This is a genomic window from Anaeromyxobacter paludicola, from assembly GCF_023169965.1.
Taxonomy (GTDB): domain Bacteria; phylum Myxococcota; class Myxococcia; order Myxococcales; family Anaeromyxobacteraceae; genus Anaeromyxobacter_B; species Anaeromyxobacter_B paludicola.
The window spans coordinates 2,767,738-2,823,686 of record NZ_AP025592.1 but is presented as its reverse complement, the minus strand read 5'-3'; the positions used below and the strand labels follow the sequence as shown (position 1 = coordinate 2,823,686).

The following is a 55,949-nucleotide window of genomic DNA, read 5'->3' as shown; positions in this document are numbered from 1 at the left end:
GGCAGCCTGGAGGATCTGACGTTCGCGCTGCGGGCCCACCGGCCGGGCGACACCGTGGACGTGGTCTTCGCGCGGGGGCCCGAGCGGCGCAGCGCGAAGGTGACCCTGGGAGAGAGGAAGTAGATGGCGGCGGCGCTCGCGGAACGACGGATCACCCTCTACTCCGCCGCCCGGCGCGCCCCCGCGGACCTCGTCCGGCTCGACCCGGGCGCCCTCCGCTTCTCCCTCGGCACCAGCCTCGGCGACCTCCGCATCCCGGTGCTGGTCGCGCCCGACGCGCGCGACATCGTGCAGGCGGCGGCGGTGCAGCTCGCGCTCCTGCTCTCGACGCAGCACCGGCACTTCGTCCCGCCGGAGGACCGCGACCGGCTCCTGCTCCACCCGATGCAGGCCACCCTCCCCACCGCGGCGCCCACGCTCGGCCCGAGCGGCGGCGGCCCCGACCTGCGCGCCGCGGCCCAGCTCGCCCCGGCGCTCCACCCGGCGCTCACCGGCGGCGTCGTCACCGCCTGGATGGGCCCCGGCGGGCGCGGCCGCTCGCTCACCGCGCTCTTCATCGAGGCGCTCCGGCTGGCCTTCGCCGAGATGGCCGGCACCCGCGACCGGGAGCCGACGCCGGCGCTCGTGGCGCTGGCGCTCTTCGAGGAGCTCCGGGGCGCCGAGGAGCGGATCCGGGACGCGCTCCCGGCCGGCTTCGGGGAGCGGCAGCTGCGGGTGGCGACGCTGTGCGGCCTCTGGGTCGCGGCCCAGACCGGCGTCGCCCGGGTGCTGCGGGAGGCGCGGCGGCCGGACGACGACCCGCTCCGCGCCGCCCTCGACGCCATCCTCTCGCCCGGCGCGCTCCTCGGCGGCCGGGTGCCGGTGGCGATCGGCGGCGCCACCCTCTACGGCTGCGAACTGCCCTCCAACCTCCCGCTCGTGGACGAGCTCTCGCAGGCGCTCGGCGGCGGCGGCGACCCCGACGAGGCGACGGCGCTGGCGGCGCGCGGGCTCGCGGCGGACGACGACCTGTCCCGCCGGGCGGAGCAGGCGGTGGCGGTGGCGCGGCTGCGCGAGGCGCTCACGGCCGGGGTGGTCTCGGCGGAGCGCTTCGGGTACGGCGAGCGGGTGGCGGAGCTGCGCGACCTCCTCACCGCCCCGCTGCGGCTCGCCGCCGCGGCCGCCGAGGAGGGCCCGCGCCGCAACCTGGTCCGGCTCGTGGAGGCCTGCGCCGCGCCCGGCGGCGAGCCGGGACAGCTCCTCGGCCGGGGCGCGCGCCAGCTCCGGGACTGGAAGGCGCGGGAGCCCGCCGCCTCGGCCGGCCTCGGCCGCGAGGAGGCGCGCGCCGCCTTCGCGAGGGCCGCGGTGGCGCTCTTCGCCGACGCGGCGCTGGAGCGCTTCCTCGCGCCGGCGCGCCGCGCCCTCTCGCACCGGACCGGCGCCGAGGCCGAGGGCGGGGCGGAGCGGGAGTGGGAGGCCGGCCGGCTCTACCGGATCTCGGTGAAGGGGCCGATCCTGCGCGACGTGGTGGAGCGGCCGCTCGGCCACCTCTTCGCCGACGTGAAGGACTTCACCCGGAAGACCGGCCTCCTGGGCCAGGCGGCCATGGCCGACTTCCTGCGCCGCGAGTTCTACCTGCCGGTGCTCATCGCGGCGAAGCGCCACTACACCGGGATGCAGCACCTCTCGGATCGCGGCGGCGTCTCGGTCAACAACCTGCTCGGCGACGCCATCTCCTTCTCCGGGAACATCCTCGCGCTCACCGAGCTCGCGCTCGACATCCGGCGGCAGCTCGCGAGCTACTCGGCCCAGCTCGCGGCGGCGGTGCGGAGCGCGCGGATCGCGCCCGAGGTGGCGCAGATCGAGGCGCTCGAGGCGGGCGTGTTCCTCTCCTTCGGCCCGCCGCCCCTGGTGGTGACCATCGAGGACGAGGTCTTCGGGACGAGCCGGGTGGCCATCGCCGAGAAGATCAACGAGTCGGCCCGGGGCACCGCCCGCTCCTCGGCCGCCCGGGCCCGCGCCGACGCGCTCCTCGCGGCCGAGCGGGCGTCGCAGGGGAGCCCGGGGCTGCAGCACGCCTGGTCGGTCTTCGTGGCGCCGCCCGCGGCCATCGACCTGCCGCCGGCCGACGAGGCGCGCGCGGTCGAGCTGCTCCGCGGCGGCGATCTCGCGGGCGCCATGCGCGCGGTGGCGGAGCCGGTGCGCGACGCCCTCGTGACCGCCGCCCGCGGCGAGCGCCCCGGCGACATCTACAACGCCGGCGCGGCCATGTCGGAGGAGGCGCTCGAGGCGTTCCTCGAGGCCCTCGGCGACGAGCGGGTGGTGCGCCGGGTGGCGCTCGCGGCGGGCGACGTCCCGGCGGCGCTCGCGGCCCGCTACTGGTACGGCGAGCTGCCGCAGCGGCTCGTCGCCACCTTCCACCCCGGCGGGCAGCTCGCGGAGCTGTTCCGGTACGCCGGCCGCTGCGCCTTCAAGGGGCTCGCGCCGGTGGCGGTGTGGGAGATCTGCGCCCCCCTCGGCGCGCCGGCCGAGCTGGCCCGCGCGCTCGCGGCGCGGTGGTACGCGGGCGACAGGTAGGCGCCGCGACGGTCGATTTCGGGCCCCCCGCGTTCGTGGGACTCCTCGGGAGGCCTCGCGAGGAGGATGGTGGCGCCGTGCCCTGCCTGCTCGTCTACGCGGAGGATGCCGAGCTGCGCAGCAGCCTCCGCGAGCTGCTGGCGCTCGAGGGGCACGAGGTGCTCGCCCCGGCGACGCCCGCCGAGGCGCGCGCCGGCCTGGCGCGCCCCGCGCTCGCGGCGCTGGTGGTGGACCTCGACGACGGCGGCCCGGCGGAGGCGCTGGTGCGGGACGCGCGGCGCGAGCGGCCGGGGCTGCGGGTGATCACGCTCTCCGGCGCGCTCGAGCCCGTGCTCCTGGGCGACGTGCGGCTCAGCCACCCGTGCCGCCCCGGCGAGCTGCTCGCCGCGGTCGCCGCGCTCGGGCCCGCGACCTCGCCGGCGCGGAGCTGAGCCCTGCGGCCGCCGCCGCGCGCCCCGACGGGCGCTCAGCCGACCGCCGGCCTCGCCCCGGGCAGCCGGACGCGGAAGGTGGTCCCCCGCTCCGCGTCCGAGGCGACCGCCACCTCGCCGCCGTGCGCCCGCGCGATCTCCCGGACGATGAAGAGCCCGAGCCCGAAGCTGGTGCGGCGCCGGTGCGGCCCCTTGCGGAACGGCTCGAAGAGCACCGGCAGGAGCGAGGCGGGCACCGGCTCGCCGCGGTTGTGCACCTCGAGCAGCGCCTGGGCCCCGTCGCGCCGCAGGCGGATGGAGACCGGCGCGCCGGCGAGCCCGTGCTGGAGCGCGTTCGAGGCGAGGTTCGAGACCACCTGCTCCAGCCGGAGCGGATCCCAGCGGCCCTCCACCGGCTCGAGGTCGAGCCGGAGCTCGGAGCCGGGGACCGCCTGGCGCAGCTCCGCGGCGGCGCGCGTGCAGAGGACGTCGAGCCGCACCGGCTCGGGGTAGACCGTCATCCCGCCCGTGCCGCGGATGCGCGAGAAGTCGAGGAGGTCGCGGATGAGCCCGTTCATCTTGCGCGCGCTCGCCTCGATGCGGGCGGCGGCGCGGGCCTGACCCGGGCTCACGGGACCGAGCCGCTCGAGCAGGCCGGCGGCGATGACCACCGCCGAGAGCGGCGTGCGCAGGTCGTGCCCGACCATGGCGAGCGCGCGCTCCTGCGCCTCGGCGGCGCGCACCGCGGCGTCCCGCTCCTCGCAGGCGCGCTGGTAGGCGAAGGCCCGCGGCAGGGCCCCGGCGCAGGCCTCGGCGGCGAGCAGGAGCGACTCGCGCTGCTCCGGCGCCGCGGTCCGGCCGGGGCCGAACGCCACGGTGAAGGCGCCGAGCACCGCCGCGGCGGCGCGGAGCGGGATGGCGGTCCAGGTCGCCACTCCCGCCGCGCGCTCGTCGCCGGTCGCGGGCAGCTCCCAGACCGGCGCGCCCGTCTGCCAGGCGGCGCGGGCGGCCGCCTCGAGCCCCTGCTGCAGGCCGCCGGCGCGCTCGCGGAGCCCGGGGGCGAGGAGCGCCAGCGCCGGCGGGGCGCCGCGCTCCAGGGCTCCGCCCGCGAAGACCGCGCCGGCCACCGCGCCGGTGAGCCCGAGGACGCACTCCAGGACCGCGAGCGCCACCTCGCCCGGTCCTTGAGCGGACGTCAGGCGGAGTGCGAGCGCGAGCGCCGGATCGGGGTTCATGAGGGATGTACCGTGAACAGGGTACACCAAAAGGACGCTCGCTCGCCTGTCTACATGCGCCTACCCGGGAGGGGGAATGCGGCCGAAACCGACTGGAAAATCAGGCGCGCGGTGGCCGGATCGCGCGCCGGGCCGCTGGCCGCCCCTCCCCCGCCCTCCCCGCCCGAGCGGGGAGGGAGTCACGAGGCACGGCGGATCGCGTGCCGCGCGGCCCCGCGGGCGCGCACCGCGAAGTTCACGAGACGCGGCTGGGAGCGCGCCGCGGCGCGGCGCGTGCGAGCGCACCGGAAGCTCACGGCAAGAGCCCCGAGGCGACCTCATCATCCCCTCTCCCGCGGAGCGGGGAAGGGCGAGGGAGGGGGTGCGACGCGCGGCGCTCGAGGAGCGGGACCGGCACCCCGCCCTCCCACGCCACCCGCCCGCCCAGGGTGGCCGGCACGCGCGGCCCCGGCGTGAGGACGCCCACCAGGTTGAGCGGATCGGCGGCCGAGAGCTCCACCCGCGCCGCCTCGCCGGCGCCCCGCCGCGCCGCGCGGATCGCCTCCACCGCCTCGGGCAGCGCGAACTGCTCGCCGGTGAACCCGGCCACGAACCTTCCGCCGCGCAGCTCCCCGCGCGCCTCGGCGCGGCGGTAGTGGGGCAGCAGCTCGCGCCAGGGCGGCGCGCCGGCCTCGCGGGCGAGGAGGTCGCGGAAGACGACGCCGTAGCGGCGCAGGTACTGGCGCGACACGCGCTCGACCGTGGCGGCGTCCGCGGCCCGGCCGGCGCGGCCCGCCGCGCCCTCGGGGCGGAGCAGCCACCAGCGGCCGCCCGGCGCGCGCCCGCGCCGCCGGCGCCCCGCCGGATCGATGAGCGCGCGCAGCCCGGCGAAGCCGTCGCAGGTCACCACCCCGGCGCTCACGAGCTCCCAGAGCCCCTCCTCCACCTCCGCCGCGAGCCGGCCGGTGGCGGCGGCGAGGTCCTCGGCAAAGGAGGCGCCGCGGGCCACGAGCGCGTCCACGAGCTGGCGCGCCGCCGGGCCGAGCGGGGGCCGCGGATGGGCCGCGGCGGCCGCGAGCCAGGGGAGGTCCTCGCGCAGCGCGAGCGTCACCGGCGCGTTGCGCGTGGGCGCGCTGCGGCGTCGCGGCGGCTCGTCCTCGGCCACCGCGAGCGCGACCCTCCCGAAGGCGACCTCGCCGGAGAAGCAGAGCCCGTCGAGCCAGGCCGGGTCGTAGCCGGAGAGGCGCGCCGGCAGGAGGGCGCGCTCCCAGGCGCCGGCCGCCGCGTGGAACCCCTGGAGCTGCTCCACCACCTCGGCGAGGCCGCGGGGGCCGTGGAGCCGCGTGCCCGGCGCGGCGTGCTGCCAGCGCAGCAGGAAGCGGACGAGGTCGGCGGCGCGGACCGGCTCGATCTCGCGCCGGAGCCGTCCCAGCGTGAGCCGGTGGATGCGCGCGAGGAGGCCGCGCTCGCACCAGTGCGGATCCTCGGCCGACCAGGGCGCGTCGGCGAGGAACCGACCCCGGAGCACCAGCCCCTCCTGCTCGAGCCGGAGGAGCGCGTCGCGGACCACGTCGCGCGGGAGCCCGAGGATCCCCGCGAGGGCGGCGCCGGTGGTGGGGCCGAGCCGCGGCACGAGGCCGCGCAGCGCCCGGACCGCCGCCTCGTCGCGGTCGGCGGGGAGGTCCTCGCCGGGCAGGGGCGAGAGGGCGGGCTCGAGCCGCTCCGGCGCGAGGAGCGCGCGCGCCGCGCCGGCCCGCTCGGCGGCCACCCAGAACGTCCGGCCCCCGGCGAGCGCCCGCGCCGCCCGGCCGTCGGCTGTGAGGGCGGCGAAGGCGCCGCGCCAGCCCGCCGCCGCGCCGTCGAAGGCGCGCCGGTCATCGGGCAGGGCGACCACGTCGAGCAGGAGGTCGTGCAGCTCGTCGGGGTCGCGCGGGTCGGGCCGGGCCTGCGCCGTCACCTCGGCGACCGCCGCCGGGTCGAGCGCGCCGAGCGCCTCGGCCTCGGCGGCCGGCAGCGCCCGGCGGAGCGCCACCGCGCGGGCCCGCCGCTCCTCGAGCGGCGCGTCGTCGAGGTAGGCCCAGGGCCGGGCGCCCACCACCTCGTGCGACATGGGCGACGGCTCCGGCGTGTCGCGCGCCACGAGCCGCACCTCGCCCGAGGCGATCCGGCCGAGGAGCGCCCGCAGCCCGTCGGCGTCCATCGCCTCGCGCAGGCAGTCGCGCAGCGCCTCCTTCACGAGCGGGTGGTCGGGGACCTCGAGCGGTCCGCCCGGCGCGTTGTCCTGGCAGGCCACCGCCTGCGGGAAGACCGCCGCGAGCAGGTCGTCCGACTTCATCCGGGCCACGTTCGGCGGCGTGCGCCGGCCCTTGAACAGCCGCGGGATGGCGAGCGCGCGGGTGGCGCCCCAGCGGAAGCGCACCTGGAACATCGGGGCCTGCAGCGCCGCCTGCGTGAGCACCTCGTCGAGCGAGCGCGCGTCCACGATCTCGAAGAGCGACTCGAGCGGGAAGCTGTGCTGCGGCCCGAGCGACAGGAGCACCCCCTCGTCGGTGGCGGCCGCCTGCAGCTCGAAGTCGAAGCTGCGGCAGAAGCGCTTGCGCAGCGCGGTGCCGAGGGCGCGGTTCTGGCGCGCGCCGAAGGGGGCGTGGAGCACCACCTGCATCCCGCCGGCCTCGTCGAAGAAGCGCTCGAGGACGAGCGTCTCCTGCGTGGGCATGGCGCCGAGCGCGGCGGCCGCGGCCGCGAGGTAGTCCACCGCTTGGCGCGCGCCGGCCTCCGGCAGCGCCCCCTCCGCCGCGAGCCAGCGCGCCGCCGCCTCCCGGTCCGGGAGCCGCTCCGCCACCGCCGCCCTCACCTCCGACACCTCGCGCGAGAGCGCGGCGCTGCGGCCGGGCGCCTCGGCCACCCAGAACGGGATCCCGGGCGGCTGGCCGTGCGCGTCCTCGACCCGGACCGTGCCGGTCTCGACCCGGCGCACGCGCCAGGAGGTGTTGCCGAGCTGGAAGACGTCGCCGGCGAGGGTCTCGACGGCGAAGTCCTCGTCCACGCTGCCGACCTGGGCGCCCTCGGGCTCGGCCACCACCGCGTACTGCGCCGAGTCGGGGATGGCTCCGGCGCCGGTGAGGGCGGCGAGCCGCGCGCCGCGGCGGCCGCGCACGGCGCGGTGGACGCCGTCGCGGTGGAGCAGCGCGCCGGCCCGGCCGCGCCGGGTGGCGAACCCCTCTGCGAGCATCGCGAGCACCGCGTCGAACTCGGCCCGCGGCAGGTCGCGGTAGGGCCAGGCCCGGCGCGTGAGGGCGAAGAGCGCGTCCTCCGGGGCCGGCTCGGCGCGGCTCGCCGCCTCCGCCACCAGCTGCTGCGCGAGGACGTCGAGCGGCGCCTCGGGGACGCGCGTCTCCTCGAGCCGCCCGGCGCGGGCGCCGCGCACGAAGGCGGCGCACTCCACGAGCTCGTCGCGGCTGAGCGGGAAGAGCCGCCCCCGGGGCGTGGCGCCGCGCCAGTGGCCGGCGCGGCCCACGCGCTGGAGCCCGGTGGCGAGCGAGCCGGGCGAGCCGATCTGGCAGACGAGGTCCACCGCCCCCACGTCGATCCCGAGCTCCAGCGAGGCGGTCGCCACCACCGCCCGGAGCGCCCCCTGCTTGAGCCGCTCCTCGGCCTCGAGCCGCCGCGCCCGCGAGAGGCTGCCGTGGTGGGCCCCCACCTGGCCCGGCCCGAGCCGCTCCTCGAGCGCGCGCGCCGCCCGCTCGGCGAGCCGGCGGGTGTTCACGAAGACGAGGGTGGTCCGGTGGTCGCGCACCAGCGCCGCCACCCGGTCCCAGGTCTCGGCCCAGAGCTCGTTCGAGGCCACGCCGGAGAGCTCGTCGCGCGGGATCTCGACGGCGAGGTCGAGCGGGCGGCGGCGGCCGAGCTCCACCACCCGGCAGCGGGGCGCGCCGTCCGCGCCGACGCGCCCCGCGCCGACGAGGAAGCGCGCCACCTCGTCCACCGGGTCTTGCGTCGCCGAGAGCCCGATCCGCTGCGGGCGCGCGCCGGTGAGGTCCTCGAGCCGCTCGAGCGAGAGGGCGAGGTGCGCCCCGCGCTTGTCGCGCGCCACGGCGTGGATCTCGTCGCAGATGACGGTCCGCACCCTTGCGAGCGCGGCGCGGCCCCGCCGGCTCGTGAGGTAGAGGTAGAGCGACTCGGGCGTGGTGACGAGGACGTGCGGCGGGCGGCGCAGGAGGGCCTGGCGGCGCGAGGCCGGGGTGTCGCCGGTCCGCACCGCGACCCGGATCGGCGGCAGCGGCCGCCCCGCCGCGCGCGCCGCCTCGCAGAGCTCCGCGAGGGGGGCGTCCAGGTTCTTCTCGATGTCGTTGCCGAGCGCCTTGAGCGGGGAGACGTAGAGCACCTCGGTGGCCTCGGGCAGCGCGCCCGCGAGGCCGAGCCGGACCAGCCGGTCGAGGCAGGCGAGGAAGGCCGCGAGCGTCTTGCCCGAGCCGGTCGGCGCCGAGACGAGCACGTCCTCGCCCGCCAGGATGTGGGGCCAGGCGGCGGCCTGCGGCTCGGTGGGCGCGCCGAAGCGGGCGGCGAACCAGCGGGCCACGAGGGGGTGGAAGCCGGGGAGCACCCAAGCCGTTCTAGCGGCCGGCCTCGCCCTTCGCCGGGCCGGGGCGGGCGGCCCCGGTCACTCGTTGCGCATGGCCTGCCGCAGCGCCCCGGCGTCGTCGCTCCAGAGGACGTGAGGCACTCCCGCGGGGTCCACCGCCAGCGCCGGCCGCGTGCCGGCCAGGGCCGGTCCCAGCGCGCTTCCCAGGCCGGCCCAGGCGCCGCCCTCGAGCCGCGCCAGCCGGACGAGCCCGGTCGAGCGCTCCACGTAGGCGACGACGGGGCGGCCGGCGCCGTCGAACGCGAGGGAGGGGGCCTCGGCGTCGAGCAGCGGCGCCGCCGCGATCCAGCCGCTCCCGTCCCATCGCCGCAGCAGGACGCGATGCGCGGAGGCCTCGAGCCAGGCCACGGCCGGCCGCCCCGCCGCGTCGATGGCGGCGGCCGGAGCGGAGGCGGGCGCCGTCAGATCGAGGTCGAGCGGCCCCTCCGGCGGCGCCCACGCGTCCGCCGCCCAGCGACGCGCGTACACGTGCGCGATCCCGTCAGCCCCGGCCTCGGTCCAGGCCAGGAACGGCGTCCGCCGGCTCCCGACCGCCAGCGCGAGCTCGCCGGGCGCGCCCGCCGAGAGGTCGTCGCCGAGCGGGATCCAGGCCGCGCCGCTCCACCGGCTCGCGAAGAGCGCCCGGCGGGTGCCGTCGTCCTCGATCCAGGCGGCGACCGGCGTCTGGTCGTACCCGCTCGCGTCGCGGCCGAGGACCGGGTCGATGGCGCTCCCGGAGGCGGCGCGGTTCGGGGACGGCAGGGGCCATCCACCGTCGCTCCCCTTCACGCGCAGGATCCAGACGCCGGCCGCGTCCTGCTCGGCCCAGGCCACCATCGGCATCGCGCTGTAGTCCACCGCGCCCGTGGGGTGGCGCGCCGGCCGGGTGAAGTCGACGTTGAAGGTCCTCTGCCAGGCCGACAGGAACGAGCCGAGGTGGACCGCGTCGGCGGCCCCCGGCGCGTGCTCGAGCCAGGCGGCCTGGGTGGAGTCTTCCGACGGCCAGTTCGCGAAGAGCCAGCCGGGCTCGAGCCAGCCGCCCTCGCGAGGCTGCATCCCGTGCCCGGGCAGCCAGTCGGGGAGCGAGAAGGTGGCGCTCACCGGCTGCACCGGCAGGTAGCCCTGGTCGAGCACGCCCGGGAGGAGCTCCACGGCGAGGGTGCCCGGCACCGCCGGCTTCGCCGAGAGCTGCAGGTTCACGTAGGCGTCGCCCTGGTTCATGATCGTGAAGGCCGCCGGAGCGCCGTTCGCGGTGACCCGGAGCTTGTCCGGACCGAAGCTGTCGAGCCGGATGGGCGCGGTGAAGGTGAGCTGGATCCAGCTCCGGACCGAGAGCTGATCGAGGTGCCCCGTGACGGCCGGGTTGCCGCGGATGGCGGCCCTCGCGGCGGTGCGCCGGACGTAGAGCGAGAGCGTGGGGGAGCTGCCCGACACGCGGCCGCCGCGCCAGGCTTGCGCGTAGAACCGGTACAGCCCCTCCGGCGCGGCCTCGGTGTCCCAGTCGTAGCGGGCGATGCCGGTGAGGGGAATCTCCAGCGCCGACCCCGCCGGGCCGAAGATCTCCAGGCGGACCGCGTCCGGGGGCGGCCCGTTGACCGCCAGCGTGAGCGGCACCACGCCCGACACGTACGGGGGGTGGACGAGGGGTGGGGCCGTGAGCGAGACCAGGTCGGCCGGCTCGTGCCACGAGAACTCGTGCGGCGCGAGCAGGTTGCCGGCGAGATCGGCGGCGATCCCGCCGAGGAACACGTTCGCGTAGCCCAGCTGCTTGAGGGTGGCGGGCAGGTGGACCGTGAGCCGCGTCCCGTCGGCCGAGAAGGTGGCCGTTGCCGGGACCCCGCCGCCCGCGAAGAGGATCGACGGCCGGATCCAGGCCACGTTCAGCGGCTCGGAGAAGGTGGCGACGAGGTCCGACACGTCCGGCAGGGGGCCTTCCGTCGGCGGCGGGTCCCAGGTCACCGCCGGCGGGGTCCCGTCGCAGGTGACGCGCCGGTGCTCGCTCTCGAACCAGACGGTTCCGCTCCGGGCCCGCACCGCGAGGTCGTAGATCCCGTCGCCCCGGCACGTGAACCACGTGTCCTTCCGGAGCAGCGGCGAGGCCCGTCCGTTCACGACCAACGCCACCTCGTGGAGGGGGCCCGCGCCGGAGATCGCGATCGTGATGGCGAGGAGGTCGTCCGATCTCAGCAGGCGGTCCTGGGCCGGCGAGAGGAGCTGCACCTGCAGCGCCGGGCAGGAGGGGCCGGTGCAGGCGCTGGCGGCGAGCCGGATGGCGCCCGTGTCGGCGGTGCGGCCGCAGGCGAGCGACGAGAGCAGGGCGACGAGGAGCCCGCCGCGGAGGGGGCGGAGATCGGGGAGGCCGGCGTAGGTCATCGGTTGTACCGCCTGAACTGGATCCCGGAGCGCTCCGACCAGGCCACCGCCGGCCGGCCGTTCGAGTCCACCGCCAGGGACGGCGTCGCCGCCGGGTCCGAGGCCGTGGCCCGGAGCGGCCCGCCGAGCGGGGCCCACGCGCCCGCGTCCCAGCGCCGGACCTGGATCGACTCCATCCCGCCGGTCGCGTCCACCGTCGCGAGGAAGAGACTCCCGCCTCCGGTGGCGAGCGAGGGGGAGTGGGCCGAGAGCCCCGGTCCGGCGCTCACCGGTGCTCCCAGCGCCGCCCAGCCGCCGTCCGCGAAGACCGCGGCCCGGACCTGCACCGTCCCGTCCACCGGTTCCGCCCAGGCCAACACCGGGCGCTCCTCCGCGTCGAGGGCCAGCGCCGGCGCGGACGCCGCCAGCGCCTCGCCCCCGAGCCGATCTCCGAGCGGCTCGGACCAGGACGCGCCGGTGAAGCGGCGCACCCGGACCACCGTCTGGCCGGGGCCCGCCGCCTCCTGCCAGGCGACCACCGGCCGACCGGCGCCGTCGAGCCGCAGCGCCGGCGCGGCTGCGGCCAGCGAGGGCGAGCCGTTCAGCGGAGCCGCCGGTCCGAAGGGCGCCCACGCGGCGCCGTCCCAGCGCCGCACCTGGACGGCGTACCCCTCCGCCCGCTGCTCGGTCCAGGCGACGACCGGCTGGCCGTCGGGGCCGAACGCGAGCGCGACCGCGTCGGCGTTGGCGCCGCTCTCGCTGACCGGGAGGATCGTGCCCGCCGTCCAGAAGCTCGCGGCGGAGCGGGCGAGCTCGAGCCGGCGCTCCCCGCCCACGACCCGCACCCAGGCCAGGACCAGCCGGTCCTGCGCGTCCACGGCCGCGGCCACCGCCGAGAGCTCGTAGGGCAGCGCCCCCGTCATCCAGGGGCCGTACTCGCTGAGCGTGCTCGAGGAGGCCGAGAACATCCCGAGCGCGGCGATCGAGGCGCGCGCGCCCATGCCGGGCATGGGGCCGCCGAGCGCGAGCGAGGGCGACGTCTCTCCGTAGACGGAGTAGCCGTTCCCCGGCTCCTGCCACTCCGGGAACGACACCGTGCAGGAGCGCGGATCGAGGAGCGGGTTCCCGGCCGGGTCCCGCGCGTCCGCGCCCAGGGCGAGCGTCTCGGTGCCGCTCTCGTCGGGCGCGGCGCGGACCGAGAGCTGGTAGCCGCGCGGATCGAGCTCCAGGGTCCGGGGCAGGAGCCGTCCGGAGCCGCCCCGTAGGGTCACCGCGGCCTCCAGGCTCGCGGCCGACATCGGCTCCGAGAACGACAGCAGGAGCGGCTCCTCCCGGTACACGTTGGCGGGGCTCGAGTACGCGGCCTGGCAGCCCACCGCTTGCGGGCGGGTGCGGTCCACCGCGAGCCACCGGACCGGCGAGGAGAAGGTCCGGCCGCCGCGGGTGGCCTCGGCGTGGACCGTCCAGGTCTCCTCGGACAGGGCCGAGGTGTCGAGGGTGAAGGCGTACGGCGGCTCCCTCAGCTCGAGCACGGCGGGGGCCTCGCCCGAGACGGGCGAGGCGGCGCGCAGGACCACCTTCTCGGCCCGCCCGCCGCCGAGGGCGACGGCGTAGCTCTTCACGCCCCTGGCGTACTCGAGCTCGCCGCCATCGAGCGCGAGCGTGAGCGGCGGCTGGGTCCAGGTGGCCCAGCTGGCCGCCGGCGTGGCGTTCCCGGCCCGGTCGGTCGCGAAGACCTGCGCGCCGACCGCGTTCGCGAAGTCGAGGGGCGCCGCGAAGCGGAGGCGGATCGAGCCGGAGGGAGGATCCACGTCCACCGTGTACGGCGGCAGGAGCGGGTCTCCCTCCGCCCGCGTGACGCGCACGTCGAGCGGTCCGGTCGTGGGGTCGAGCGGCTCCGCGGCCTGACCGACGAGCTCGGTCACGCCGGTCAGGTCGCCCTCGCCCGGCGCCGGCGTCCAGGTGAGGGCCGGCGCCGTGTGATCTACCTCGACGGTCAGCGCGTGCGTGACGACCCGGTCCTCGCAGTAGGTGGCCTCGGCGCGGAGCAGGTAGGTCCCCTCCGGCAGCGTCGAGGTGTCGGCCACGATGATGGTCTCGGTGACCGTGGTGAACGGGGACATCCCGTTGAGCGTCAGGGCGAAGGACTTGGGCGTGTCCACCGCGAAGTGGAGGCGCAGCACGAGGGTCGGGCCGGCGTAGACGACGGCGCCCTCCTGCACCGCGTAGGGCGCCTCGACCGTGAAGTCCCCGGCCCGGCAGTCCCCCGGCATTGGCTGCGGCGATGCGCCGCCTCCGCAGCCGGACAGCGCTGCGGCGAGCGCGACGAGACGGCACCACCTGCGCATGCGGCCCCCCTGACCCAGGGTCCGGCATGCTAGCAGAACCGCCGGGAGCGCACGATGACGCTTCGTGAAGGGCGCGGGTGGAGGCCCTAGGGCACGCGGGCCGATCTAGCGGTCCGCCTGGCGCGACGCCGGGCCGGGGCGGGCGGCCGCCTCGCGGCGCTCCTCCGGCGCCGGGTGGCGGCGGAAGGCGGCGAAGAGCGCGAGGTCGTAGATGATCTTGAGGGCGCCCGCCAGGAGGAAGGGCAGGCCCGCCAGCGCCGGCGAGGCGTAGAGCGGCCCCGCCACCACCGGCGAGAGGGCGGCGCCGACGGTCCGCGCGATGCCGGTCACGCCCGCCGCCGCCGACCGCTCGTCGGGCTCGACCACCGCCATCGTGTAGGACTGCCGGGTGGGCACGTCCATCTGCGAGATCGAGAAGCGCAGGAAGAGCACGGCCACCGCGAGCGGCAGGGTGGGCATGAGCGGGACCGCCAGCAGGAGCAGGTTCGAGGGCAGGTGGGTGAAGACCATGGTGCGCACGAGCCCGATGCGCGCCGCGACCCAGGACGCCGACAGCGCCGAGAGCCCGGCGAGCGCGTTGGCGCCGAAGAAGATGCGGCCGAGGAGCGCCGGGTCGGCGCCGAAGCGCCGGTGGAACCACCAGGCGACGAAGGCCTGGACCACGAAGCCGCCGGCGAAGGCGTCCACCGAGAAGAGGGCCGAGAGCCGGAGCACCACGCCGCGCGAGCGGTGGAGGCCGAGCCGCGCCCGGAGCCCGGCGCGCGCCGGGCCGCGCGGGGCCTCGGCGGCGGGCGAGAGCCGCGCGAAGCAGGCGGCGAGCGCGAGGCCGAGCGCGGCGTAGGCGAGGGTGAGCGCGCGGTAGCTCGCGAGCGCGGAGAGCCCGGCCCGCTGCAGCGCCCCGGCGGCGGCGCCGCCCGCGAGCGCCCCGAGCGCCGTCGCGCCGGCCCCCGCGAGCTGGTACCAGGCGAAGACCTGGGTGCGGCGCCCCGCCGGGACCGCCTGCGCGAGCGCGGCCTGCTCCACGGCCAGGAACGGCCCCACCTCGTTGCCGGCCGGGCTCACCACGCCGACGGTGGCGGCGGCGAGCAGGAGCCAGAAGGAGCGGGTGGCGGAGAAGACCGCGCCGGCGAGGACCATGAGCGCGGCGCCGGCGAGGAGCGTGCGGCGGCGGCCGGCCCGGTCGGCGTGGGTGGTGAGCGCCAGCGAGACCGCGGTGTCGCCGAGGAGCGTGAGCGTGAGCAGGAGCCCGATGCGGAGCTCCGACAGCCCCGCCGCGGCGAGGTGGAGGACGAGGCCCACCGAGAGGAGCCCGTAGGCGAACAGCCTGAGCGCGCGCGTCGCGAGGAGGAGCGCGACGTCGCGCCGCGCCGGGAGCGGCGGCGGGTCCTCGTCCGTCCGGCTCACGTCACTGCCGCTGCGGCGGCGGCAGGAAGGCGTAGGGGCGCGCGTCGAGCCACTGCCAGGTCTGGCCCGCGCGCCGCGCCAGGATCATCACGTGCAGCTGCGTCGCCCGCCGCGAGCCGTCCGGCATCCGGAAGCCCTGGAGGTCATGGTCGAGGTCGAGCAGGGCGAGGTCTTGTCCGAGCATGCGCGCCGAGCGGATGGTGAAGGTGGAGCGGGTGCCTTCGAGGAGGCCGCGGGCGTCGCGGCCGAACACCTCCGCCACGCCGTCCCGCCCCCGCCCCAGCTCGCCGCCGGGGGTGATCAGCGTCGCGTCCTCGGCGAAGTGGGCGGCGACCGCGGCCGGATCGTGCCGGTTGAAGTCCTCGTTGAAGCTGCGGCAGGCCGCCTCGAGCGAGGGGTCCACCGCTTGCGACCGTTGCCCCGCCTGCTGCTCGCCGGTCGATGGGATCGTCTCCATGTGTGCACCTCCGCCGACCACGAGTGCGGGCGGGGCGCGCCCGGCGCCAGCGGAAGTCGGGGCGGCGGCGCCGCAAAAAAGGGAGAGGGCGCGGCGAACCGCGCCCTCGCTCGCCCGGCGGCCTGGCGGACCGGCTAGTTCTGGACCGGCGCGCCGGCCTTGAAGCCGAGGGCGTCGATCGCCTCGGCGAGCTTGGCCGGCTTCACCTTCTCCTTCTGGAAGGCGACCACGGCCTGGGACTTCTCGAGGCTCGCGTCCACGCGCTTCACGCCCTCGATCCCCTGCAGCGCCGTCTTCACGCGCTGGACGCAGTGATCGCAGTGCATGCCGGTGATCGGGATGGTGACGCGCGCCTCGTCGGCGGCGAGCGGGGTGGCGGCGGCGGACGGCGTGGCGGCCGCGCCGGCCTTGGCGTGCTCGTGGTGCGCGCCCTCGTGCGTCATGCCGCACTCCTCGCAGGCGAGGGCGGCCGCGGGGGCGAGGAAGGCCAGGGCGGCGGCGACGATCAGGGTCTTCATGTCGGGTCCTCCGAAGTGGTCAAATGCTTTTCCGAGATTCTACAGTATGTCGAGCCGCTTGCCCGCCCGCCCGTCTCGCACGGGGTTCCCCGGCGCACGGGATGCCGGCAGCCGTGCAAAAAGGCGTAGGCTCTCGCCTGCATGGGCCGATTCATCATCAACCCGCGTCGTGCGCCGCGCGTTCCCGCCCGACTGCGGGTGCGGGTCGCCGCCTCGGGGGCCGAGTTCCAGGCCGAGACGCGGGACCTCGGCCCCGGCGGCTGCCTCATGGTCGCCCCGCGGGTGATCGCGCCCGGCGTGCCCCTGCGGCTCGTCATCGAGGACGTCGCGCTCCCGGAGCTGCTCCGCGTCACCGGCGGCGCGGTCTGGGGCGCCCACGACGAGCGGGCGCGCGTGGGCGTGGCCTTCGCGCCGAACCAGGCGCACGATCCGGGGGTCTGGTTCCGCCGCTTCCTCGAGAAGAACCCCCAGATCGCCGCCCGCGTGGCGCACGTCCCGCAGTCGCTCGACGACCGCACGCGGCTCTACCTACTCGAGGCGCCCGACCTGCTCGAGCTGCGGCCCGACGAGCTGGCCGTGCTGAGCGGGTTCGTGGAGGGCATGACGGTCGGCGAGCTGATCGAGGACGACCGCGAGCGCTCGCGCGACCGCGTCCGGGCCATCTTCGCGCTGCTCGAGCGGCGGGCCCTCACCGTCTCGCCGCGCGGCGACGTCTGGACCGGCGGCGGCGCCGCGCGCGCCCGCCCCTCGGAGCTGCGCGCCTCGCCGCCGACGCTGCTGCGCGCCTCCGCCGAGGCGGTGCCGCTCCCGGAGGCCGGGAACGGCTTCACCGCCCCCGCGCCGCGCGGGGCCGAGCGCTCGGCGGCGGCGCAGTCGGAGCTCGACCTCGGCCGGCGGCTCGGCGCGGCCGGGAAGTACGCCGACGCGCTCGTGCACCTCCGGCGCGCGCTGGCGCTCTCGCCGCGCGATCCGGACATCGCGGTCCTCATCGGGCAGTACGCCTTCAAGGACCGCCGGGTCAGCTAGGGCCGGCGCCCCGCGGGCGCGACCTAGCGCCGCGCCTGCTTCGCCCGCTCGAGCTGCCGGTCCACGACCGCCTTGAAGGCCTCGATCGGCTGCGCGCCGACGAGCAGCTCGCCGTTCACGAGGAACGCCGGCGTGCCGTTCACCCCGGCGCGCTGCCCCTGCGCCATGTCCTCCTGGATGCGGGCGCGGTACTTGCCCGAGGACATCGCGGCGCGGAACCGGGGCAGGTCGAGCCCGAGCTGCCTCGCGAAGCGCTCGTAGGCCTCGGGCGAGAGCTGGGTCTGGTTCTGGAAGAGCAGGTCGTGCATCGGCCAGAACTTGCCCTGCTCGCGCGCCGCCTCGGCGGCCTCGGCGGCCGGCATGGCGTTCGGGTGCATCGGCAGCGGCTGGTGCTTCCAGACCACCCGCAGGTCGTTCCCGTAGAGCTGCTCGAGCTGGTGCACCGTCGGCTCGGCGCGCGAGCAGAACGGGCACTGGAAGTCGGAGAACTCGACCACCGTCACCGGGGCCTGCGCCGGGCCCTTCGCCGGGTCGTCGGGGCGGATGTCCACCTTCACCGGCGCGCCCGGGGCGGGCGCCGCGGCGGTCGGCGCGGCGGGGGCGGCCTTCACGTTCTCCTCGCAGATCCGGTCGTAGAAGCCGGCGTCCGGCGCCTTGCCGCCGAGGAGCCGGTCGGCCTTCTTGAGCTCCTCGTCCACCAGCGCCGAGAAGGACTCGTAGGGCTGCGCCCCGACCACCTTGCGGCAGTTCACGAAGAGGGTCGGGGTGCCGGTCGCGCCGATGCCGGTCGCGAGCTGCTGGTCCTCCTCGATCCGCGCCTTGCCCGACTGCGCCTCGATCGACCGCTCAAAGCGGGCCACGTTCAGGCCGAGCTGCTTCGCGAGCTCCGTGTACTTCGCGGGAGAGAGCTGGGCCTGGTTCTGGAAGAGCTGGTCGTGCATCGGCCAGAACTTCCCCTGCTCGCGCGCCGCCTCGGCGGCGAGGGCGGCGGGGAGGGCGTTCGGGTGCATGGCCAGCGGCTCGTGCTTCCAGACGACGCGCAGGTCCTTGCCGTAGGCCTGCTCGAGCCGCTGCAGCGTGGGCACCACCCGGCTGCAGAACGGGCACTGGAAGTCGGAGAACAGGACCACGGTGACCTTGGCGGCGGCCGGGCCCTTGGCCGGGTCGTCGGCGCGCAGCGGCACCTTGGCGGCCTGCGCCGGGGGCGGGACGGCCGGGGCGGCCTGCGGCTGCGACGGGCTGCCGGCCGGGAGGTACACCACCGAGGTGGCGCCGCCCTCGATCACCTTGGCGTAGAGGTCGCGGGGCGCGACGCCGGTCTTCACGAGCAGCTCGGCCTTGCGCAGCTCCTCGTCGATGAGCGCCTTGAAGGCCTCGATGGGCTGGGCCCCGGTGAGCTTGCGCCCGTTGATGAAGAAGGAGGGCGTGCCGTTGGCGCCGAGCGCCGAGACCAGGGCCTGGTCGCGGCGGACGCGCCCCTCGTGCTTGCCGGAGTCGAGCGCGCGGCGGAAGCCCTCGGCGTCGAGGCCGAGCTCCTTGGCGGCCCGCTCGAGGCCGGCGCGGTCGAGGGCCGGCGCGATCTCGAAGAGCTTGTCGTGCATGGCCCAGAACCTGGCGTTGCCGCCCTGGGCGCGGGCCTCCTCGGCCGCCATGGCGGCCTGGAGCGCCTTGTCGTGGAAGGAGAGCGGGTTCTCCTTGAAGACGAAGCGGATCTTGTCGCCGTAGTCGCGCTCGAGCTGCTGCAGGGTCGGGATCACCCGCTTGCAGAAGGGGCACTGGAAGTCGGAGGACTCGACGATGGTGACGAGCGCCTCGGGGTTGCCCTTCACCGGCGAGTCGTCCACCGGGACCCGGTAGACCGCCTTGGGATCCTCGACCGGCCGGGCCTGCCGCTGCTGCGCGGCGATGGGCACCGGCGGGGCGCGGCGGATCTGCGCCGACTTGAACCCGCCGACCATCCGGTCCGCGGCGGCGCCGATGACCACGCCCACGATCAGGGCCACGATCCAGCTCGCGTGCTTGTGCATGCGCCGGGTCGTAACAGAAAGCAGGGGCCGGCTCAACGGCGCGCCGGGCGGGCAGGGCGGGCGATCGGCCCGATCCGGCGGGGGGGAGGGCGCGAGCCCTCCTCCGATCAGAACCGCGCGGAGAGGCCGCCGCGGAGCAGGGCCGGGAAGCCCATCTGGTGCCGCAGGGGCGCCCCGACGTCCACCTCGCCGAAGAGGCCGACGAGGTCGGTGAGCCGGAGCTCGGCCCCGGCGCCCAGCAGGACCCAGCGGGCGCGCATCACGCTCGAGGGGTCGGCGAGATCGAGGGCGGCCCGGCCGTAGATGGGGGTCGCGGGGAGGAAGGCGCGCAGGCCCGGGCGGAGGCCGACGTAGGTGTTCGGGTACGTGCCCACGAGGAGCCCCAGCTCCGGGCGGACCAGCCCGTCGAGCAGCTCGTACCCGACCGCGAGCTCCACCTCGGCGATGCGGGAGTTGGCGTAGCGCGAGCCGGTCCCCGCGGTGCCGCCGCCGGCGAGCGACAGGTTGAGCGCCAGTCCGAGCGGCTGCTCGGCGGCCGCCTGCCTCCGGGCGCCGCGCGGGCTGGCGGCGCGGGCCGGGCGCTGGGGCAGCTCGGCGGCCGCGGGCTCGGCGCGGGGGCGGGTGGGGAGGTTGCCGGAGAGGTCGGCGGCCGTCCGGGCGGGCGGGGCCTCGGCCTTCTCTGCCGGCTCGAGCGGCGGCGCCGGCACCGGCGCGTCGTCGGCCTGCGCCGCCGCGGGGTGGAGCTTCTCCTGCAGCTTCTTGCGGGCCGCCTCGTCGGCGCGGGCCGGGGCGGAGAGGAGGAGGGGCGCGGCGAGGGCGACGGCGAGGACGCGGAGGGGGAGGGCGGTCACGGCAGCACGAGGGTACCCGCCGCCGCCGGCAGCGGCAAATTACCGGACCCCCTCCGTTGTGGCGGCGCGTCGCATCGGTTAAACGGTGCGCCGGATGAACGACCTGCCCGCGCCGGACCGGACCATCGACACCTCCGGGAAGCTCTGCCCGTACCCCATCGTCGAGACGGCGAAGGCCGTGCGCGCGCTCGCGCCGGGCGCGGTGCTCCTCGTCATCGCCACCGACCCGGGCATCGCCCTCGACATGCCGATGTGGTGCAAGGCGACCCGGAACGAGCACCTCGCCACCTTCAAGGACGGCGCGGCCTGGAAGAGCTACGTGCGGCGGCTGCCGCGGGAGGACGCGTGATGACCCGGCGGGCGAAGGCGATCGGCCTCATCTCGGGCGGCCTCGACTCCACGCTCGCCCTCGCGCTCGTGAAGGCGCAGGGCGTGGAGGTGAAGGCGGTCAACTTCTACACCGGCTTCTGCATCACCGAGACGCAGCGCCGCAAGGGCGGCCGCCCGGACGGCTCGGTGCCGCGCAACGAGGCGCTCCGCGCCGCCGCCGACGTGGAGGTGGACGTCGAGTACGTGGACGTCTCGGGGCGCGAGTACCTCGACATGCTGGTCACGCCCCGGTACGGCTACGGCAAGAACGCCAACCCCTGCGTGGACTGCCGCGTCTTCATGATGCGGAAGGCGAAGGAGATCATGGAGCGCGAGGGGGCCGACTTCGTCTTCACCGGCGAGGTGCTGGGCCAGCGCCCCAAGAGCCAGCGGCGCGACACGCTGCGCGTCATCGAGCGCGACAGCGGGCTCGACGGCCGGCTGCTCCGCCCGCTCTCCGCGAAGCTCCTCAAGCCGACCATCCCCGAGCAGGAGGGGCTCATCGACCGCGAGCGGCTGGGCGACATCTCGGGCCGATCGCGGCACCGGCAGATGGCGCTCGCGGAGGAGCTCGGCATCGCCGACTGGCCGCAGCCGGCGGGCGGGTGCTGCTACCTCACCGACGAGAGCTTCGCCCGGAAGTTCTTCGACGTGCTCGACGCGCGCGTGGCCGCGGGCGGCGAGCGGCGCATCGAGCAGGACGACGTGGTCCTCCTCTCCACCGGCCGCCACTTCCGGCTCTCCCCGCGCGCCAAGCTCATCGTGGGGCGCAGCGAGGTGGAGAACGCGCTCCTCGACAACTACCTCGAGGGGCGGGCGCGGCTGGAGGTGCCGGGGATCCCGGGGCCGGTGGCGCTCGTCGAGGGCGCGCCGACCTGGGAGGAGCGGCAGCTCGCCTCGCGCATCGTGGCCCGCTACGGCAAGGCCCGGGACCTCCCGGAGGCCGAGGTCGAGTGGCGGGAGGAGGGCGGCAGCGAGAGGTACGCCGTCGCGCCGTTCGACGACGAGGCGGCGCTCGAGAAGCTGCGGGTGTGAGGCCCGGGCCCGGGTGATCCGGGCCGCCCCGTGAGGGCAGGCGCCGCCGCGCCGCCCCCGATCCCGACGACGACCGGTCGTTGAGAGCCCGGGCTCGCCTTGACGAGCCGCGCCCGTCGCGGCTATAAACTGCGACCTTAGAGGTGCAAGTTGAGCTCATCCCTGTACGGCGCCGGCGCCGAGTACGCGCTCCACTCACTCCTGATCCTGGCGGCGCGCGCGGAGCCGGTGAGCGCGCGCGACCTGGCGCGCTTCCAGGAGCTCCCGGAGCGCTTCCTCGCCAAGCTCTGCACGCGGCTCGAGAAGGCGAAGCTGGTCGAGGCGAGCGAGGGCGTCCAGGGCGGGTTCGTGCTGGCCCGGCCGCCCGAGCGGATCACGGTGCGCGACGTCCTCGAGGCGGTCGATCCGCACCGCACGCTCTTCGAGTGCGCCGAGATCCGGCGGCACTGCGCGCTCTTCGGCGGCGAGCCGCCGGGGTGGAGCGTCGCCGGCATGTGCCGGATCCACCTCTTCATGCGGGAGGCGGAGGGGGCGCTCCAGGGCTTCCTCGCCTCGAAGACGCTGGCGGACCTGGGCCAGGAGTTCGCGAAGAAGGCGCCCGAGCGGTTCGTCCGGGACGCCGAGGCCTGGTTCCAGGAGCGCCGGAGCGGGCGCGCGGAGGGCCGGCGGGGCCCTCCCCGAGGCGGCGCGCGCCGCAGGTCGTGAGCCGAGGGCAGTGACGTACCCACGCAGACGCAGCGAATCGAGACGGAGCTCCAGATGACGACGAAGAAGTGCGTGTTCCTCGCGGGCGCCGCGGGCGCCATCGGCCGGCGCCTCGCGCCGCTCCTCGTGGCGAGCGGCTGGCGGGTGGTCGGCACCACGCGGTCGGAGGGCAAGGTGGCCCTCTTGCGCGAGCTGGGGGTGGAGCCGGTCGTGGTGGACGTCTTCGACGCCGGCGCGCTGCGCGACGCCGTGGCCGAGGCGAGGCCGGAGGTGGTGATCCACCAGCTCACCGATCTGCCGCTCGGGCTCGAGGCGAGCAAGATGACCGCGGCCCTGGTGCGCAACGCGCGGCTCCGCGACGAGGGGACGCGAAACCTCGTCGCGGCCGCGGTGGGCGCCGGCGCGAGGCGGCTCGTCGCCCAGAGCATCGCCTTCGTCTACGCGGAGGGGCCCACGCCGCACCGCGAGGAGGACCCGCTGCTCCCCGAGACCCACCCGGTCTACGGCGAGACGGTGCGCGCCGTCGCGAGCCTCGAGCGCCAGGTGCTCGCCGCGCCGCTCGACGGCGTCGTCCTCCGGTACGGGCTCTTCTACGGCCCCGGCACCGGGTTCGACGCGCCCGTCGGCCCCGGCGCCGTGCACGTGGACGCCGCCGCCAAGGCCGCCGAGCTCGCCCTCACCCGCGCGACCCCCGGCGTGTACAACGTCGCCGAGGACGACGGCGCGGTGACGATCGAGAAGGCCACCCGGATCCTCGGCTGGGACGCGGGCTGGCGCGCGGGGCGCTGAGCGGCGTCGCGGCGGCCATCGCCAGCGACGGTTCGCTCTCGCAGACCCGCGCCGGCTACCGGCGGCCGGTCCGTTCCTTCCGGCCGCCGGCGAGCGACCGCCAGACCCTGCGCCACCTCCCCCCGCTTCCCCGCCCCGCCGCCTCCCCATCTTTTCGCCTCACTACTTGACCCCCATCAAGCCGGTCTGGTCCCCTGTCTGGCGGAATAGCCTCCTCCAGAAGTCCAAAAACCGTTGGGGAGCCGCACATGGCCAAGGCGAAGCGGATCTACGCGTTCGGCGGGGGCAAGGCCGACGGGAGCATGGAGCTCAAGAACCTGCTCGGCGGGAAGGGCGCGGGGCTCGCGGAGATGAGCCGCATCGGCATCCCGGTGCCGCCGGGGTTCACCATCACCACCGAGGTCTGCACCGAGTTCTACCGCTCGGGCGGCAAGCTCCCGAAGAGCCTCGTCCCGGAGATCCGGGCGGCGCTGGCGCAGACGGAGAAGCTCGTGGGCCGGCGGCTCGGCGACCCGAAGGACCCGCTCCTCGTCTCGGTCCGCTCCGGCGCCCGGGTCTCGATGCCGGGCATGATGGACACGGTCCTGAACCTCGGCCTCAACGACCGCACGGTGGAGGGGCTGGCGGTCCGGTCCAGGAACCCGCGCTTCGCCTGGGACAGCTACCGGCGCTTCTGCGCCATGTTCGGCGACGTGGTCCTCGGCATGAAGCCGGAGAAGAAGGAGGACCGCGATCCCTTCGAGCAGATCCTGGCCTGGAAGAAGCAGTCGCTCGGCGTGAAGGACGACTCGGAGCTCGGGGTCGAGGCGCTGCGCGAGATCGTGGCGGCGGAGAAGGCGGAGATCGCCCGGCGCGGCAAGGTGCTGCCCGAGGACCCGATGGCGCAGCTCCTCGCGGCGGTCGAGGCGGTCTTCCGCTCCTGGGACAACGAGCGCGCGGTGGCCTACCGGCAGCTCAACGGCATCCCGGCGGAGTGGGGCACGGCGGTCACCGTCCAGGCGATGGTCTTCGGCAACCTCGGCGACGACTCCGGCACGGGCGTGGCCTTCACCCGCGACCCGGCCACCGGCGAGAACGCCTTCTACGGCGAGTTCCTGGTGAACGCCCAGGGCGAGGACGTGGTGGCGGGCATCCGCACGCCGCAGAAGATCGCCGAGCTCGCGGCCCACTTCCCGGACATCGCCCGCCAGCTCGAGAAGGTGCGCGCCCGGCTCGAGCGCCACTACCGCGACATGCAGGACATCGAGTTCACCATCGAGGCGGGCAAGCTCTACGTGCTGCAGACCCGCTCCGGCAAGCGCACCGGCATCGCCGCGGTGCGCGCGGCGGTCGAGATGGCGGAGGCCGGCCTCATCAAGAAGGACGAGGCGGTGCTGCGGGTCGAGCCGGGGGCGCTCGACCACCTCCTGCGGCCGGTCTTCGACCAGCACGCGAAGGAGAAGGCGGTGGCCGAGGGCCGGCTCCTCGCCAAGGGGCTCCCGGCCGGCCCGGGCGCGGCGCGCGGGCGCCTGGTGTTCTTCGCCGACGAGGCGGCCGCCTGGAAGGAGCGGGGCGAGAAGGTGATCCTGGCCCGCCACGAGACGAGCCCCGAGGACATCCGCGGCATGGCCGCGGCGGAGGGCTTCCTCACCGCCTTCGGCGGCATGACCAGCCACGCCGCCCTCGTGGCCCGGCAGATGGGCAAGGTGGCGGTGGTCGGCTGCGGGGCGCTCGACTTCGACTACAACGCGCGCCAGATGACGGTGGCCGCGGCCGGCGGCTCGCGGGTGCTGAAGGAGGGCGACTGGCTCTCGCTCGACGGGTCCACCGGCGAGGTGATCGAGGGCGCGCTCGAGACCAGCCCGTCCGAGGTGGTCCAGGTGCTCCTCGAGAGGGCGCGCAAGCCGGCCGACGCGCCGCTCTACCGCGACTTCGCGAAGCTCCTCGGCTGGGCCGACCAGGCCCGCCGCCTCGACGTGCGCGCCAACGCCGACCAGCCCGACCAGGCGGCGGTGGCGGTCGCCTTCGGCGCCAAGGGCATCGGGCTCTGCCGGACCGAGCACATGTTCTTCGGCGAGGGGAAGATCGGCCCGATGCGCGAGATGATCGTGGCCGAGAACGAGGCCGAGCGGCGCGCCGCGCTCGCGAAGCTGCTGCCGCTGCAGCGGGCCGACTTCGCCGGGATCCTGAAGGCGATGGCGCCGAACCCGGTGGTGGTGCGCACCCTCGACCCGCCGCTGCACGAGTTCCTGCCGCACGACGCCGAGGGCATGGCCGAGCTGGCCCGCGCCACCGGCAAGACGGTGGACCGGATCCGGGAGCGGGTGGCCGAGCTGCGCGAGTCGAACCCCATGATCGGCCACCGCGGCTGCCGGCTCGGCATCTCCTACCCGGAGATCACCGAGATGCAGGCGCGGGCCATCTTCGAGGCGGCGTGCGACCTCGCCAAGGAGGGCGTGCACGTCCACCCGGAGGTGATGATCCCGCTCGTCGGCACGCGCAAGGAGCTCGACCACCAGCTCGAGGTGGTCCACGCCACCGCCGCCAAGGTGTTCGCCGAGAACGGGCGCAAGGTCCGCTACGAGGTGGGCACCATGATCGAGGTGCCGCGCGGCGCGCTGCGCGCCGGCGACATCGCCCAGAGCGCCCAGTTCTTCTCGTTCGGCACCAACGACCTCACGCAGATGACCTACGGCATCTCGCGCGACGACGTCGGGCCGGTGCTCGCCTCCTACTACGCGAAGGGGATCTACGAGGTCGATCCGTTCGTCACCATCGACCGGGTCGGCGTGGGGCAGCTCATGGAGCTCGCGGTCGAGCGCGGCCGCGCCACCCGCCCCGACCTCGAGATCGGCATCTGCGGCGAGCACGGCGGCGACCCCGCCTCGGTGGTGTTCTGCCACGAGCTCGGGCTCGACTACGTCTCCTGCTCGCCCTGGCGCATCCCCATCGCGCGGCTCGCCGCGGCGCAGGCGGCGCTGCGCGAGCGGGCCGCCCGCAAGGCGGCGGAGGCCAGGCCGGCCCCGCGCGCGCCGGCGCACCGCAACGGGGCCGTGGTGAACGGCGCCAGGGCCGCGGGCGGGGCGAGGCGGAATTCCGCGGTCGCCGCCCCCGCCAAGGCCCCCCGGGCGGGCGGGACGAAGCGCGCTCGCCCGTCTCCCAGGGCCTGACGCGAAGGAGGCCGGCCCGCCGAAGCGCTGGCCCGCTGCTTGCTTGGAAGGAGAGGCGCCTGGAAGACCAGGCGCCTCTTTTTTGACGGCTCTCCGAGCCCCTTGCAGAGTGGCCCCACTGCTTCGATGAAGACGCACCGCCTCGCCCCCTGGTTCCTCGCCGCGAGCGCCGGCCTGTTCGCGCTCCTCGCCTTCCCTTGGCGCCAGGACGCCCGTGGCGCGACGCCCCCCGCTCCCCAGGCTGCCGTCGCCGAGGCGACCGCGGCCGCCGCCTCGCCCCTCGCGCCCACCCTGGCGACCGTCGCCCACCCCGCAAGCCCTGCGCCGGCGGCCCCTGCGGCGCAGCCCGTGCTGGGCGACCCGCGCTGGGAACCCTCGCTGGGCCGGTACGTGGCGAGCTACGGCCCGCGGCGCGCCGTGCTCACCCTCGACCCGCGCCTGCAGCCCCGGCTCGAGAAGGCGCTCGCCGACGCTCGCATGCCCTGGGGCGCCACGGTGCTGCTCGAGCCCCGGACCGGGAAGGTGCTGGCGATGGCGGAGCGCTCCGAGGCCGGCGACGGCCGGGGGCTCGCGCTCCGGCCCCTCGCGCCGGCCGCCAGCGTCTTCAAGATCGTCACCTCGGCGGCGCTCCTCGAGCGCGGCGTCCAGCCCGAGTCGGAGGTCTGCTACCACGGCGGCAACCACCGCATCCAGCCGGGCCTGCTCAAGGACAGCCGCCGCGACGGGCGCTGCCTCTCGCTCTCCTCCGCCCTCGGCCACAGCGCCAACGTGGTCTTCGCGAAGCTGGCCGGCCGCGACCTCGAGCCGGCCGCGCTCCGCACCGAGGCGGGCCGCTTCCTCTTCAACGGCGCCATCCCCTTCGAGCGGCCGGTGGAGGCCTCGCCGGCGCAGATCCCCGACGACCGCTTCCAGTTCGCCACCACCGCGGCCGGCTTCGGCTCGGTCCGGATGTCCCCGCTCCACGCCGCGCTCATCGCCGCCATCGTCGCCAACAACGGCCTGTTCGTGCCGCCGCGCCTCGTCGACGAGGTGGAGGGCGGCGCCGGGCCGGCGCGCCCCACGCCGCACCAGGCGGTCTCGCCGCGGGTGGCCCTGGCGCTCGCCGAGATGATGCGGACCACCGTGACCGAGGGGACGGCGCGCCGCACCTTCGGCAAGGACCGCTGGCGCCGCTCGCCGCTGCGCGACGTCCTCGTGGCCGGCAAGACCGGCTCGCTCGCCGAGCAGCAGCCGTTCCGCGATTACACCTGGTTCGTCGGCTTCGCGCCGGTGAACGACCCGCAGGTGGCGGTGGCCACCGTCATCGCCAACGACCGGCTCTGGCACGTGCGCGCCTCGCAGGTCGCGCACCAGGCGCTCGAGGCCTACTTCGCGCTGCCGCGCGGGACCCGCACCGCCTCGCGGTAGCCGCTCGCCTCGCGCAGCGCCGTCACCAGCTCGACCGGGTCGAACGGCTTCTCGAGCCACGGGTTGGGCGTGCGCTCGAGGAAGCGGCGCGAGCCGGGCGTGAAGGCGCCCCCGGTCAGGAACACCGTCGCCGCGGCCAGCCCCGGATCGAGCCGGCTCACCTCGGCGAAGAGCTCCATCCCGGAGAGCTCCGGCATCATCAGGTCGCAGAGCAGGGCGTCGAACCGCTCCCCCTGGCGGAGGAGCTCGAGGGCCGTCCGCGCGCTCGTGTGGGGCACCACGTTGAAGTGGGGCGAGAGCACCCGGTAGACCGAGGCGCAGAGCAGCGGCTCGTCGTCCACCACCAGCACGCGCGGCCTCCCCGACCCGTCGCCGCCGGCCGACTTGCAGAGCCGGAGGCGGCTCTCGGAGGTGGCGGCCCGCAGCCGCACGCGGAAGAGCGCGCCGCGGGCGCCGGGCACGACCTCGATGGTCCCGCCGCAGCCCTCGACGGCGCCGCGCGCCGCCGCGAGCCCGAGCCCCGCGCCGCGCCCGCCGCTCCCCTGGCGGATGCCGGCCGTCCCGCCGGCGAACGGATCGAAGAGATCGGCGAGCGCCTCCTCCGGGATCGGCTCGCCGGTGTCGCGGACCTCCACCACCACCGCGCCCTCCTCGCGGCGGGCCGAGAGGCGGACCTCGCTCCCGGGAGGCGGCTCCTCGCCGAGGGCGGCGCTCGCCTGCAGCAGGAGGGTGAGGAACGCCTCCCCGAGCAGCGCGGCGGAGCCCTCGACCAGCAGCGGCCCCGGCGCGAGCGACACGGTGAAGGCGCCGCGGGCCCGCAGCTCGCCCGAGACCAGCCGCTGCACGTGCCCGAGCACCATCTCGAGGTCCACCGGGCCCGCGCCGGCGCCGGCCTGCTCCCGGCCGAAGGCGCGCAGGTCGGCGACGATGTCCGCCACGCGCTGCGCCCCCTCCGTCGCCTCCCGGAGCGCCGCCTCCACCTCGGCGAGCCGGGCCCGGGTCGCCGCCGGCACCTCGAGCCGCGACAGCTCCTCCCGGGCGTAGGCCGCGTTGACGAGCACGAAGGTGAGCGGGTTGTTGATCTCGTGGGCGAGGCCGCCGGCGAGCTTGCCGACCGCCGCGAGCCGCTCGGCCGCCGAGAGCTGCGCGCGTGCCCGCTCGAGGTGGCTGCGCCAGTCGGGCTCGGCGGGGCCGGTGAGGGCCCGCCAGGCGGCGCCCAGCCGCTCCCCCAGGGTACGACTCACGGCAGCCCTCCGGGCTGGCAGAGCACCGGCACCGGGTGACGGGCGCGCACCTGCCCGAGGCGGCCGCCGCCGGGACGGTGGGCGGCGGCGAGCGCCGACTCGGCGGCGCCGAGGAGGTCGTCGGCCGCCGCGAAGCCCTCGTCCGGCTCGTGGAGCGCGAGGCCGATCGAGACCGGCAGGTGGGCGGCCTCGGCCTGGCGGAGGATGCGCTCCGCCACCCGCACCGCGCCGTCCGGCGCGGTGTCGATGAGGAGGACCCGCGCCGACGCGCCGAGCGCGCCGACGAGGTCGCCGCGCCGGATGCAGCCGGCGAGCAGCGCGAGGAGCTGCGGCGGGCAGCCCTCCTCGCCGGTGCCCTCGAGCGTCGCCACCAGGGCGGCGAGGGGCTTGCGGCGGGCCTGGGCGCGCCCCAGCGCGAGCGCGCTGGTCCGGTCGAGGGCGCCGTCCTCGCGGCCGGACGGGGCGCGGTCCTCGGCCCCGGCGACCGCCGGCCCGAACCGGCCGGCGAGGCTGGCGCGGGCCTCCTCCAGCACCGACTCCATCCGGCCGGGTCCGCCGAGGTCGAACTCGAAGTCGGTGGCCGCCTCCGGCACCGCCACCGCCATCCGGGAGAGGATGGTCGAGATCACCTCGGCGCCGAGGCCGAGCCGGGCCTGCGCCGCGGCGAGCGCGCGCGCCGCCGCCTCGCCCGGCGAGGTCGAGGTCCAGACGTCGGCGAGGGGGCCGGAGAGGTGCACCGCCTGGAGGAACTGCCGGCCGCGATCGGGCGCCGCCGCCGGGCCGGGCGGGGCGTGGCTGGCGAGCGCGGCCTCCTGGAGCGCGGGGGGAAGGTTCCAGCGCTGCAGCAGGAGCCGCGTCACCTCGGCGTGGTCGGCGCCGAGGGCGCGCCGCTCCAGCTCGACGAGCCGAGGGTGGTCGCCGCCCGCCTCGCGCCAGAGCGCGCCGTACTCCTCCGGCAGCACCGCCGCGAGCGCCAGCATGCCGACGTCCTGCAGCAGCGCGGCGAGGAGGGTCTCCTCGGGGTCGAGGTGGAGGTGCTCGCCGAGCGCGCGGCCGGCGAGCGCCGAGAAGACGGCGCGCCGCCAGAAGGCCGGGTGGTCGAGCCCGCCCCCGTCGCCGCTCCGGCGCATGCGCAGCAGCGAGAAGGACAGGCAGATGGTGAGCGTGGTCTGCGACCCGAGCAGCGCCACTGCCCGCGACACCGTCCCGACCTGCCCGCGGGTCGCCAGGGAGGCGGAGTTGGCCGCGCGCAGGAGCCGCGCCGCCAGCGCCGGGTCGTTCGAGACCGCGCCGGCGATGAGCGCGAGGTCCACGTCCTCCTCCCGGCAGAGCCGCAGCACCTCCATCGCCACCGCGGGGAGGGTCGGCAGGGAGGGGCAAATGAGGAGGCGTTGCTCGAGGAGCGGATCCATCGTCGAGCCACCGCCTTGCATGGTCCGGTCCGCCGGGGCGCCGCGCCCATCGGGAAATTGTTCCGTCGTCCAGGGATCTTCCGGGATTGAACGGCCCGTGTGGCGCAGGTCGGGCCGGCCCCTGGGTAGAGCCGACCCGGCCCGAAACGCTCGATCCCGTGCGGGCCGGGACGCCGCGACCCGGACTTCACTCCGCCGCGAGCGCCGGCTCGCGCGGGCCGCCGCCCGCCACCCACGCCGGGCGCCCGCCCGCGGCCCGGCTCGCCGCGAGGGCCGCCTCGGCCGCGCGCTGCAGCTCGTGCACGTCGGTGAAGCTCCGCTCCGGATCGTGGAGGGCCACGCCGACCGCGAGCGGCACGCTCGCACTGGCCCGCATCCGCTCGGCCACCGCCAGCGCCTCGTCGGCCCCGGTCTCGAGCAGCACGGCCAGGAGCGCGCCCTTGCGCGGCCCGAGCAGATCGGCGGGGCGGAGGGTGCGGAGCAGCGCGTCCTTCAGGCTCGCCAGGTCGGTGTCGGCACGGCAGGGGGCCACGAGGACCGCCGCGAGGGGCCGGTAGCGGGCGCGGGCCCGGGCCAGGCAGGCGGCGGTGGCGAGCTCGAGGGCGTCCGGCGCCCAGGCGGTCGCGCCCGGCCGCGCGTCGGCCTCGCTCGCCGAGGCGTGGTGGTCGAGCACCGACCGGGCCTCGTCCAGCACCGCCTCGACGCGGCCGCCGCCGAGGTCGAGCTCGAAGTCGGCCGAGGCCTCCGGCACCGCCGCGCCCATGCGGGCGAGGATGGTCGCGATCACCTCGGGGCCGAGGCCGAGCCGCGCCTGGCCGGCCTCGAGCGCCTCGCGGGTGGCCCGCGCGGCTGCGCCCGAGACCCAGACGTCGGCCAGGCGGCCGGAGAGGTAGACGCACTCGAGGAAGCGCCGGCGCGCGTCGTCCTCCTCCTCCGGAGGCGCCGCGGCGTGGCTCGCGATGGCCGCCTCCTGGATGATGGCCGGCAGCTTCCAGTGGGCGGCGAGCAGCCGGCTGGCCTCGCCGTGATCGACGTCCAGCGCCTCGCGCTCGAGGGCGACGAGCGCGTCGTGGTCGCCCTCGGCCGCGGCGTAGAGCGAGCCGTAGTCGGCCGGGAACACCTCGGCGAGCGCCAGGATCCCGAGGTCCTGCAGGAGGCAGCAGAGGAACGCCTCCTCCGCCTCGAGCCCGAGCTGCTCGCCCAGGGCGCGCCCGGCGATCGCGGAGAAGACGGCGCGCCGCCAGAAGGCCTGGTGGTCGAGCCCGTGGGGCGGGCCTTGCCGGCGCTGGCGCACCAGCGAGAAGGAGAGCACCACGGCGAGCGTGGCGTTCGAGCCGAGGAGCGCGACGGCCCGCCGGGCGGTCGCGACCTGCCCGCGGGTGGCGAAGCTGGCGGAGTTGGCGGCGCGCAGGAGCTGGGCGGCGAGCGCCGGGTCCCGCGACACCACCGCGGCGACCTCCGTGAGGTCGATCTCCTCCGCGTGGCAGAGCTGCAGCACCTCCAGCGCCACGGCCGGGAGGCTGGGCAGGGAGGGGCAGGAGAGGATCCGTTGCTCGAGCTGCGTGTCCATCGCGGGGGGGACAGTTGCACGAGCCGCGCCCGGCCGCCGCCGCGCCGGGTCGCGTGAAATCGGACGTTTGCGGGCCCGAGCCCGGCGTGCCGGGAGGGTGGGGCAGGACCCGGGTCCGGGCCGCTCCCTGCGAACGCGCCAGGATCAGCCGAACGCTCCTCAGGCGAGCGACACGATCCGGCCCTCCACGAACTTCTGCATCGCCTTCAGGATCTCGAGCTCGGGGATGGGCGCGAGCTGGACGATCTGGCGGAGGTCGCGGGTGCCGTCGCAGCGGGAGAGGAGGTACTTCTCGGCCGCCGGGAGCCGCATCAGCGCGAGGTCCTGGGCGCGCACCTTGAGGGAGGGGGTGCGGGGCGGGTCGAGGAAGCGGGGGCGCAGGTCGGCCGCGAGCGCCTCGGTCGCCTCGGCCAGGAGAGCGCGCGCGAGCGGGTCCTGCGGGTCCTGCGACAGCGCCCGGACCGCCGCCTCCTCGGCGCGGGCCGCGCGACCGGCGGCGAGGTGGGCCCGCCCGTCCTTCACGAGGTCGCTCGCCACGCGCGGCTCGGGGGTCGGGGAGGTGCCGGCGGCGGGCGCCGCGTCCTCGGCGCGGGCCGGGCGCAGCAGCCCCTGGCGGTGGAGCGCGTAGAGCCGCTGGTAGAGGTGGAAGTCGGTGGCGTGGAGGGCGAGCCCGATCTCGTCGATGGTCCGCCGCTCGCGCGCGAGTTGCACGAGCCGGCGCTCGAGCTCGCCGGCGCGCGCCGTCTTCTGCTCGTCCACCTCGAGCGAGAGGGTCCCGGAGGGGAAGACGCTGCGGAAGGCGCGCCAGGCGGTGGCGCGGAAGTCGGCCTCGCGGATCACCTCCGCCAGCGGGACCGCCGCGTCGAGCTCCTCGCGCGGGGGCGGCGGGGCGGCGTCCACCTGGAACACGCCCGAGTCCCACACCAGCGCGTCGAGCAGGGTCTCGCGGATCTTGAGCGCGAGCACCTGCTTCACCACCTCCGGCGTGACCACCCCCGCGAGCGTGAGCACCTTCCCGAGCCGGACGTGCGTCTCCTCCTGCGTGGAGAAGGCCTTGGTGAGCTGCTCCTCGGTGAGGTGGCCGAAGTTCATGAGGAGCTGGCCGAGGTACTCGCGGGGATCGTTGGAGGCGGCCCCCAGCGCGAGCCCGCGCTCCACGTAGATGGTCTTGCGGACCGTGCCGCGCTCGCAGGTGAGCGTGCCGGTGAGCTCGCGCCGGAGGAGGAGCTCGAGCACCTCGAGGAGCGGCATCACCGCGAAGTGGCCCATGAGCCCGCGCATTCGCTCGAATGGTCGCCCGTCCGCCGTCTGGCGGCAAGGTCGCTCATCGCGGTAGAAGGGCCGCATGAGCGAGAACGGAGCGGCGAAGGCGCAGTCGGGCGCGCCGGCCGGCCGGCGGGGCCTGTGGCTCGCCGCCGGGGCGGTGGGGCTCTTCGTGGCGGCGGTGGCGGGCTGGATGGTGGCGCAGACGCGGGCGCCCAAGGCGCCCCCGGTCCCGGCGCAGCTCGGGATGCTGGCGACCGACCTGCCGGCCCCGCCGTTCCGGGTCCAGGCGGCAACGGGCGCGCCGGTCTCCCTGGTCGACGTGAAGGGGCAGGTGACCCTGGTCCACTTCTGGGCCACCTGGTGCCCCCCCTGCCGGGAGGAGCTGCCGGGCCTCGTCCGGCTCGGGCGCGACCTCGAGGCCCGCTACCCGGGCAGGTTCAAGCTGCTCGCCATCTCGGTGGACGACAGCTGGGAGGCGGTGCAGCAGTTCTTCGCCCAGGCGGGTCCCCCGGGGGTGCTCGTGGCCCGCGATGTCGACGGTTCGGCGACCCAGGCCTACTTCTGCGCCGCGCGGGGGGCTTGCCCCAAGAACTTCCAGTTCCCTGAGTCTTATCTGGTGGATGCCCGGGGCCGGCTGATCGCCTACGTGCCGGACGCCTGCAACTGGAGCGACCCGGCGGCCCGCGAGTACCTCGAAGGGCTGATCCGCGGCTGAGCCGCGCGGTCCGGGGCGCCCGGATCCTCTGAGCTTGGTCCGGCCGCCGGGCTCGATTATAAACCCCGAGTCACGCGCAGTTTCACTCGGAGGAGGAAGCCCTTGGCCGATCGCGGCGGTATCCCGGTGGTGGTGATGGGCCTGGGCGACATCGGCCGGGCCATCGCCCGCGCAGTGCTCGCCGGGCCGGACCTGCGGCTGGTCGCCGCGGTGGACCGCGCGCCGGCGCTCCACAGCCAGAAGCTCGAGGCCCTGCTCGGCGTCCCGTGCCCCAACGTGCCGGTCTACGCCGAGCCCTCCAAGGCCTTCGCGGCGGCGCGCGGCGGGGTGATGCTGCAGGCCACCACCTCCTCCTTCCAGGACGTGGTGCCGCAGATCGAGCAGGCGCTCGCGGCGGGGCTCTCGGTGGTCTCCACCTGCGAGGAGCTCGCCTTCCCCTGGCTCCGGTTCAAGGACGAGGCCGACGCGCTCGACCGGCTCTGCCTCAAGAAGGACCTCGGCGTCCTCGGCGTGGGCGTGAACCCGGGCTTCGCCCTCGACCGCCTGCCCGCCTTCCTCTCCCAGGTCGCCGGGCCGGTGCGCCACATCCGCGGCCTGCGCGTGGTGGACGCGGCGAAGCGCCGCCCCGCGCTGCAGCGCAAGGTGGGCGCGAGCCTCACCGAGGAGGTCTTCGAGGCCGCGGTGGATCGGGGCGACCTCGGCCACATCGGCCTCGCCGAGTCGGCGGCGCTGGCGGCGCTCGGGTGCGGCATGGAGCTCGACGAGGTGGAGGAGGAGATCGAGCCCATCCTCGCCGACCGCGACCACGACTCGGCCGTGCCGGTGAAGAAGGGGCAGGTGGCCGGGATGCGCCAGGTGGCGACCGGCTTCGTGGACGGCCGCGAGGTGGTGCGGCTCGACGTGACCATCGCCGTCGGGGCGGAGGAGCCGCGCGACGAGGTGGAGCTCGACGCCGACCCGCCGGTGAAGGTGCAGATCCCGGGCGGGCTCGCCGGCGACCAGGCGACAGCCTGGCTGGTGGTGAACGCCGCGACCGCCATCGGCGAGCTGCGCGGCCTGGTCACGGTGCTGGACCTTCCCTCCGGCCGCTAGCCGTCCGGGAGAGGAGAACGCGGATGCTCGACAGGTCACTCGTCGGCCGGGAGAGCGAGCCGGTCACGGTCGAGGTGGAGCGCGGCGCGATCCGCCGCTTCGCCGAGGCGATCGGCGATCAGAACCCCATCTACGAGGACGAGGCGGCGGCCCGGTCGGCCGGCTTCGCGGCGCTCGCCACCCCGCCCACCTTCCCGTCGGTGCTGGCCGGGAACGACCGCTTCCGGCAGTCGCTCGGGCTCGACCCCGGCTCGTTCCTGCACGGCGAGCAGTCGTTCGAGTACGGCCGGCCGCTCGTGGCGGGCGACCGGGTGACGGTGCGCAGCCGGGTGGCCGAGGTCTCGGAGCGGCCGGGGCCGAGCGGTCCGGCGGAGCTGCTGGTGATCGAGGACGAGGGGCGCGACGCGAGCGGGGCGCTGCTGTTCCGGGCCCGGCAGACGCTCGTGCTCCGGCGAGGGTGAACGGATGAGCCTGCTCGCGCGACAGCTCTACTTCGAGGCGGTGAAGGTCGGCGACGAGCTGCCGCCCCTCGTGAAGCCGCCCATCGACCGGATCCAGAGCGCGCGGTACGCCGGCGCGACCGGCGAGTTCAACCCGCTCTCCATCGACGAGCCGCACGCCCGCAACGCCGGGTTCCCGAGCGTCATCGTGCCGGGGATGCTGGCGATGGGCTTCGTCGGCGAGCTGGTGGTGGACTGGCTGCGGGCCGCGCGCCTGCGCCGCTTCAGCGCCCGCTTCGTGAAGATCGTCTGGCCGGGCGACGTGCTCACCTGCCGCGGCAAGGTGGTGGAGCGCCGCTTCGGCGAGCCGGGCACCTACCTCGCCGACCTCGAGGTCTGGGTGGAGAACCAGCGCGGCGAGCTCGTGCTCCGCGGGCAGGTCACGGCGCAGCTCTACTACAACGCCGACGACGACGCCCGGCAGCACGCCGGCCAGCCGCCGCTCGTGGTCACCGAGGCCGAGGAGGCGGCGCGGCTCGCGAAGCTGCACCCGCCGCCGCGCAAGCCGGCCCCGGCGCCCGCCCCCGCGGCGAAGCCGGCCCCGACCCCGTCCGCGGTCGCGAGGCCTTCGCCGAAGGCCGGCCCGCCCGCCAAGGCGCCCGCCCCCGCCAGGCCCGCCGCCGTGTCGAAGCCGGCCTTCCCCGCGAGGCCGGTGGTCGCGGCGAAGCCGGCCGCGGCCCCGAAGGTCCAGGCGGCGAAGCCCGTCCCGGCGGCGAAGCCGGCTCCGGCCGCGAAGCCGGCGGCGGTCGCGAAGCCGGGTCCGGCCGCGAAGGCGCGCCCCGCTCCGCCGGCGAAGGCGGGTCCGGTCGCGAAGACGCCGGGGCTCGCGAAGGCGGTGGCGGCGCGGCCCGCGCCGAAGAAGGCCGCGAGGCCCTCGAAGCCGCCGGCCCGCCCGGCCGCCAAGTCCCCGCCGCGCCCGAGCGCGCACGGCAAGCCGAAGCCGCACCCGGCGAGCCCCAAGCCGGCCCGCTCCCTGCCGCCGCTCAAGCCGGCCTCGCGGGCCGGCCGCAGCGCGCCCGGCAAGAAGCCGTCCGCGAGGAAGAGGCGCTGAGGGAGCGGATGGCCGCGAGGTCGCGTCGCGCCGCGCTGGCGGCCGCGGGGGCCGCCTGGCTCGTCGCGGCCACTCCCTCCCTCGCCCTCCCCCGCGGCGCGGGGGAGGGGACCGACGGCGAGGCGCCGCAGCCCGCGGCAGCAGCCTCCGCGGCAACAGCCCCCGCGCCGACCCCGGGGTCCACCCTCCCCGCCGGGCGGGGAGGGCCGGGGAGGGGCGGCCAGGAGCCCGCGCCCGACCGCTTCGCCGAGGCGCTCGCGCGCGGCGATCGCGCCTTCGCCGGGCGCGCCGACGAGGGGCTCCTGCGCGAGGCCATCCGCGCCTACGGCGACGCCGCCGCCGAGCGGCCCGGGGATCCCCGCGCCGAGCTCCCGCTCGCGCGCGCCTGGATGCTCCTCGCCCTCGCGGCGCCCGCCGAGACCCCCGGCGCCTGCGACGCCGCCGCGCGCGCGGCGGAGCGCGCGCTGCGGGCCCAGGACCCGGCCTTCGCGGCGGCGGTGGACGGCGGCGAGCCGCCCGAGAAGGCGCTCGCGGCGGTGAAGGCCCCCGGCGCCGAGGCGCTCTACTGGCTCTCCTACGCCAGCCTCGAGGCCGCGCGCGCCCGCGGCTTCGCCGCCGTGCTCGCCGTGCGCGACGCGGTGCTCGCCGGCCTCGGCCGCGCCGTGGCCCTCGACGAGACGGTGGACCACGCCGGTCCGCGCCGCGTCCTCGGCGACCTCCTCGCCGGCCTGCCCTCCGCCGTGGGCGGGGGCGCGGCGAAGGCGCGGGCGCACTTCGAGCGGGCGCTCGCGCTGGCGCCGGACTATCAACTCACCCGGGTGCGCGAGGCCGAGCGGCTCGCGGTCCTCCTCCAGGACCGCGCGCTCTTCGACCGGCTCCTGGCGGAGGTCTCGGGCTCCGAGCCCGGCCGCGCCCCCGCGGTCGCGCCGGAGAACGCGCTGTCCCGGCGCCTCGCCGCCGCCCTGCGCAAGCGGGCGGATCGGCTCTTCTGAAGGAAGCACGAGAGGTCACGTCCCAGATGAACACCCAGAAGCTCGGCACCCTCGCCGTCCACGCCGGCGAGGACGAGGTGCTCGAGGTCCCCTCCGTCAACGTCCCCGTCTACCTCAGCACCACCTACCGCTTCGCCGACGCGGCCGCGGCGGAGGCCTACCTCGACGACCCGCGCGGCAAGTGGCTCTACAGCCGGCTCGAGAACCCGACCGTCCTCGCCGCGGAGCGGAAGCTCGCCGCGCTCGAGGGGGCCGAGGCGGCGCTCTGCTTCGCCTCCGGCATGGCCGCCGTCACCGCCGCGCTGCTCGCGGTGCTGAAGCAGGGCGACCTGCTCCTCGTCTCCGACGCGCTCTACGGCGAGAGCCTGCGGCTCTGCCGCGACGTGCTCGCGAAGTTCGGCGTCGAGGTGCGGAGCGCGCCCATCGCCGGGCTCGCGCAGGCCGTGGAGGAGGCGCCCTCGAACGCGCGGGCGCTCCTCTTCGAGACGCCGGCCAACCCGATGGCGCGGGTGGCCGACGTCCCGGCGGTCGCCAACGCCTGCCGGCGCCGCGGCCTCACCTCGATCCTCGACGCCACCTTCGCGACGCCGGTGAACCTCCGGCCGCTCTCCTACGGCGTGGACCTCGTGCTCCACAGCGCCACCAAGTACCTGAACGGCCACTCGGACCACCTCGCCGGCGTCGTCGCGGGCGGGAAGGCGCTCGTGGCCGAGGTGGAGAAGGTGCGCCGCTCCACCGGCGCCAACCTCGACCCGGCCGTCGCCTACGACCTCGTCCGCGGCGTGAAGACGCTCGAGGTCCGGGTGCTGCGCCAGAACGAGACCGCGCTGCAGGTGGCCCGCGCCCTCGAGGGCCACCCCAAGGTGGCCCGGGTCTCGTACCCGATGCTCCCCTCCCACCCCGACCACGCGCTCGCGAAGCGGCTCTTGCGGGGCGGCGGCGGCGTGCTCGCCTTCAGCGCCAAGGGCGGCTACGAGGCCATCTGCCGCGTGCACGACGCGCTCCGGATCGTGGCGCGCGCGAGCTCGCTCGGGGGCGTCGAGAGCCTCGCCTCCATCCCGGTCATCTCCTCGCACCGGCACGCCACCCACGCCGAGCTGGCGGCGGCCGGCATCGACCGGGGAACCCTGCGCCTCTCGGTGGGGCTCGAGGATCCCGAGGATCTCGTCGCCGATCTCCTGCAGGCGCTGGAGCGGGCGTGAGGCGGCCGCTCCTCGCCGCGCTCCTCCTCGCCGCGGCGGCCTGCGCGCGGCGGGCGCCGCCGCCCCCCGACCTGTCGCAGGACCCGGCGGCGCTGCTCGCCGCGGTGCGGGCGACGCAGGACAAGGTGCGCAGCGTGCAGGGGAGCGCGCGGGTGCGCATCGACGCGCCCGGCATGAAGGTGCCGGGCGGCCTGCAGGAGTTCGTGGCGGCGGAGAAGCCGGACCGGCTCCACCTCGAGACCCTCGACTTCTTCGGCAACGTCGCGGCGGTGCTCGTCGCGAGCGGCGGCCGCTTCGCGCTCTACGACGCCCGCGAGCACGTGCTCTACCGCGGCGAGGCGACGCCGGAGAACGTCTCGCGGTTCCTGCCGGTGCTCCTCCCGGTCGAGGAGCTCGTCACGATCCTGTGCGGCTCGGCCCCCATCCTGCCCGGCCGGCCGGTCTCGGTGCAGCCGGGCGACGGCTCCCTCCTGCTCACCCTCGCGCAGGGGGCGGTCGGGCAGCGGCTCCAGGTCGGCGAGCTCGCGGCCATCAGCTCCTCCCGCGTCCGCCGCCTCGGCCGCGATGCCGCCGGCCGCGAGGTGGAGGACGCGCCGGCCTACGACCTCGACCTCAACCTGCGCCGCCACCGCGCCGGCGTGGTATTCCCTCTGGAGCTGAAGCTCATCGCCCCCTCCGCGCGCTCCACGGTGGAGCTGACGTGGGGCGAGGACCTCGACATCAACGGCCGCGTCGATCCGAAGCTCTTCGAGATGAACCCGCCGAAGGGCGCGCGGGTGGTCGAGCTCGGGAGCGGCCAGGAGCAGCGCTGAAGTGAACCTCGACTTCCTCACCGTCCTGAAGACCGGCGGCGTCGCCATGTGGCTCATCGGGCTCTGCTCGGTGGCGGCGGTGGCCGTGGGCCTGGAGCGCGGCATCGCCCTCTGGCGCTTCGTGGAGAAGGCGCGGGGGCTCGCCGACGCCGTCACGCGCGCGCTCTTCCGGGGCGACCTCGACGACGCCCGCGCCCAGTGCGAGCGCTCCGGCTCGCCCGCCGCCGAGGTGTTCCTCGCCGCCCTGGTGACCGCGCCCGCCCCCGCGGCCGGCGCCCCGGCGGCGCCCCCGGCGCGGGCCCGGCCGACCCCGGAGAAGGTCGCGGCGGCGGTCGAGCGGGAGCGGCAGCAGCTCAACGTGAAGCTCCGGGCCCGGCTCTGGATCCTCGGCACCATCGGCGCCACCGCCCCCTTCATCGGCCTCTTCGGCACCGTGGTCGGCATCATGCGCGCCTTCCACCAGATGGGCGTCACCGGGGCGGGCGGCTTCAGCGTCGTCGCCGCCGGCATCTCGGAGGCGCTCATCACCACCGCCGGCGGCATCGCGGTCGCCATCGAGGCGGTGGTGGTCTTCAACTTCCTCAACACGCACGTGCAGAAGCTCTCGCTGCAGATGCGCCTCCTCACCGAGGAGTACCTCGAGATCGTGAAGGAGTCCCTGCCATGGCCGTGAGCGGTCCGGGCGGCGGCGACGACGCCGAGGGCGGCGAGGGCGGCGGCATCTTCGCCGACATCAACATCACGCCGCTCACCGACATCTTCCTCGTGCTGCTCATCATCTTCATGGTCACCACCACCGCCATCGCGGAGCAGGGCGGGCAGAACGGCGGCCTCAAGGTGAACCTGCCGAAGGGCGGCCGCAGCGACGCGGTGCAGGAGGTGCACGACCTCGCCATCGCGGTGCTCGAGGACGGGCGCACGGTGGTCGCCGGCAAGGTGGTGGACGAGTCGGCGCTCTCGGGGCTCCTCGACGAGGCGGCGAAGCAGAACCCCGACACGCTCGTGCTGGTGCAGGCCGACCAGGGCGTCGCCCACGGCAAGGTGGTGGCCGTCATGGATCTGGCGCGGCGCCACGGGCTGTCGCGGCTCGCCATCGCCACCCGGGCCGATTCCGCGGGGCAATAGCCAGGCCCGCTCGATGCATGAGTGGCTCCGGGCGGCCCGATCGGGTGCGCGGTCGCCAGCCGATTGACCCGTTCGCTCGACTCGACCAGGGTCGAGCGCCGCTGTAGGATTTCCAGAGAGAACCCAAATGAGCCCGCCCCCGAAGAAACGTCTCGGCGAGATGTTGATCGAAGCCGGGGTCATCGACGACACGCAGCTCAAGGCCGCCCTCGGCCACCAGCGGCGTTGGGGCGGGAAGCTCGGTCAGTCCCTCGTGGACATGAAGATGACCACCGAGGCGCACATCGTCGAGGCGCTCGCGCGGCGGTTCGGCTACGAGGTGGTCAACCTGCGCGACCTGCGGCCGAGCCCGGCCCTCGACGCCGCCCTGGCCCTCGTCTCGCGCGACCTCGCCACGCGCCATACCTTCCTGCCGTTCGCGGTGGACACGGGCAGCCTCTCCATCGCGATGAGCGACCCCTCCAACATCGCCGCGGTGGACGAGCTCTCGTTCCGGACCGGCAAGCGGATCAAGGTGGCGCTCGCGGGCGACCGCGAGGTCTACGACGCCATCCGGCGCTTCTACTACGCCGAGGAGGAGGCGGAGCGGACGGTCGAGCCCATCACGCTCGAGACCGATCCGGAGCCGGCCCCCCTCCAGATGGAGACGACCACCGATCCCTTCGGCTCGCTCCAGAGCTTCTTCGACGAGATGGCGCGCCAGCCGCCCGCGGCGGCCCCCGCGCCGCGCCCGCCGGCGCCCCCGGCGCGCGCCCCGGCTCCACCCGCGCCCGCGCCGCGCGCCGTCACCCCACCGGCCGCGTTCGCCCGGCCCGCGCCCGCTCCCGCGCCGGTGCGCGCCGCGCCGCCGCCGCCCGCCCGGCTCGCGCCGCCCCCGGCCGGCGTGGGCGCCCGCCCGCCGCTCGACCTGTTCGACGAGGACGAGATCCTCGACGTGAGCGAGCTCGCGCCGGCGGAGCCTCCCGCGGGCCGGCCGCTCGCCCCGGGCGAGCAGCTCCTCGTCGAGGCGGTGCTGAAGCTCGCCCGCGGCGAGCCGGTGGACCCCGCCATCCTGTCGCCGCAGCGGCTCGCGGCGGGGCTGATCCGGCTGCTCCTCGACAAGAAGGTCGTCACGCCGGCCGAGGTGGCGCAGGCGCTGTCGCGCCGGTAGCGCCCGCCCGGTCCCCGGCGCCGCGTCCGCCCTGCCCCTAGAATGGGGCGGTGATGGAACCTGCCCTGCAGTCGGTCCTCGAGCCGGTGCGCGCGCGCCGCGGCCGCGTCGTGGTCCTCACCGGCGCCGGCATCTCCGCCGAGAGCGGCATCCCCACCTTCCGCGGCGCGGAGGGCTACTGGGTGGTCGGCTCCCGGAACTACATGCCGCAGGAGATGGCCACGCTCGAGATGTTCGAGCGCGCGCCGGACGAGGTCTGGCGCTGGTACCTCTACCGGTTCGGCGTCTGCAAGGACGCCCTGCCGAACGAGGGGCACCGCGCCCTCGTCGCCCTCGAGCGCGGGCTCGGCGACCGCTTCACGCTCGTCACCCAGAACATCGACGGCCTGCACCGGCGCGCCGGCTCGTCCGAGGCCCGCACCTGCTGCATCCACGGGGACGCCGCCTGGGTGCGCTGCGCCCAGGGCTGCCCCGGGCTCCTGCCGCTGCCCGACATGGGCCGGCGCGGGGCCGCGGACCCGTTCACCGCGGCCGACCGCGCGCGGCTCGCCTGCCCGCGCTGCGGCGGCTGGCTGCGCCCGCACGTGCTCTGGTTCGACGAGTGCTACGACGAGGAGCACTACCGGATGGACACGGCGCTGGGCGCCGCCTGGTCCGCCGACCTGCTCCTGGTGGTCGGCACGAGCGGCGCGACCAACCTGCCCATGCAGATCGGCCAGCTCGCCTTCCGGCGGCAGATCGCGCTCGTGGACGTGAACCCCGAGCCGAACCCGTTCGCCGAGCTGGCGGAGCGGAGCGGCCGCGGCTTCTTCGCCCGCGGGAGCGCCTCCGAGCGGCTGCCGGAGATCGTGCGGGCGCTGCTGCCGGCCGCGTGAGCGGGGGCGGCGGCGCGGCCCGGCCTCACGCCGGCGTGAGCACGATCTTGGCGATCTCGGCGGGCGCGCCGAGCCGGATGGGCGGCCCCCAGAAGCCGGCGCCGCGCGAGACGAAGATCTGCCCGGACGCGCCCGCCTCCTCGTGCCGGTAGAGCCCGGCGACGTAGGGGTAGGCGGCGCGGACGAGCAGGTTGAAGGGCACGATCTGGCCGCCGTGGGTGTGGCCGGAGAGCTGCAGCCCCACGCCGCGGCGCACCGCCTCGCCCATGCCGCGCGGCTGGTGCTGCAGGAGGACCAGGGCGCGCTCGGGATCGCGGCCGGCGAGGGCGGCGTCGAGGTCCGGACCGTGGCCGAAGGGGCCCGAGGCCCAGTCGTGCGTGCCGGCGAGGTCGAAGCGGGCGCCGCCCGGGCCGGCGTCGCCGAGCGCCACCCGCTCGTTCGCGAGGACGCGGATGCCCATCCGGCGGAGCGCCGCGAGCCACTCCTCGGCGCCGGAGTAGTACTCGTGGTTGCCGGTGACGAACCAGGTCCCGTGCGGCGCGCCGAGGTCGGCGAGCGGCGCCACCGCGCGCGCCAGGTCGGCGACGCTCCCGTCCACGAGGTCGCCCGTGATCACCACGGCGTCGGGGCGGAGGGCGCGGGTGCGCTCGGCCATCCGGCGGATCTCGCGCTCGCCGATGGTGGGGCCGGCGTGCAGGTCGGAGAGCTGCGCGAGGGTGAAGCCCGAGAGCGCCGGGGGCAGCCGCGGCAGCGCCACCGCGACCTCGTGGATCATCGGGTCGCCGAGCGCGCTGTGCGTGCCGGCGGCGGCGCAACCGCCCGAGACCAGCACCGCGCCGCCGGCGAGCGCGCGGCCGAGGAAGAGCCGGCGGGCCGGGTCCTCCGGCAGGCCGCCCTGGCCGGCGAGGGAGGAGGCCGCCGCGGCGACCAGCCGGGCGAGGTCGCCCACCGCGAGCGCGACCAGCAGGATGAAGGAGAGGCCGAGCCAGAAGAAGACCGGCGCCGCGAGGGCGCGCGCCAGCCGCGGGGTGGCGCGCAGCGCGATCAGGGTGAGGGGCAGGCTCGCCGCCGCGAGGACCAGGAGCCCGGTGAGCGTCCTCCTCCAGGGGCCGGGCAGGCCGGTGTCCCTCACCAGCCGCGCCCAGAGGTAGAAGTGGATGCCGCCGAGGACGGCGACGAAGATCGAGAGGAAGATCGCGAGGTGGACGGTGCGGCTCACCCCGGAATGCTAACCCGGCGGGGGGCCGGAGGCTCGCGGTTCGTTCAGCGGGGCAGGGCGTCGAGCTTCGCCGCGAGGATGAAGTCGTTCTCGGAGAGCCCGCCGATGGCGTGGGTCGAGAGCGTCACGTCGAGGAGCCGGTAGTCGTGCAGGGAGAGGTCGGGGTGGTGCCCCTCCGCCTCGGCCACCTCCGCCGCGGCGTCCACGAACCGGATCGCCTCGCGGAAGTCGCGGAAGCGGAGCTGCTTCCAGAGCTTCCCGTCGCGCAGCGACCAGCCGTCGAGCGTGCCGAGCAGCGCCGCGGCCCGCTCCGCCGGGATGGCCGGCACGCCGCCCTCGCACGGGACGCACTTCTTCGTTCGCCAGTCCATGCCGTTCCCATTAACGTCCGGGGGATGGACCGGCTCTTCTTCGCGCTCGGCGCCCTCTCCGCGCTCGTCTCGGTGGCGGCCGGGGCCTTCGGCGCCCACGCGCTCAAGGCGCGCCTCGCTCCCGACCTGCTCGCCGTCTTCGAGACCGGCGCCCGGTACCAGATGTACCACGCGCTCGGCCTCTTCGCGGCGGCCTGGGCCGCGACGCGCTGGCCCGGGGGCGCCGCCGTCGCGGGCGGGTGGCTCTTCGTCGCCGGCACGCTCGTCTTCACCGGGAGCCTCTACGCGCTCGCGCTCACCGGCGTCCGCGGCCTCGGGGCGATCACCCCGCTCGGCGGCGTCTGCTTCCTCGCCGGGTGGGCGGCCCTGGCGTGGGCCGCGCTCCGCGGCTGAACCGGGACCTCCTCACCCGCGCTCGACCGGGAACCCCTCCGCCGTCCAGGCCGCGAGCCCGCCGTCGAGGCTGTAGACCTGCGAGAAGCCGGCGCCCTCGGCCACCGCCGCCGCCTCGAGGCTGCGGACCCCGTGGGCGCACACGAAGAGGATGCCGTCGCGGTGGCAGTGGGCGCGCGGATCGGCGACGAGCCGGCCGAGCGGCACCAGGCGCGCGCCGGGGATCCGGCCGCCGAGCCACTCGCGCAGCTCGCGCACGTCCACGAGGTCGACCTCGCCGCGCGCGAGGAGGTGGCAGGCCTCGCAGGGTCCGAGCCGCGTCACCGGCATGCGGCCGGAGATAACCGCGCGGCGCCCGGCCCGCCAGCGAGTGTGGCATTCTGCCCGGCACATGGCCGAGCCGAGCGCGATCGACCGCCCGCAGCGCTTCCCGCCGCAGATCAAGTTCCTCGCCTGGAACGAGGCCTGCGAGCGGTTCTCCTATTACGGCGTGACCTCGGTCCTCACCATCCACATGGTGCGGAACCTCCTCCTGCGCGAGAGCAGCGCCGAGGCCGCCTACCACCTCTTCGGCACCGCGGTGTACCTCACGCCGCTGCTCGGCGCCTGGGTGGCCGACCGGTTCTGGGGGCGCTACCGGACCGTCTTCTGGCTCTCGTTCGCGTACGTCCTCGGGCACGCCACCATCGCCGCCTTCGAGAGCCCGGCCGGGCTGTTCGCCGGCCTGGCGCTCATCGCGGTCGGCGCGGGCGGCATCAAGCCCTGCGCCGCGGCCTTCGTGGGCGACCAGTTCACGCGCGAGAACCGCGGGCTCCTGAAGAAGGTCTACGACCTCTACTACTGGATGATCAACCTGGGCTCGACGGTGGGCACGCTCGCCATCCCGCTCCTGCTCGACCGGGTCGGGCCGCGCGTCGCCTTCGGGCTGCCGGGGCTCGCCATGGCGGTGGCGCTGCTGGTCTTCTGGCTGGGGCGCCGGCGCTACCGGTACCTCGCGCCCAGCGGGCCGCGGCCGCACGGGTTCCTGGCGGTGGTCCGGGACGCCCTCGCGGCGCGCGGGGCGCCCGCGGCCCCGGGCGCGGGCCTCCTCTCCCGCGCCGCCACGCGCCACCCTCCGGAGGCGATCGCCGGCGCCCGCGCGGTGCTCGGCGTCTGCGGGATCTTCGCCCCCATCGTCGGCTTCTGGGCGCTCTTCTTCCAGTACGGCTCGTCGTGGGTGCTGCAGGCGGAGCGGATGGACCGCGAGGTGCTCGGGCTGCACCTCGCCTCCTCGCAGGTCTCCTTCCTCAACTCGATCTTCGTCATGGCGCTCATCCCGCTCTTCGCCGGCGGGCTCTACCCCTGGCTGGAGCGGCGCGGGGTGCAGGTGACGGCGCTCCGCAAGATGGGGGCCGGCATGTTCGTCACCGTGCTCTCGTTCGTGGCGGCCTGGCTGGTGGAGCACGCGCTCGAGGCGGGGATCCCGGTGAGCGTGGCCTGGCAGGTCCCGCAGTACCTCTTCGTCTCCATGGGAGAGGTGCTGGTCTCGGTGACCGCGCTCGAGTTCGCCTACACGCAGGCCCCGCCCACCATGAAGAGCACGATCATGGGGCTCTGGTACTTCGCCATCGGGCTCGGCAACTTCGTCACCGCGCTGGTGTCGGCCGCGAACCGGTTCCACGGCACCGCCTACTTCGCCTTCTTCGCCTGGCTGATGCTGGGGTGCGCGCTCTGGTACGTCGCGGTGGCCCGGCGCTACCGCGGGGCCGACTGGCCGGTGGCCGGCGAGGAGGCGGCGTGAGCGCGGCGGAGCGGTTCCCGCCGCAGATCCGGTACATCGTCGGGAACGAGGGGTGCGAGCGCTTCTCGTTCTACGGGATGCGCTCGATCCTGACCGTCTACATGGCCGGCTGGCTCGGCCTGCCCGACCACGAGGCGGCCGCCAACTACCACCTCTTCGTCATGGCCTGCTACCTCACGCCGCTCGCCGGCGGGTGGCTCGCCGACCGGTTCTTCGGGCGCTACGCGGTGATCCTGTGGCTCTCGCTCGGCTACGTGGCGGGACACGCCGTGATCGCGCTCTTCGAGAGCCGCGCCGGGCTCTACGCCGGGCTCGCCCTCATCGCCGCGGGCTCGGGCGGGATCAAGCCGTGCGTCTCCGCCTTCGTCGGCGACCAGTTCCGGGAGGGGCAGGAGAAGCTGGTCGAGAAGGTGTACGCGCTCTTCTACTGGTCGGTGAACATGGGCTCGTTCAGCTCGACCCTGCTCATCCCCTGGCTCCTGGCGCGCTTCGGCCCGCGGGTCGCGTTCGGGCTCCCCGGCGTCCTCATGGCCCTCGCGCTGGTCGTCTTCCTCGCCGGGCGGCGCCACTACCGGCACGTGCCCCCCACCGGTCCCAACCCGCACGGCTTCCTGCGCGTCACCCTCTCGCGGCTGCGCGGGCGCGAGGATCGCCACCCGCCCGAGGCGGTGGCCGGCGCCGCCGCCGCCTGGCGCGTGATGGGGCTCTTCGCCGCGCTCCTCGGCTTCTGGGCGCTCTTCGACCAGCACGGCTCGTCCTGGGTGATCCAGGCGCGGGCGCTGGACCTGCGGCTCGGCGGCGTGACGCTGCAGCCGTCGCAGCTCTCGGCGATGAACCCGATCCTGGTGCTCGGGATCATCCCGCTCTTCAGCGGGGTGGTCTTCCCCTGGCTCGAGCGGCGCGGCCTCGACCCGACGCCGCTCCGGCGCATCGCGACGGGGATGGTCTGCACCACGCTCTCCTTCGTCTGCGCGGCGCTCCTGCAGCGCGCCATCGACGCCGGCGGCCACCCGCCCGCGGCCTGGCAGGCGGTGCAGTACCTCTTCCTCACCGTGGGCGAGGTGCTGGTCTCGGTGACCGCCCTCGAGCTCGCCTACACCCAGGCCCCCCGGAGCATGAAGAGCACCGTGATGAGCCTCTGGTTCCTCACCATCGCCGCCGGCAACCTCCTCACGGCCTGGGTGTCGGAGCTGAACCGCTTCCAGGGCGCGGCCTACTTCGCGTTCTTCGCCGGCCTGGTCCTCGCCTGCACGGTGCTGTTCGTGCTCGTGGCGCGGCGCTACCGGATGGCGGCCTTCCAGGCGGCCTGACCCGGCGTCCCGGCGCGTTGGCGCGGCAGCCGATCCCCCGCCCGCTTACACTCCCGTCGGGAGGTCCCTCGTGCTCCTCAAGGAAACCGCGCTCGTCCGGCTGCTCGGGCTCCGCATCCCGGTGCTCCTCTTCCTCGGCCCGCGGGTGGAGCGGCTCGACGAGGAGGGCTGCGCCATCTCCATCCCGCTCGGGCTCCGGTCGCGCAACCACCTCGGCTCGATGTACTTCGGCGCGCTCTGCGCCGGCGCCGACGTCGCCGCCGGCCTGAACGCGGCGAAGCTCATCTGGTTCGGCGGCCACCGGGGCGTGCAGCTCGTCTTCAAGGACGTGAAGGCCGAGTTCCTGAAGCGCGCCGACGGCGACGTGCGCTTCGAGATGCGGCAGGGGCGCGAGGTGAAGGACGCGCTCCTGCGCACCGAGGCGTCCGGGGAGCGCGAGGTGGTGCCGGTCGAGGTGCTGGCCACCGTCCCCGCGAGGTACGGCGACGAGCCGGTGGCGCGCTTCACGATGGGGCTCGCGCTGAAGCGCCGGTGAGCGCGGCGCCCTCCGGCGCGCGCGGCGGGAGGCCGGTTCGGGCCGCCCGCTACTTGGCGAGCACCCGGCTCCAGGCCGCGCCGTCCCAGCGCGCGATCCCGAGCGCGTCCGGGAGGTAGATCTCCGCCGGGCCGAGCACGTGGGGCGCCCCCGCCGGCGCGGCCGGCGCCGCCACGGTCGCCACCGCGGCGCCGTCCCAGTGGAGCAGGTCGCTCCCGGAGAGGAACCAGAGGTCGGTCCGGCTGCTGCCGCGCACCGCGTCGAGCACCGGCCGCTGCACGAACGCCTGCTGGGCCCAGGCGTTTCCGCTGAACCGCCAGAGCGCGCTCCCGCCGTCGAGGTTCTTGCCGGCGGCCCAGCCGTCGCCGGGGCCCGCCGACCAGGTGCTCGAGATGAGCTGGTCGGCCGGCGCGGCGAGGCTCGCGAACCACCCCGTGCCGTCGTACCGCAGCGCCCCGCGCTCGGCGGCGATGGTCACCTCGCCGGGCCCGGCGCCCCAGACGTCGCGGAAGGCGCCGAAGTCGAACCCGAGGGTCCGCATGTCGGCCGCGGTGGAGCGCGTCCAGCCGCGCCCGTCGAAGTGGAGCACCTCGGCGCTCGAGAGGGCCCAGAGGTCGGCGGGCCCGAGCCCCCACACCGCCGTGAACGGCTGGGCCGGCGCCGGCGCGCTCACCTCCGAGACCGCCGCGCCGTCCCAGTGGAGCACGGTCGCGCCGCCCACCATCCAGGCGTCGTTCGCCGCCGCGCTCCAGACGGCGGCGAGCGCCGGCCCGCCGGCCTTGCAGTAGGCGGTCCAGCCGTCCGAGGTGCGGTGCAGCGCCATCCCCGCCGGCCCGACGGCCCAGAGGTCCGAGGCGCCGGAGCCCGACACGGCGCGGATCCCCTGGCCGGCGGCGATCGAGGCGGCGCACGGCTGCCAGGCGCTCGCCGAGGTGGCCGCGGCGCCGCTCCCGGCGTCGGCGGCCGAGGGGGTGGGCGTCGCCGGCGCGCCGATCGGCTGCGCCGCGGGCGGTTGCCCGCCGGAGGCCGCGGTCACCCCGGCGTCGGCGCCGGCCGAGGCGGGGCCGCCGCAGGCGGCGCACGCGACGGCGAGGGCGGGCAGGAGGGCGAGGAGCGTGCGGCGCATGGAGACCTCGGTCGTCAGGGTGTTCATCAGGCGGTGGCGACGAACCTGCGCACCCGGTCCCACACCCGCAAGTGACGCCGGCTCACGCGCTCGCGCCGCCGCGCGCAAGGCGCGCGAGGCGGGCGGGGCCCGCTCGTCCGTCCGCTTCCGAGCGGACGCCCCGCCGCTTCGCCGGTATATTGCCCGCCACCATGAGGCTCGCCGCCGCCACGCTCCTCGCCGCCCTCTCCGCGGCGGCCCCGCTCTCGCCGGCCGCGGCCACGTCCGGCGGCGCCGTGTCGCGCGCCCGGGCGGCGCCGCGCCCCGCGCTCCCCTTCATCGAGGACGACTACCCGAAGGCGCTGGCGCTCGCGCGGGCGCGCAAGCTCCCGCTCTTCGTGGACGCCTGGGCGCCCTGGTGACACACCTGCCGCTTCATGCGGGCCCAGGTCTTCACCGACCCGAGGCTCCGGAAGCAGGCCGGGCGGTTCGTCTGGCTCAGCATCGACACCGAGAAGCCCGGGAACGCGCCCTTCCTCGAGCGGTTCCCGATGGACGCCTGGCCGACGCTCTTCGTGATCGAGCCGGTCGAGGAGCGCGCCGTGCTCAAGTGGCTCGGCAGCGCGGGGCACGGGGATCTGGTGCGGCTCCTCGCCGACGGCGAGCGGGCCGTGCGGCTCGGGGCCGAGACCGCGGCGCGGTCCGGTCCGGCCGACGCGGCGCTCGCGCGCGCCGACCGCGCCCACGGGGCCCGCCAGGTCGCGGAGGCGATCCCGCTCTACCGCGAGGCGCTCGCCCGCGGCGGGCCGGGGTGGGCCGGCCGCGGGCGCGCGCTCGGGGCGCTGCTCCTCGCCGCGAGCGAGGTGGAGGACTGGGAGGGCTGCGCCCGCGACGGCCAGGCCTTCCTCCCCGGGCTGGCGCGCGACGGCAGCTTCGCCAACGCCGCCGCGCTGGCGCTCTCGTGCGCGCTCTCGGCCCCCGAGTCGGCGCCCTGGCGCGCGGCGGCCCTCGACCGGCTGGAGCGGCTCGGGCGCGAGGGGCTCGAGGCGAAGGGCGCCCTCGAGGACGACGTGGCCGGGCTCTACGGCGAGCTCGCCTCGGCCCGCGAGGCGCGCGGCGACGCGGCCGGGGCGCGGGCGGTGGCCGAGCGCTGGTGGCGCTACCTCGAGGAGCGCGCCGCCCGGGCGCCCGGCCCCGAGGCCCGCGCGGCGTTCGACTCGGCGCGCGTGGAGGCGGCGCTCGCCCTGGGGGATCCGGCGCGGGCGGTCCCGGCGCTGCTCGCCTCGGAGCAGGCGCTCCCGGCCGACTACAACCCGCCGGCGCGGCTGGCGCTGCTCTACCGCGAGCTCGGGCGCGAGGACGAGGCGCTCGACGCGGCGCGGCGCGCCCTCTCCCGCGTCTACGGCCCGCGCAAGCTCCGGGTCTACGAGCTCGCCGCCTCCATCCTCGCGAGGAAGGGCGATCGCCCCGGCGAGCGCGCCCTGCTCTCCGAGGCGGTGGCCTACGGCGCCGCGCTCCCCCCGGGCCAGCGCGGGGCGCGCGAGGAGCGCATCCTCTCGAAGATGCAGCGGCGGCTCGGCGACGAGCCAGGATCGGGAGCGCGGCCATGAGCGCGGCGGGCGAGAAGGGCTTCGGGCAGGGCAGCGAGGAGCTGGCGCGCTGGGTGGACCGGGTGTTCCAGCCGGAGGACCCGCTCCTGCGCGAGATCCGGGAGCGCACCGTCGCGGCCGGGCTGCGGCCGATCCAGGTGGGCCCGTTCGACGGGCTGCACCTCGAGGTGCTGGCGCGCGCCGCGGGGGCGCGGCGGGCGGTCGAGATCGGGACGCTGGGCGGGTACAGCGGCGTCTGCCTGCTGCGCGGCATGGGCGAGGGCGGCCTCCTCCACACCTTCGAGCGCGAGCCCGCCACCGCCGAGGTGGCCGCCGAGACCTTCCGCCGGGCCGGGCTCGAGCGGCAGGTCCGGCTCCACGTCGGCGACGCGCGGGTCGCGCTGCGCGAGATCGATCGCGAGGGGCCGTTCGACCTGGTCTTCATCGACGCCGACAAGACCGGCTACCCCGAGTACCTCGCCTGGGCGGAGGAGAACCTCCGCGTCGGCGGCACGGTGCTCGCCGACAACGCCTTCGGCTGGGGCGGCGTGGCGCAGGAGCGCTACGAGGGGCGCCACGCGCCCGAGGGCGTCGAGGCGCTGAAGCGCTTCAACGAGCGGCTCGCGAAGGGCGGCCGCCTCCGCGCCACCATGCTCCCGACCGAGGAGGGCCTGGCGATGGGCGTGAAGGTGCGCTGAGCACGCCGCGCTGGCGCCGGGCCCTCGAAAGGCGTTTCATGGGGGGCAGCGTTCGAAAGGACCCGCCCTGGCCTCCCTGAAGAGCCTCCGCCTCCTCCTCCTCGCCCTGGTGCTGGTCGCGGTGGTGCCGGCGCTGGCGCTGCAGCTCCAGGCGGCCCGGAGCGAGCGGCAGCGGCTCCTGCGCGACGCCCGCGAGACGGCGCACACGCGCGCGCTGCTCGTGGCCGAGCAGCAGCAGCGGGCGGTGGACGGGATCCACGGGCTGCTCCTCGCCATCTCCCGCATGGCCGAGGTGCGCGCGCGCTCCCCCGCCTGCAACGCCTCCCTGGCGCCGCTCCTCGAGGCGGCCCCGGCGTACGCCAACGTGGGCGCCGTCCTCCCGAGCGGCCAGGTGTTCTGCACCGCCTTCCCGGCGGCGCGCCCGACCAACCTCGGCGACCGGGCCTTCATGCGGCGCGCCATCGAGACCGGCCGGTTCGCCTCGGGCGGCTACACCGTCTCCCGGCTCCGCGGCGTCCTCACCATGCCCTTCGGGCAGCCGGTCTGGGGCGACCGCGGCGAGCTCGCGGCCGTCGCCTTCGCCTCCCTCGACCTGGCCGCGCTGCAGCGGCAGCTCGAGGGGCTGCCGCTCCCGCCCGGCGTGACCGTCGCGGTCATGGATCGCGAGGGGGTGCAGCTCGCCGTCCGGCCCGCGGCGCAGGGGCAGGCCGGCACGCCCTTCGACCCGGCGCTCCTGGCCCGGCTCGCGGCGCGCACCGATCCGCTCGATCTCGCCGGCCCGGACGGCGTGGAGCGCATCTACGCGTCGGCGCCGGTCGCCACCTCGGTGGGCGAGCTGGCGATGCGGGTGGTGGTGGGCGTCCCCTCGGCGGACATCTACGGCCACGTCAACGAGGCGGTCCGGCGCAACCTGCTGGCGCTCGGGCTGGTGTCGCTGCTCGCGCTCGGCGGCGCGGTGCTCGCGGGCGAGCACCTGCTCGTCCGCCGGATCCGGGCGCTCATCGCGGCCGCCGGCCGGATCGCGCGCGGCGACGAGGGCGCGCGCAGCGGGCTGCGCGCCGGCGAGGACGAGCTCGGCCAGCTGGTGCGCGCCTTCGACGGGATGGCGGAGTCGCTGCAGGCGCTGGCGCGCCAGCGGGAGCAGCTCGAGGAGCAGCTCCGCCAGGGGCAGAAGATGAAGGCCCTCGGCCAGCTCGCGGGCGGCGTGGCCCACGACTTCAACAACCTGCTCACCGCCATCCTGGCCTGCGGCCGGTTCCTGCAGGAGCGGCTCCCGCCCGGCGCCCCCGGGCGCGACGACGCCGACGCCATCGTCGCGGCCGGCGAGCGGGCGGCGGCGCTGACCCGCCAGCTCCTCGCGCTGGCGCGCCGCCAGCGGCTGGCGCCCCGGTTCATCACGCTCGCCGACGCGGTCCGCTCGCTCGAGCAGATGCTGGCGCGCGTGCTCGGCGAGGAGATCGAGGTGGTGGTCGAGGTGCGCGCGCCGGGCCCGGTGGAGGCCGACCCCGCGCAGCTCGAGCTCCTGCTCCTGAACCTCGCGCTCAACGCCCGCGACGCCATGCCCGGGGGCGGCCGCCTGACCCTCACGGTGGACGAGCGCGACGGCGGACGCTCGGGCGGGCCGGGGCTGCCGGCCGGGCCGCTCTCGGCGCTCTCGGTGCGCGACACCGGCGGCGGCATCGCGCCCGAGGTGATGGAGCACCTCTTCGAGCCCTTCTTCACCACCAAGCCGCCGGGGAAGGGGACCGGGCTCGGCCTCGCCACCGTCTACGGCTTCGTCACCCAGAGCGGCGGGACCATCCAGGCGCGCTCGGCGCCGGGCCAGGGGACCGAGTTCGTCGCGCTCTTCCCGCGCCGCGCCCCGGCGCTGGCGGCCTCGCCGGCCGCGCCCGCGAAGGCGGCGTCCACCCGCGGCTCGGAGACGGTGCTGCTGGTCGAGGACGACGACGCGGTGCGCGGCATCGCCCGGCGCGCCCTCAAGCGCGCGGGGTACCAGGTGCTCGACGCGGCGAGCCCGTCGGCCGCCCTCGCGGCCTCCCGAGGCCACCCCGGCCCGATCGCGCTCCTCGTGAGCGACGTCCTCCTCCCCGAGCGCAACGGCTGGGAGCTCTCGCGCACGCTCGTCGCCGAGCGCGACGGCCTGCGGGTGCTCTTCATGTCGGGCTACGCCGGCGACCGGCTCGACGGGACCCAGCTCCTCCCGCCCGGCGTCCCGCTGGTCCCGAAGCCCTTCACCGCCGAGGAGCTGCTGGCGCGCGTGCGCGCCGCGATCGACGGGCGGTGAGCGGAGCGGTGGGCGCCGCGGCGGCGCGGGGCCGGACGCGACCGGCCCGCGCGCCGCCTCGTCACGCGGTCCTCACGGCGTCACGACCAGCGGCCGCATCATGTCGTGCTCCTCGTGCTCGAGGATGTGGCAGTGCCAGACGTACTCGTAGCCGCCGGTGCGCGGGCTCTGCGGCACGGCGAAGGGCACCTGCGGCAGGTCGAAGCGCATGATGACCGTGGTGCACTCGCCGGGGTTCATCCGCACCGTCTCCTTCCAGCCCCGCTCGTTGGCGTCGGGCGGGCGAGCCGGGCCGGTGAAGCGCGGCTTCCCGTTCCAGGCGCCCGGGTCGAACGGCTGGCGCGACAGCACCTGGACGTTGACGAGGTGGAAGTGCACGGGGTGGGTGTCGCCGGTGAGGTTGAAGACGCGCCAGACCTCGACGTCGCCGGCCCGCGGCGTCTCGGTGGCCGGGTCCATGTAGTTGCGGCCCCAGGTCGGCAGCCCCTGGCTGTCCACCCCGGCCTGCCTGGCGGTGCCGAGCCGCTGGATGAGCCGGCCCAGCTCGTCGAAGTCCTCGTTGAGCGTGAGGTCGCGGACCTTGGCGTGGGCGGGATCGAGCGCCGGCACGGGCGGCAGCGGGACGAGGCCGCGCGCGATGGCGTCGTAGGAGGCGGGATCGCGGGCGCCCTGGAGCGGCAGGACGCGGAACTGGAGGAGGGTGCGGGTGTTGGGCCCGAAGCCGGCTCTCGTGGTGGGCGCGCCGCCCGCGGCGGTCTGGTCGGGGTCGCCGGTGAAGTAGTCGTTGAGCGGGTCGCCCATGGGGAACGGCGCCGGGGCGTCGTTGTAGAGGACGAGCCGCGAGCCGGGCGGCACGTTGGAGAAGTCGATGACGATGTCGGCCCGCTCGGCCGGCGCGAGCAGGAGCGTGTAGCGGACCGCGTTGCCGGCCGGGTCGAAGCCGATCGGCTGCGGCGGCGCGTTGAGCGTCACCGGCGCGGGGAGGAAGCCGCCCTCGGTGCCGATCTGGACCATGGCCGGGCCGGGCCGGCCGAGGTTCGCCTCGGCGCCGCTGGCGTCGGCGTAGTAGAGCTGCAGGTTGTAGAAGCGCGCCTGCGAGCCGTTCAGGATCCGGAACCGGTAGTGGCGCGGCTGCACCTCGAGGTAGGGGTAGGCGGCGCCGTTCACCACCGGCGTGTCGGCGAAGAACTCCGGGACGCAGGAGGGCACCGGCAGCGGCCCCGAGACCGCGCCCGGCGGCTCCGCGAAGGGCGCGTAGTCCCAGCGGCCGGTCGGGCTCTGCCACTCGTAGAGGTACGGGTACCAGAGGTCGCCGACCTGGCCCCAGGTGTAGTTGGGATCCTTGCCGTCCACGAAGGTCTTCTCCTGGAGGACGAGCGGGATGCCGATGGAGGGCAGGGCGCCGCCGGAGAGGAAGCCCTGCTCGACGTCGTCGGTCACGAGGTAGCCCGTGGCCAGCCCGGCGTAGGCGTTGAGCCGGGTGATGCCCATGGCGTGGTCGTGGTACCACATGAGCCGCGCGGACTGCTGGTTCGGGTAGTAGTACTCGGCCGAGCCGTCGGGGTTGCGGTTGAGGCAGGTCTCGCCCTGCAGGTTCCCGGGCGAGAACCAGGAGGTCGGCCCGCCGTCGCTGGTCCAGGGCACGAACCCGCCGTGGAGATGGACCGCGATGCGGTTGTCCGGGCCCTCGGCGCCGCAGAGGGTGCGATCGACCGGGAGCGGGTGCTGCGCCGGCAGCCGGTTGTGGACCCGGAGCCGGACCGGCCGGTCCCGCGTGGCGACGATGAGGCCGCCGAGGTAGCCGTGCACGCCGTTCAGATCGGCGTAGCCCCACAGCCGGGAGGGCGGCAGGTCGGGGTGGAACTGGTGGCGGTACTCGCCGGCCTCGATGGTGTAGAGGTCGGTGCCGGGGATGGAGGCGCGGTCCGGCGTCGCGAGCGGGATCCCGCCCGCGCCCAGCCCGGGCAAGGGCTGGATGAACTTGCGCAGCTTCACCGTCTGGGAAAAGGCCCAGGCCAGCCTCGGCCGGAACGCGAGCGCCGCGCCGCCGAGCGCGGTCCACCTCAGGAACTCCCTGCGATTCATGTGATCCTCCCCTCTCCGCCTCTGCGGAGTGGGGGCAGTGTTTCAGGTCGCGCGCGGCGCGCCGCGGACCACGTTGGGAGTCACAGACCGCTTATCGGGAGCGAGGCCTCCCGCGTCCGCGGGACTGGCGCGGAGGCCCCCTCGTGCAGTCGGCCCGGCCGGGGCGCGCCGGGCCGGGCCGCCACGCCGCGCGGCGAGGGCCCGGCGCTCGCGCACCGCCGCGCTATGGCATCCGGTAACGGAGCATTCGCGCCTCGATCGGCCCGTTCCAGAGCCGGTGCGAGACGAGCGGCTTGAAGGGGAAGGCCTCCTCGAGCAGCGGGCTGCCGGAGAGGA

The 55,949-nt window shown here is 76.2% G+C and carries 48 protein-coding genes (2 of these 48 only partly in view); 29 read left to right on the top strand and 19 right to left on the bottom strand.

Annotated features, from left to right (window positions below; translation table 11 throughout):
* From AMPC_RS12805 to AMPC_RS12795, 3 genes are all read left to right on the top strand, one after another.
* Positions 1–123, top strand: the 3' end of a protein-coding gene (locus AMPC_RS12805) for a M20/M25/M40 family metallo-hydrolase (protein WP_248341529.1). It extends 1,797 nt beyond the left edge of the window; only the last 123 of its 1,920 coding nucleotides appear in the window; the start codon falls outside the window, past its left edge; its stop codon occupies positions 121–123.
* Positions 124–2,556: a nucleotidyl cyclase domain-containing protein gene (locus AMPC_RS12800; RefSeq protein WP_248341528.1), complete on the top strand. Its 2,433-nt coding sequence runs from the start codon at positions 124–126 to the stop codon at positions 2,554–2,556.
* A gap of 77 nt (positions 2,557–2,633) precedes the next feature.
* Positions 2,634–2,987 carry a DNA-binding transcriptional response regulator gene (locus AMPC_RS12795; protein ID WP_248341527.1) on the top strand — a complete coding sequence of 118 codons (354 nt, stop codon included), beginning with the start codon at positions 2,634–2,636 and terminating at the stop codon, positions 2,985–2,987.
* 35 nt (positions 2,988–3,022) lie between these two features.
* Here the strand turns inward: AMPC_RS12795 and AMPC_RS12790 are convergent, their stop codons facing one another.
* From AMPC_RS12790 to AMPC_RS12760, 7 genes are all read right to left on the bottom strand, one after another.
* Complete coding sequence (locus AMPC_RS12790; RefSeq protein WP_248341526.1) at positions 3,023–4,201, bottom strand: sensor histidine kinase; 1,179 nt, start codon at positions 4,199–4,201, stop codon at positions 3,023–3,025.
* A 292-nt stretch (positions 4,202–4,493) separates the two neighbouring features.
* Positions 4,494–8,783, bottom strand: coding sequence for a DEAD/DEAH box helicase (locus AMPC_RS12785; protein WP_248341525.1), 4,290 nt, complete (start codon positions 8,781–8,783; stop codon positions 4,494–4,496).
* Between the two features lie 57 nt (positions 8,784–8,840).
* On the bottom strand, positions 8,841–11,174 hold the full coding sequence (locus AMPC_RS12780) for an Ig-like domain-containing protein (protein WP_248341524.1): 2,334 nt from the start codon (positions 11,172–11,174) through the stop codon (positions 8,841–8,843).
* Entirely contained in the window at positions 11,171–13,426 is a 2,256-nt protein-coding gene (locus tag AMPC_RS12775; RefSeq protein ID WP_248341523.1) for an Ig-like domain-containing protein, read from the bottom strand. Before AMPC_RS12775 ends, AMPC_RS12780 begins: the two co-directional genes overlap by 4 nt.
* Positions 13,427–13,606: 180 nt before the next feature.
* On the bottom strand, positions 13,607–14,905 hold the full coding sequence (locus AMPC_RS12770) for an MFS transporter (RefSeq protein ID WP_248341522.1): 1,299 nt from the start codon (positions 14,903–14,905) through the stop codon (positions 13,607–13,609).
* A gap of 1 nt (position 14,906) precedes the next feature.
* Positions 14,907–15,362, bottom strand: a complete 456-nt coding sequence (locus tag AMPC_RS12765) for a YybH family protein (protein ID WP_248341521.1) — start codon at positions 15,360–15,362, stop codon at positions 14,907–14,909.
* A 134-nt stretch (positions 15,363–15,496) separates the two neighbouring features.
* The gene (locus AMPC_RS12760; RefSeq protein ID WP_248341520.1) at positions 15,497–15,880 is read right to left on the bottom strand and encodes a heavy-metal-associated domain-containing protein; all 384 of its coding nucleotides are present in this window, start codon (positions 15,878–15,880) and stop codon (positions 15,497–15,499) included.
* A 141-nt stretch (positions 15,881–16,021) separates the two neighbouring features.
* On the opposite strand from AMPC_RS12760, the gene AMPC_RS12755 reads away from it, so the two are divergent.
* Positions 16,022–16,906: a PilZ domain-containing protein gene (locus AMPC_RS12755; protein ID WP_248341519.1), complete on the top strand. Its 885-nt coding sequence runs from the start codon at positions 16,022–16,024 to the stop codon at positions 16,904–16,906.
* A 23-nt stretch (positions 16,907–16,929) separates the two neighbouring features.
* On the opposite strand, the gene AMPC_RS12750 is transcribed toward AMPC_RS12755, so the two are convergent.
* Together AMPC_RS12750 and AMPC_RS12745 are read right to left on the bottom strand one after the other, a co-directional pair.
* Complete coding sequence (locus tag AMPC_RS12750; protein ID WP_248341518.1) at positions 16,930–18,933, bottom strand: DsbA family protein; 2,004 nt, start codon at positions 18,931–18,933, stop codon at positions 16,930–16,932.
* A gap of 107 nt (positions 18,934–19,040) precedes the next feature.
* On the bottom strand, positions 19,041–19,784 hold the full coding sequence (locus AMPC_RS12745) for a hypothetical protein (protein ID WP_248341517.1): 744 nt from the start codon (positions 19,782–19,784) through the stop codon (positions 19,041–19,043).
* A gap of 94 nt (positions 19,785–19,878) precedes the next feature.
* Here AMPC_RS12745 and AMPC_RS12740 point away from each other — a divergent pair, with 94 nt between their 5' ends.
* The 6 genes from AMPC_RS12740 (at position 19,879) to AMPC_RS12715 (ending at position 27,238) form a co-directional block, all read left to right on the top strand.
* Positions 19,879–20,133: a sulfurtransferase TusA family protein gene (locus tag AMPC_RS12740; RefSeq protein ID WP_248341516.1), complete on the top strand. Its 255-nt coding sequence runs from the start codon at positions 19,879–19,881 to the stop codon at positions 20,131–20,133.
* Positions 20,133–21,188 (top strand): asparagine synthase-related protein, encoded by a 1,056-nt coding sequence (locus AMPC_RS12735; RefSeq protein WP_248341515.1) that lies wholly within the window; start codon positions 20,133–20,135, stop codon positions 21,186–21,188. Before AMPC_RS12740 ends, AMPC_RS12735 begins: the two co-directional genes overlap by 1 nt.
* 150 nt (positions 21,189–21,338) lie before the next feature.
* The gene (locus AMPC_RS12730) at positions 21,339–21,893 is read left to right on the top strand and encodes an RrF2 family transcriptional regulator (protein WP_248341514.1); all 555 of its coding nucleotides are present in this window, start codon (positions 21,339–21,341) and stop codon (positions 21,891–21,893) included.
* Between the two features lie 54 nt (positions 21,894–21,947).
* Positions 21,948–22,682 (top strand): NAD-dependent epimerase/dehydratase family protein, encoded by a 735-nt coding sequence (locus AMPC_RS12725; protein ID WP_248341513.1) that lies wholly within the window; start codon positions 21,948–21,950, stop codon positions 22,680–22,682.
* Between the two features lie 248 nt (positions 22,683–22,930).
* A complete protein-coding gene (gene ppdK / locus AMPC_RS12720) occupies positions 22,931–25,831 on the top strand; it encodes a pyruvate, phosphate dikinase (protein ID WP_248341512.1) in 2,901 nt (966 codons plus the stop codon).
* A 126-nt stretch (positions 25,832–25,957) separates the two neighbouring features.
* Entirely contained in the window at positions 25,958–27,238 is a 1,281-nt protein-coding gene (locus AMPC_RS12715) for a penicillin-binding transpeptidase domain-containing protein (RefSeq protein ID WP_248341511.1), read from the top strand.
* Here AMPC_RS12715 and AMPC_RS12710 read toward each other — a convergent pair.
* From AMPC_RS12710 to AMPC_RS12695, 4 genes are all read right to left on the bottom strand, one after another.
* Entirely contained in the window at positions 27,196–28,482 is a 1,287-nt protein-coding gene (locus AMPC_RS12710; RefSeq protein ID WP_248341510.1) for a hybrid sensor histidine kinase/response regulator, read from the bottom strand. The genes AMPC_RS12715 and AMPC_RS12710 overlap by 43 nt on opposite strands.
* Positions 28,479–29,894: an HDOD domain-containing protein gene (locus tag AMPC_RS12705; RefSeq protein WP_248341509.1), complete on the bottom strand. Its 1,416-nt coding sequence runs from the start codon at positions 29,892–29,894 to the stop codon at positions 28,479–28,481. The genes AMPC_RS12710 and AMPC_RS12705 overlap by 4 nt, the downstream gene beginning before the upstream one ends.
* A gap of 187 nt (positions 29,895–30,081) precedes the next feature.
* Positions 30,082–31,464: an HDOD domain-containing protein gene (locus AMPC_RS12700; protein ID WP_248341508.1), complete on the bottom strand. Its 1,383-nt coding sequence runs from the start codon at positions 31,462–31,464 to the stop codon at positions 30,082–30,084.
* A 159-nt stretch (positions 31,465–31,623) separates the two neighbouring features.
* The gene (locus AMPC_RS12695) at positions 31,624–32,745 is read right to left on the bottom strand and encodes a DUF4388 domain-containing protein (RefSeq protein ID WP_248341507.1); all 1,122 of its coding nucleotides are present in this window, start codon (positions 32,743–32,745) and stop codon (positions 31,624–31,626) included.
* A 64-nt stretch (positions 32,746–32,809) separates the two neighbouring features.
* On the opposite strand from AMPC_RS12695, the gene AMPC_RS12690 reads away from it, so the two are divergent.
* The 11 genes from AMPC_RS12690 to AMPC_RS12640 all read left to right on the top strand — a co-directional run bounded on the left by AMPC_RS12690 (position 32,810) and on the right by AMPC_RS12640 (position 42,244).
* Complete coding sequence (locus AMPC_RS12690; protein ID WP_248341506.1) at positions 32,810–33,445, top strand: TlpA family protein disulfide reductase; 636 nt, start codon at positions 32,810–32,812, stop codon at positions 33,443–33,445.
* Between the two features lie 135 nt (positions 33,446–33,580).
* On the top strand, positions 33,581–34,537 hold the full coding sequence (locus tag AMPC_RS12685) for a dihydrodipicolinate reductase (RefSeq protein ID WP_248346312.1): 957 nt from the start codon (positions 33,581–33,583) through the stop codon (positions 34,535–34,537).
* 23 nt (positions 34,538–34,560) lie between these two features.
* The gene (locus AMPC_RS12680) at positions 34,561–34,998 is read left to right on the top strand and encodes a MaoC family dehydratase N-terminal domain-containing protein (RefSeq protein WP_248341505.1); all 438 of its coding nucleotides are present in this window, start codon (positions 34,561–34,563) and stop codon (positions 34,996–34,998) included.
* 4 nt (positions 34,999–35,002) lie between these two features.
* Entirely contained in the window at positions 35,003–36,088 is a 1,086-nt protein-coding gene (locus AMPC_RS12675) for a MaoC/PaaZ C-terminal domain-containing protein (protein ID WP_248341504.1), read from the top strand.
* Between the two features lie 8 nt (positions 36,089–36,096).
* Positions 36,097–37,080 carry a TRAP transporter TatT component family protein gene (locus AMPC_RS12670; RefSeq protein ID WP_248341503.1) on the top strand — a complete coding sequence of 328 codons (984 nt, stop codon included), beginning with the start codon at positions 36,097–36,099 and terminating at the stop codon, positions 37,078–37,080.
* 26 nt (positions 37,081–37,106) lie between these two features.
* Positions 37,107–38,282 carry a trans-sulfuration enzyme family protein gene (locus AMPC_RS12665; protein ID WP_248341502.1) on the top strand — a complete coding sequence of 392 codons (1,176 nt, stop codon included), beginning with the start codon at positions 37,107–37,109 and terminating at the stop codon, positions 38,280–38,282.
* The gene (locus AMPC_RS12660) at positions 38,279–39,094 is read left to right on the top strand and encodes a DUF4292 domain-containing protein (RefSeq protein ID WP_248341501.1); all 816 of its coding nucleotides are present in this window, start codon (positions 38,279–38,281) and stop codon (positions 39,092–39,094) included. The genes AMPC_RS12665 and AMPC_RS12660 overlap by 4 nt, the downstream gene beginning before the upstream one ends.
* Before the next feature lies 1 nt (position 39,095).
* Positions 39,096–39,767 (top strand): MotA/TolQ/ExbB proton channel family protein, encoded by a 672-nt coding sequence (locus AMPC_RS12655; RefSeq protein WP_248341500.1) that lies wholly within the window; start codon positions 39,096–39,098, stop codon positions 39,765–39,767.
* On the top strand, positions 39,758–40,219 hold the full coding sequence (locus AMPC_RS12650; protein WP_248341499.1) for an ExbD/TolR family protein: 462 nt from the start codon (positions 39,758–39,760) through the stop codon (positions 40,217–40,219). Before AMPC_RS12655 ends, AMPC_RS12650 begins: the two co-directional genes overlap by 10 nt.
* 160 nt (positions 40,220–40,379) lie before the next feature.
* A complete protein-coding gene (locus AMPC_RS12645) occupies positions 40,380–41,369 on the top strand; it encodes a GspE/PulE/PilB domain-containing protein (protein ID WP_248341498.1) in 990 nt (329 codons plus the stop codon).
* Between the two features lie 53 nt (positions 41,370–41,422).
* The gene (locus AMPC_RS12640; RefSeq protein WP_248341497.1) at positions 41,423–42,244 is read left to right on the top strand and encodes an SIR2 family NAD-dependent protein deacylase; all 822 of its coding nucleotides are present in this window, start codon (positions 41,423–41,425) and stop codon (positions 42,242–42,244) included.
* 25 nt (positions 42,245–42,269) lie between these two features.
* Here the strand turns inward: AMPC_RS12640 and AMPC_RS12635 are convergent, their stop codons facing one another.
* A complete protein-coding gene (locus AMPC_RS12635; RefSeq protein WP_248341496.1) occupies positions 42,270–43,463 on the bottom strand; it encodes a metallophosphoesterase in 1,194 nt (397 codons plus the stop codon).
* A 44-nt stretch (positions 43,464–43,507) separates the two neighbouring features.
* Entirely contained in the window at positions 43,508–43,834 is a 327-nt protein-coding gene (locus tag AMPC_RS12630; RefSeq protein ID WP_248341495.1) for a 4a-hydroxytetrahydrobiopterin dehydratase, read from the bottom strand.
* Between the two features lie 24 nt (positions 43,835–43,858).
* On the opposite strand from AMPC_RS12630, the gene AMPC_RS12625 reads away from it, so the two are divergent.
* The gene (locus AMPC_RS12625) at positions 43,859–44,227 is read left to right on the top strand and encodes a DUF423 domain-containing protein (protein WP_248341494.1); all 369 of its coding nucleotides are present in this window, start codon (positions 43,859–43,861) and stop codon (positions 44,225–44,227) included.
* A gap of 12 nt (positions 44,228–44,239) precedes the next feature.
* On the opposite strand, the gene AMPC_RS12620 is transcribed toward AMPC_RS12625, so the two are convergent.
* The gene (locus tag AMPC_RS12620; protein WP_248341493.1) at positions 44,240–44,557 is read right to left on the bottom strand and encodes a rhodanese-like domain-containing protein; all 318 of its coding nucleotides are present in this window, start codon (positions 44,555–44,557) and stop codon (positions 44,240–44,242) included.
* Positions 44,558–44,618: 61 nt separating this feature from the next.
* On the opposite strand from AMPC_RS12620, the gene AMPC_RS12615 reads away from it, so the two are divergent.
* From AMPC_RS12615 to AMPC_RS12605, 3 genes are all read left to right on the top strand, one after another.
* On the top strand, positions 44,619–46,007 hold the full coding sequence (locus AMPC_RS12615) for a POT family MFS transporter (protein ID WP_248341492.1): 1,389 nt from the start codon (positions 44,619–44,621) through the stop codon (positions 46,005–46,007).
* Positions 46,004–47,317 carry a POT family MFS transporter gene (locus tag AMPC_RS12610; protein ID WP_248341491.1) on the top strand — a complete coding sequence of 438 codons (1,314 nt, stop codon included), beginning with the start codon at positions 46,004–46,006 and terminating at the stop codon, positions 47,315–47,317. The genes AMPC_RS12615 and AMPC_RS12610 overlap by 4 nt, the downstream gene beginning before the upstream one ends.
* Positions 47,318–47,387: 70 nt before the next feature.
* Positions 47,388–47,852: a DUF4442 domain-containing protein gene (locus tag AMPC_RS12605; RefSeq protein WP_248341490.1), complete on the top strand. Its 465-nt coding sequence runs from the start codon at positions 47,388–47,390 to the stop codon at positions 47,850–47,852.
* Positions 47,853–47,901: 49 nt separating this feature from the next.
* On the opposite strand, the gene AMPC_RS12600 is transcribed toward AMPC_RS12605, so the two are convergent.
* Positions 47,902–49,005, bottom strand: coding sequence for a hypothetical protein (locus tag AMPC_RS12600; RefSeq protein ID WP_248341489.1), 1,104 nt, complete (start codon positions 49,003–49,005; stop codon positions 47,902–47,904).
* A 164-nt stretch (positions 49,006–49,169) separates the two neighbouring features.
* Here AMPC_RS12600 and AMPC_RS12595 point away from each other — a divergent pair, with 164 nt between their 5' ends.
* From AMPC_RS12595 to AMPC_RS12580, 4 genes are all read left to right on the top strand, one after another.
* Positions 49,170–49,379: a hypothetical protein gene (locus AMPC_RS12595; protein ID WP_248341488.1), complete on the top strand. Its 210-nt coding sequence runs from the start codon at positions 49,170–49,172 to the stop codon at positions 49,377–49,379.
* A 15-nt stretch (positions 49,380–49,394) separates the two neighbouring features.
* Positions 49,395–50,567 (top strand): hypothetical protein, encoded by a 1,173-nt coding sequence (locus AMPC_RS12590; protein WP_248341487.1) that lies wholly within the window; start codon positions 49,395–49,397, stop codon positions 50,565–50,567.
* Positions 50,564–51,244, top strand: coding sequence for an O-methyltransferase (locus tag AMPC_RS12585; RefSeq protein WP_248341486.1), 681 nt, complete (start codon positions 50,564–50,566; stop codon positions 51,242–51,244). Before AMPC_RS12590 ends, AMPC_RS12585 begins: the two co-directional genes overlap by 4 nt.
* Positions 51,245–51,353: 109 nt before the next feature.
* The gene (locus tag AMPC_RS12580; protein ID WP_248341485.1) at positions 51,354–53,528 is read left to right on the top strand and encodes an ATP-binding protein; all 2,175 of its coding nucleotides are present in this window, start codon (positions 51,354–51,356) and stop codon (positions 53,526–53,528) included.
* Between the two features lie 72 nt (positions 53,529–53,600).
* Here the strand turns inward: AMPC_RS12580 and AMPC_RS12575 are convergent, their stop codons facing one another.
* Both AMPC_RS12575 and AMPC_RS12570 read right to left on the bottom strand, forming a co-directional pair.
* Positions 53,601–55,613 carry a multicopper oxidase family protein gene (locus AMPC_RS12575; protein WP_248341476.1) on the bottom strand — a complete coding sequence of 671 codons (2,013 nt, stop codon included), beginning with the start codon at positions 55,611–55,613 and terminating at the stop codon, positions 53,601–53,603.
* A gap of 223 nt (positions 55,614–55,836) precedes the next feature.
* Positions 55,837–55,949: the 3' end of a THUMP domain-containing class I SAM-dependent RNA methyltransferase gene (locus AMPC_RS12570; protein ID WP_248341470.1), read on the bottom strand. The gene runs 1,126 nt beyond the window's last position; only the last 113 of its 1,239 coding nucleotides appear in the window; its start codon lies off the right edge, out of view — the gene reads right to left on this strand; it ends in the stop codon at positions 55,837–55,839.

Excerpts from the sequence above, each read along its gene's own strand:
- AMPC_RS12755 (WP_248341519.1), top strand. The coding sequence starts at position 16,022 with ATGGGCCGATTCATCATCAACCCGCGTCGTGCGCCGCGCGTTCCCGCC.
- AMPC_RS12620 (WP_248341493.1), bottom strand. The coding sequence starts at position 44,557 with ATGCCGGTGACGCGGCTCGGACCCTGCGAGGCCTGCCACCTCCTCGCG.
- AMPC_RS12590 (WP_248341487.1), top strand. The coding sequence starts at position 49,395 with ATGCGGGCCCAGGTCTTCACCGACCCGAGGCTCCGGAAGCAGGCCGGG.
- AMPC_RS12690 (WP_248341506.1), top strand. The coding sequence starts at position 32,810 with ATGAGCGAGAACGGAGCGGCGAAGGCGCAGTCGGGCGCGCCGGCCGGC.
- AMPC_RS12735 (WP_248341515.1), top strand. The coding sequence starts at position 20,133 with ATGACCCGGCGGGCGAAGGCGATCGGCCTCATCTCGGGCGGCCTCGAC.
- AMPC_RS12780 (WP_248341524.1), bottom strand. The coding sequence starts at position 11,174 with ATGACCTACGCCGGCCTCCCCGATCTCCGCCCCCTCCGCGGCGGGCTC.
- AMPC_RS12650 (WP_248341499.1), top strand. The coding sequence starts at position 39,758 with ATGGCCGTGAGCGGTCCGGGCGGCGGCGACGACGCCGAGGGCGGCGAG.
- AMPC_RS12585 (WP_248341486.1), top strand. The coding sequence starts at position 50,564 with ATGAGCGCGGCGGGCGAGAAGGGCTTCGGGCAGGGCAGCGAGGAGCTG.
- AMPC_RS12665 (WP_248341502.1), top strand. The coding sequence starts at position 37,107 with ATGAACACCCAGAAGCTCGGCACCCTCGCCGTCCACGCCGGCGAGGAC.
- AMPC_RS12670 (WP_248341503.1), top strand. The coding sequence starts at position 36,097 with ATGGCCGCGAGGTCGCGTCGCGCCGCGCTGGCGGCCGCGGGGGCCGCC.
- AMPC_RS12715 (WP_248341511.1), top strand. The coding sequence starts at position 25,958 with ATGAAGACGCACCGCCTCGCCCCCTGGTTCCTCGCCGCGAGCGCCGGC.
- AMPC_RS12695 (WP_248341507.1), bottom strand. The coding sequence starts at position 32,745 with ATGCGCGGGCTCATGGGCCACTTCGCGGTGATGCCGCTCCTCGAGGTG.
- AMPC_RS12680 (WP_248341505.1), top strand. The coding sequence starts at position 34,561 with ATGCTCGACAGGTCACTCGTCGGCCGGGAGAGCGAGCCGGTCACGGTC.
- AMPC_RS12625 (WP_248341494.1), top strand. The coding sequence starts at position 43,859 with ATGGACCGGCTCTTCTTCGCGCTCGGCGCCCTCTCCGCGCTCGTCTCG.
- AMPC_RS12615 (WP_248341492.1), top strand. The coding sequence starts at position 44,619 with ATGGCCGAGCCGAGCGCGATCGACCGCCCGCAGCGCTTCCCGCCGCAG.
- AMPC_RS12775 (WP_248341523.1), bottom strand. The coding sequence starts at position 13,426 with ATGCCGGGGGACTGCCGGGCCGGGGACTTCACGGTCGAGGCGCCCTAC.
- AMPC_RS12760 (WP_248341520.1), bottom strand. The coding sequence starts at position 15,880 with ATGAAGACCCTGATCGTCGCCGCCGCCCTGGCCTTCCTCGCCCCCGCG.
- AMPC_RS12790 (WP_248341526.1), bottom strand. The coding sequence starts at position 4,201 with ATGAACCCCGATCCGGCGCTCGCGCTCGCACTCCGCCTGACGTCCGCT.
- AMPC_RS12600 (WP_248341489.1), bottom strand. The coding sequence starts at position 49,005 with ATGAACACCCTGACGACCGAGGTCTCCATGCGCCGCACGCTCCTCGCC.
- AMPC_RS12800 (WP_248341528.1), top strand. The coding sequence starts at position 124 with ATGGCGGCGGCGCTCGCGGAACGACGGATCACCCTCTACTCCGCCGCC.
- AMPC_RS12685 (WP_248346312.1), top strand. The coding sequence starts at position 33,581 with ATGGGCCTGGGCGACATCGGCCGGGCCATCGCCCGCGCAGTGCTCGCC.
- AMPC_RS12640 (WP_248341497.1), top strand. The coding sequence starts at position 41,423 with ATGGAACCTGCCCTGCAGTCGGTCCTCGAGCCGGTGCGCGCGCGCCGC.
- ppdK (WP_248341512.1), top strand. The coding sequence starts at position 22,931 with ATGGCCAAGGCGAAGCGGATCTACGCGTTCGGCGGGGGCAAGGCCGAC.
- AMPC_RS12630 (WP_248341495.1), bottom strand. The coding sequence starts at position 43,834 with ATGGACTGGCGAACGAAGAAGTGCGTCCCGTGCGAGGGCGGCGTGCCG.
- AMPC_RS12575 (WP_248341476.1), bottom strand. The coding sequence starts at position 55,613 with ATGAATCGCAGGGAGTTCCTGAGGTGGACCGCGCTCGGCGGCGCGGCG.
- AMPC_RS12705 (WP_248341509.1), bottom strand. The coding sequence starts at position 29,894 with ATGGATCCGCTCCTCGAGCAACGCCTCCTCATTTGCCCCTCCCTGCCG.
- AMPC_RS12645 (WP_248341498.1), top strand. The coding sequence starts at position 40,380 with ATGTTGATCGAAGCCGGGGTCATCGACGACACGCAGCTCAAGGCCGCC.
- AMPC_RS12595 (WP_248341488.1), top strand. The coding sequence starts at position 49,170 with ATGAGGCTCGCCGCCGCCACGCTCCTCGCCGCCCTCTCCGCGGCGGCC.
- AMPC_RS12740 (WP_248341516.1), top strand. The coding sequence starts at position 19,879 with ATGAACGACCTGCCCGCGCCGGACCGGACCATCGACACCTCCGGGAAG.
- AMPC_RS12700 (WP_248341508.1), bottom strand. The coding sequence starts at position 31,464 with ATGGACACGCAGCTCGAGCAACGGATCCTCTCCTGCCCCTCCCTGCCC.
- AMPC_RS12725 (WP_248341513.1), top strand. The coding sequence starts at position 21,948 with ATGACGACGAAGAAGTGCGTGTTCCTCGCGGGCGCCGCGGGCGCCATC.
- AMPC_RS12750 (WP_248341518.1), bottom strand. The coding sequence starts at position 18,933 with ATGCACAAGCACGCGAGCTGGATCGTGGCCCTGATCGTGGGCGTGGTC.
- AMPC_RS12675 (WP_248341504.1), top strand. The coding sequence starts at position 35,003 with ATGAGCCTGCTCGCGCGACAGCTCTACTTCGAGGCGGTGAAGGTCGGC.
- AMPC_RS12765 (WP_248341521.1), bottom strand. The coding sequence starts at position 15,362 with ATGGAGACGATCCCATCGACCGGCGAGCAGCAGGCGGGGCAACGGTCG.